Source organism: Kaistella haifensis DSM 19056, assembly GCF_000735695.2.
Classification (GTDB): Bacteria; Bacteroidota; Bacteroidia; order Flavobacteriales; family Weeksellaceae; genus Kaistella; species Kaistella haifensis.
This window is the reverse complement of the sequence record NZ_JASZ02000009.1, coordinates 1-57,671: the sequence shown is the minus strand read 5'-3', so window position 1 is coordinate 57,671 and position 57,671 is coordinate 1. Positions and strand designations below refer to the sequence as shown.

Annotated in this window: 60 protein-coding genes and 1 pseudogene (1 of these 61 running past the window's edge); 26 read left to right on the top strand and 35 right to left on the bottom strand. The window is 37.4% G+C overall.

Annotated features, from left to right (window positions below):
* The 9 genes from AP75_RS05870 to AP75_RS05830 form a co-directional block, all read right to left on the bottom strand.
* Positions 1-442: the 5' portion of a YfgM family protein gene (locus AP75_RS05870; protein ID WP_088263836.1), read on the bottom strand. The gene continues 269 nt to the left of window position 1, outside the view; 442 of the gene's 711 nt are visible here — the first part of the coding sequence; its start codon is at positions 440-442; the stop codon falls past the left edge of the window.
* Positions 443-570: 128 nt separating this feature from the next.
* A complete protein-coding gene (locus AP75_RS05865; protein WP_031501971.1) occupies positions 571-1,107 on the bottom strand; it encodes an adenine phosphoribosyltransferase in 537 nt (178 codons plus the stop codon).
* A gap of 2 nt (positions 1,108-1,109) precedes the next feature.
* Positions 1,110-2,261, bottom strand: a complete 1,152-nt coding sequence (locus tag AP75_RS05860) for an NTF2-like transpeptidase (RefSeq protein WP_031501970.1) — start codon at positions 2,259-2,261, stop codon at positions 1,110-1,112.
* A gap of 390 nt (positions 2,262-2,651) precedes the next feature.
* Positions 2,652-3,983, bottom strand: coding sequence for a quinol:cytochrome C oxidoreductase (locus AP75_RS05855; RefSeq protein WP_088263834.1), 1,332 nt, complete (start codon positions 3,981-3,983; stop codon positions 2,652-2,654).
* A 14-nt stretch (positions 3,984-3,997) separates the two neighbouring features.
* Positions 3,998-4,684, bottom strand: a complete 687-nt coding sequence (locus tag AP75_RS05850; protein ID WP_031501879.1) for a c-type cytochrome — start codon at positions 4,682-4,684, stop codon at positions 3,998-4,000.
* The gene (locus AP75_RS05845; RefSeq protein WP_088263832.1) at positions 4,677-5,198 is read right to left on the bottom strand and encodes a DUF3341 domain-containing protein; all 522 of its coding nucleotides are present in this window, start codon (positions 5,196-5,198) and stop codon (positions 4,677-4,679) included. Before AP75_RS05845 ends, AP75_RS05850 begins: the two co-directional genes overlap by 8 nt.
* Positions 5,185-6,582, bottom strand: a complete 1,398-nt coding sequence (gene nrfD, locus AP75_RS05840; protein WP_031501878.1) for an NrfD/PsrC family molybdoenzyme membrane anchor subunit — start codon at positions 6,580-6,582, stop codon at positions 5,185-5,187. The genes AP75_RS05845 and nrfD overlap by 14 nt, the downstream gene beginning before the upstream one ends.
* A gap of 20 nt (positions 6,583-6,602) precedes the next feature.
* The gene (locus tag AP75_RS05835; RefSeq protein ID WP_088263830.1) at positions 6,603-9,698 is read right to left on the bottom strand and encodes a TAT-variant-translocated molybdopterin oxidoreductase; all 3,096 of its coding nucleotides are present in this window, start codon (positions 9,696-9,698) and stop codon (positions 6,603-6,605) included.
* A gap of 21 nt (positions 9,699-9,719) precedes the next feature.
* A complete protein-coding gene (locus AP75_RS05830) occupies positions 9,720-11,081 on the bottom strand; it encodes a c-type cytochrome (RefSeq protein ID WP_031503569.1) in 1,362 nt (453 codons plus the stop codon).
* A gap of 187 nt (positions 11,082-11,268) precedes the next feature.
* Between AP75_RS05830 and AP75_RS05825 the strand changes: the two genes are divergently transcribed.
* Positions 11,269-11,796 carry an SPOR domain-containing protein gene (locus tag AP75_RS05825; RefSeq protein WP_031503567.1) on the top strand — a complete coding sequence of 176 codons (528 nt, stop codon included), beginning with the start codon at positions 11,269-11,271 and terminating at the stop codon, positions 11,794-11,796.
* Positions 11,797-11,867: 71 nt separating this feature from the next.
* On the opposite strand, the gene AP75_RS05820 is transcribed toward AP75_RS05825, so the two are convergent.
* Positions 11,868-12,554 (bottom strand): response regulator transcription factor, encoded by a 687-nt coding sequence (locus AP75_RS05820; protein ID WP_031503565.1) that lies wholly within the window; start codon positions 12,552-12,554, stop codon positions 11,868-11,870.
* Between the two features lie 71 nt (positions 12,555-12,625).
* Positions 12,626-14,173 carry a sensor histidine kinase gene (locus AP75_RS05815; protein WP_088263828.1) on the bottom strand — a complete coding sequence of 516 codons (1,548 nt, stop codon included), beginning with the start codon at positions 14,171-14,173 and terminating at the stop codon, positions 12,626-12,628.
* A 188-nt stretch (positions 14,174-14,361) separates the two neighbouring features.
* Here AP75_RS05815 and AP75_RS05810 point away from each other — a divergent pair, with 188 nt between their 5' ends.
* A complete protein-coding gene (locus AP75_RS05810; RefSeq protein WP_088263826.1) occupies positions 14,362-14,862 on the top strand; it encodes an SRPBCC family protein in 501 nt (166 codons plus the stop codon).
* 13 nt (positions 14,863-14,875) lie between these two features.
* Here AP75_RS05810 and AP75_RS05805 read toward each other — a convergent pair whose 3' ends face one another.
* The 3 genes from AP75_RS05805 to AP75_RS05795 form a co-directional block, all read right to left on the bottom strand.
* Positions 14,876-15,229: a hypothetical protein gene (locus tag AP75_RS05805; protein WP_088263824.1), complete on the bottom strand. Its 354-nt coding sequence runs from the start codon at positions 15,227-15,229 to the stop codon at positions 14,876-14,878.
* Positions 15,219-17,273 carry a S9 family peptidase gene (locus AP75_RS05800; protein ID WP_031503562.1) on the bottom strand — a complete coding sequence of 685 codons (2,055 nt, stop codon included), beginning with the start codon at positions 17,271-17,273 and terminating at the stop codon, positions 15,219-15,221. The genes AP75_RS05805 and AP75_RS05800 overlap by 11 nt, the downstream gene beginning before the upstream one ends.
* A 123-nt stretch (positions 17,274-17,396) precedes the next feature.
* On the bottom strand, positions 17,397-18,137 hold the full coding sequence (locus tag AP75_RS05795) for a uroporphyrinogen-III synthase (RefSeq protein WP_088263822.1): 741 nt from the start codon (positions 18,135-18,137) through the stop codon (positions 17,397-17,399).
* Positions 18,138-18,554: 417 nt separating this feature from the next.
* On the opposite strand from AP75_RS05795, the gene AP75_RS14530 reads away from it, so the two are divergent.
* The 5 genes from AP75_RS14530 to AP75_RS05770 all read left to right on the top strand — a co-directional run bounded on the left by AP75_RS14530 (position 18,555) and on the right by AP75_RS05770 (position 22,267).
* A complete protein-coding gene (locus AP75_RS14530; RefSeq protein WP_221404532.1) occupies positions 18,555-18,728 on the top strand; it encodes a hypothetical protein in 174 nt (57 codons plus the stop codon).
* Positions 18,729-18,937: 209 nt separating this feature from the next.
* Complete coding sequence (locus tag AP75_RS05785; protein ID WP_088263818.1) at positions 18,938-19,654, top strand: polyprenol monophosphomannose synthase; 717 nt, start codon at positions 18,938-18,940, stop codon at positions 19,652-19,654.
* Complete coding sequence (locus tag AP75_RS05780; protein ID WP_051872737.1) at positions 19,651-20,019, top strand: DUF4296 domain-containing protein; 369 nt, start codon at positions 19,651-19,653, stop codon at positions 20,017-20,019. Before AP75_RS05785 ends, AP75_RS05780 begins: the two co-directional genes overlap by 4 nt.
* A 1-nt stretch (position 20,020) precedes the next feature.
* Positions 20,021-21,157, top strand: coding sequence for a tRNA guanosine(34) transglycosylase Tgt (gene tgt, locus AP75_RS05775; RefSeq protein ID WP_031504581.1), 1,137 nt, complete (start codon positions 20,021-20,023; stop codon positions 21,155-21,157).
* Between the two features lie 15 nt (positions 21,158-21,172).
* The gene (locus AP75_RS05770; RefSeq protein ID WP_031504578.1) at positions 21,173-22,267 is read left to right on the top strand and encodes an LptF/LptG family permease; all 1,095 of its coding nucleotides are present in this window, start codon (positions 21,173-21,175) and stop codon (positions 22,265-22,267) included.
* Here the strand turns inward: AP75_RS05770 and AP75_RS05765 are convergent.
* Positions 22,261-22,977 (bottom strand): biotin--[acetyl-CoA-carboxylase] ligase, encoded by a 717-nt coding sequence (locus AP75_RS05765; protein WP_031504577.1) that lies wholly within the window; start codon positions 22,975-22,977, stop codon positions 22,261-22,263. The genes AP75_RS05770 and AP75_RS05765 overlap by 7 nt on opposite strands.
* Before the next feature lie 87 nt (positions 22,978-23,064).
* Here AP75_RS05765 and rsfS point away from each other — a divergent pair, with 87 nt between their 5' ends.
* The 5 genes from rsfS to AP75_RS05740 all read left to right on the top strand — a co-directional run bounded on the left by rsfS (position 23,065) and on the right by AP75_RS05740 (position 27,768).
* Positions 23,065-23,427, top strand: coding sequence for a ribosome silencing factor (rsfS, locus tag AP75_RS05760; RefSeq protein WP_031504575.1), 363 nt, complete (start codon positions 23,065-23,067; stop codon positions 23,425-23,427).
* 52 nt (positions 23,428-23,479) lie between these two features.
* Complete coding sequence (gene ftsH, locus AP75_RS05755; RefSeq protein WP_088263816.1) at positions 23,480-25,474, top strand: ATP-dependent zinc metalloprotease FtsH; 1,995 nt, start codon at positions 23,480-23,482, stop codon at positions 25,472-25,474.
* Positions 25,475-25,590: 116 nt separating this feature from the next.
* Positions 25,591-26,172: an LUD domain-containing protein gene (locus AP75_RS05750; RefSeq protein WP_088263814.1), complete on the top strand. Its 582-nt coding sequence runs from the start codon at positions 25,591-25,593 to the stop codon at positions 26,170-26,172.
* Between the two features lie 57 nt (positions 26,173-26,229).
* The gene (locus tag AP75_RS05745; RefSeq protein ID WP_031503144.1) at positions 26,230-27,108 is read left to right on the top strand and encodes a phosphatidate cytidylyltransferase; all 879 of its coding nucleotides are present in this window, start codon (positions 26,230-26,232) and stop codon (positions 27,106-27,108) included.
* 6 nt (positions 27,109-27,114) lie between these two features.
* Positions 27,115-27,768 carry a phosphatidylserine decarboxylase family protein gene (locus AP75_RS05740; protein ID WP_031503142.1) on the top strand — a complete coding sequence of 218 codons (654 nt, stop codon included), beginning with the start codon at positions 27,115-27,117 and terminating at the stop codon, positions 27,766-27,768.
* A 77-nt stretch (positions 27,769-27,845) separates the two neighbouring features.
* Here AP75_RS05740 and AP75_RS05735 read toward each other — a convergent pair whose 3' ends face one another.
* Both AP75_RS05735 and AP75_RS05730 read right to left on the bottom strand, forming a co-directional pair.
* Complete coding sequence (locus tag AP75_RS05735; RefSeq protein ID WP_262488053.1) at positions 27,846-28,169, bottom strand: bacteriophage spanin2 family protein; 324 nt, start codon at positions 28,167-28,169, stop codon at positions 27,846-27,848.
* Positions 28,170-28,234: 65 nt separating this feature from the next.
* Positions 28,235-29,440, bottom strand: a complete 1,206-nt coding sequence (locus tag AP75_RS05730) for a BaiN/RdsA family NAD(P)/FAD-dependent oxidoreductase (RefSeq protein ID WP_088263812.1) — start codon at positions 29,438-29,440, stop codon at positions 28,235-28,237.
* A gap of 138 nt (positions 29,441-29,578) precedes the next feature.
* Here AP75_RS05730 and AP75_RS05725 point away from each other — a divergent pair, with 138 nt between their 5' ends.
* Together AP75_RS05725 and thiL are read left to right on the top strand one after the other, a co-directional pair.
* Positions 29,579-30,106 carry an acyl-CoA thioesterase gene (locus tag AP75_RS05725; protein WP_034767167.1) on the top strand — a complete coding sequence of 176 codons (528 nt, stop codon included), beginning with the start codon at positions 29,579-29,581 and terminating at the stop codon, positions 30,104-30,106.
* A gap of 41 nt (positions 30,107-30,147) precedes the next feature.
* On the top strand, positions 30,148-31,200 hold the full coding sequence (gene thiL, locus AP75_RS05720) for a thiamine-phosphate kinase (RefSeq protein WP_031503136.1): 1,053 nt from the start codon (positions 30,148-30,150) through the stop codon (positions 31,198-31,200).
* Between the two features lies 1 nt (position 31,201).
* Here the strand turns inward: thiL and AP75_RS05715 are convergent, their stop codons facing one another.
* From AP75_RS05715 to rplU, 3 genes are all read right to left on the bottom strand, one after another.
* Positions 31,202-32,047, bottom strand: a complete 846-nt coding sequence (locus AP75_RS05715; protein ID WP_031503134.1) for a UDP-2,3-diacylglucosamine diphosphatase — start codon at positions 32,045-32,047, stop codon at positions 31,202-31,204.
* Between the two features lie 153 nt (positions 32,048-32,200).
* On the bottom strand, positions 32,201-32,458 hold the full coding sequence (rpmA, locus tag AP75_RS05710; protein ID WP_027376950.1) for a 50S ribosomal protein L27: 258 nt from the start codon (positions 32,456-32,458) through the stop codon (positions 32,201-32,203).
* Positions 32,459-32,484: 26 nt separating this feature from the next.
* On the bottom strand, positions 32,485-32,910 hold the full coding sequence (gene rplU / locus AP75_RS05705) for a 50S ribosomal protein L21 (RefSeq protein ID WP_031503129.1): 426 nt from the start codon (positions 32,908-32,910) through the stop codon (positions 32,485-32,487).
* Between the two features lie 200 nt (positions 32,911-33,110).
* Here rplU and AP75_RS05700 point away from each other — a divergent pair, with 200 nt between their 5' ends.
* Positions 33,111-34,205 carry an acyltransferase family protein gene (locus tag AP75_RS05700; RefSeq protein ID WP_031503127.1) on the top strand — a complete coding sequence of 365 codons (1,095 nt, stop codon included), beginning with the start codon at positions 33,111-33,113 and terminating at the stop codon, positions 34,203-34,205.
* A gap of 33 nt (positions 34,206-34,238) precedes the next feature.
* Here AP75_RS05700 and AP75_RS05695 read toward each other — a convergent pair whose 3' ends face one another.
* Positions 34,239-34,481 carry a hypothetical protein gene (locus AP75_RS05695; RefSeq protein ID WP_031503125.1) on the bottom strand — a complete coding sequence of 81 codons (243 nt, stop codon included), beginning with the start codon at positions 34,479-34,481 and terminating at the stop codon, positions 34,239-34,241.
* 157 nt (positions 34,482-34,638) lie between these two features.
* On the opposite strand from AP75_RS05695, the gene miaE reads away from it, so the two are divergent.
* The 5 genes from miaE (at position 34,639) to AP75_RS05670 (ending at position 38,056) form a co-directional block, all read left to right on the top strand.
* Positions 34,639-35,220, top strand: a complete 582-nt coding sequence (gene miaE / locus AP75_RS05690) for a tRNA-(ms[2]io[6]A)-hydroxylase (RefSeq protein ID WP_031503123.1) — start codon at positions 34,639-34,641, stop codon at positions 35,218-35,220.
* Between the two features lie 66 nt (positions 35,221-35,286).
* A complete protein-coding gene (locus AP75_RS05685) occupies positions 35,287-35,907 on the top strand; it encodes a DUF502 domain-containing protein (protein ID WP_031503121.1) in 621 nt (206 codons plus the stop codon).
* A 77-nt stretch (positions 35,908-35,984) separates the two neighbouring features.
* Entirely contained in the window at positions 35,985-37,361 is a 1,377-nt protein-coding gene (locus tag AP75_RS05680; protein WP_031503119.1) for a tryptophanase, read from the top strand.
* A gap of 151 nt (positions 37,362-37,512) precedes the next feature.
* A complete protein-coding gene (locus AP75_RS05675) occupies positions 37,513-37,764 on the top strand; it encodes a type II toxin-antitoxin system ParD family antitoxin (RefSeq protein ID WP_031503117.1) in 252 nt (83 codons plus the stop codon).
* The gene (locus tag AP75_RS05670) at positions 37,757-38,056 is read left to right on the top strand and encodes a type II toxin-antitoxin system RelE/ParE family toxin (protein ID WP_031503116.1); all 300 of its coding nucleotides are present in this window, start codon (positions 37,757-37,759) and stop codon (positions 38,054-38,056) included. The genes AP75_RS05675 and AP75_RS05670 overlap by 8 nt, the downstream gene beginning before the upstream one ends.
* Before the next feature lie 115 nt (positions 38,057-38,171).
* Here the strand turns inward: AP75_RS05670 and AP75_RS14240 are convergent, their stop codons facing one another.
* The 11 genes from AP75_RS14240 to AP75_RS05620 all read right to left on the bottom strand — a co-directional run bounded on the left by AP75_RS14240 (position 38,172) and on the right by AP75_RS05620 (position 48,004).
* Positions 38,172-38,339 carry a hypothetical protein gene (locus AP75_RS14240; protein ID WP_158212068.1) on the bottom strand — a complete coding sequence of 56 codons (168 nt, stop codon included), beginning with the start codon at positions 38,337-38,339 and terminating at the stop codon, positions 38,172-38,174.
* Positions 38,340-38,399: 60 nt separating this feature from the next.
* Positions 38,400-38,888: a hypothetical protein gene (locus AP75_RS05665; RefSeq protein ID WP_031503114.1), complete on the bottom strand. Its 489-nt coding sequence runs from the start codon at positions 38,886-38,888 to the stop codon at positions 38,400-38,402.
* A gap of 98 nt (positions 38,889-38,986) precedes the next feature.
* Positions 38,987-39,316 (bottom strand): metal-sulfur cluster assembly factor, encoded by a 330-nt coding sequence (locus AP75_RS05660; protein WP_218250454.1) that lies wholly within the window; start codon positions 39,314-39,316, stop codon positions 38,987-38,989.
* A complete protein-coding gene (locus tag AP75_RS05655; protein ID WP_221404531.1) occupies positions 39,313-40,440 on the bottom strand; it encodes a hypothetical protein in 1,128 nt (375 codons plus the stop codon). The genes AP75_RS05660 and AP75_RS05655 overlap by 4 nt, the downstream gene beginning before the upstream one ends.
* A 143-nt stretch (positions 40,441-40,583) precedes the next feature.
* Positions 40,584-41,414, bottom strand: a complete 831-nt coding sequence (locus AP75_RS05650; protein WP_088263808.1) for a DUF2249 domain-containing protein — start codon at positions 41,412-41,414, stop codon at positions 40,584-40,586.
* Complete coding sequence (locus AP75_RS05645) at positions 41,411-41,908, bottom strand: hemerythrin domain-containing protein (protein ID WP_051872637.1); 498 nt, start codon at positions 41,906-41,908, stop codon at positions 41,411-41,413. Before AP75_RS05645 ends, AP75_RS05650 begins: the two co-directional genes overlap by 4 nt.
* A 12-nt stretch (positions 41,909-41,920) precedes the next feature.
* A complete protein-coding gene (locus tag AP75_RS05640; protein WP_088263806.1) occupies positions 41,921-43,045 on the bottom strand; it encodes a DUF2249 domain-containing protein in 1,125 nt (374 codons plus the stop codon).
* A 77-nt stretch (positions 43,046-43,122) separates the two neighbouring features.
* Complete coding sequence (locus AP75_RS05635; protein WP_051872635.1) at positions 43,123-43,557, bottom strand: RrF2 family transcriptional regulator; 435 nt, start codon at positions 43,555-43,557, stop codon at positions 43,123-43,125.
* A 151-nt stretch (positions 43,558-43,708) separates the two neighbouring features.
* A complete protein-coding gene (locus AP75_RS05630; RefSeq protein ID WP_088263804.1) occupies positions 43,709-45,829 on the bottom strand; it encodes an elongation factor G in 2,121 nt (706 codons plus the stop codon).
* A 178-nt stretch (positions 45,830-46,007) separates the two neighbouring features.
* Positions 46,008-46,967 (bottom strand): YpdA family putative bacillithiol disulfide reductase, encoded by a 960-nt coding sequence (locus AP75_RS05625; protein WP_088263802.1) that lies wholly within the window; start codon positions 46,965-46,967, stop codon positions 46,008-46,010.
* 89 nt (positions 46,968-47,056) lie between these two features.
* Complete coding sequence (locus tag AP75_RS05620; RefSeq protein ID WP_088263800.1) at positions 47,057-48,004, bottom strand: isopenicillin N synthase family dioxygenase; 948 nt, start codon at positions 48,002-48,004, stop codon at positions 47,057-47,059.
* Positions 48,005-48,255: 251 nt separating this feature from the next.
* On the opposite strand from AP75_RS05620, the gene menD reads away from it, so the two are divergent.
* On the top strand, positions 48,256-49,920 hold the full coding sequence (menD, locus tag AP75_RS05615) for a 2-succinyl-5-enolpyruvyl-6-hydroxy-3-cyclohexene-1-carboxylic-acid synthase (RefSeq protein WP_031503555.1): 1,665 nt from the start codon (positions 48,256-48,258) through the stop codon (positions 49,918-49,920).
* Between the two features lies 1 nt (position 49,921).
* Here the strand turns inward: menD and AP75_RS05610 are convergent, their stop codons facing one another.
* From AP75_RS05610 to AP75_RS05600, 3 genes are all read right to left on the bottom strand, one after another.
* A complete protein-coding gene (locus AP75_RS05610) occupies positions 49,922-52,417 on the bottom strand; it encodes a DUF5686 family protein (RefSeq protein ID WP_088263798.1) in 2,496 nt (831 codons plus the stop codon).
* A gap of 135 nt (positions 52,418-52,552) precedes the next feature.
* Positions 52,553-53,179, bottom strand: a complete 627-nt coding sequence (locus AP75_RS05605) for an aminotransferase class IV (RefSeq protein ID WP_031503552.1) — start codon at positions 53,177-53,179, stop codon at positions 52,553-52,555.
* Complete coding sequence (locus AP75_RS05600; RefSeq protein WP_031503551.1) at positions 53,163-54,140, bottom strand: aminodeoxychorismate synthase component I; 978 nt, start codon at positions 54,138-54,140, stop codon at positions 53,163-53,165. Before AP75_RS05600 ends, AP75_RS05605 begins: the two co-directional genes overlap by 17 nt.
* 78 nt (positions 54,141-54,218) lie before the next feature.
* Between AP75_RS05600 and AP75_RS05595 the strand changes: the two genes are divergently transcribed.
* The 5 genes and pseudogenes from AP75_RS05595 to AP75_RS05575 all read left to right on the top strand — a co-directional run.
* Positions 54,219-54,941, top strand: a complete 723-nt coding sequence (locus tag AP75_RS05595) for a hypothetical protein (protein ID WP_088263796.1) — start codon at positions 54,219-54,221, stop codon at positions 54,939-54,941.
* 68 nt (positions 54,942-55,009) lie between these two features.
* Entirely contained in the window at positions 55,010-55,744 is a 735-nt protein-coding gene (locus AP75_RS05590) for a beta-carotene 15,15'-monooxygenase (protein WP_088263794.1), read from the top strand.
* 72 nt (positions 55,745-55,816) lie between these two features.
* A complete protein-coding gene (locus AP75_RS05585) occupies positions 55,817-56,899 on the top strand; it encodes an AI-2E family transporter (RefSeq protein ID WP_088263792.1) in 1,083 nt (360 codons plus the stop codon).
* A 2-nt stretch (positions 56,900-56,901) separates the two neighbouring features.
* Positions 56,902-57,162 carry a DUF3820 family protein gene (locus AP75_RS05580; protein ID WP_031501621.1) on the top strand — a complete coding sequence of 87 codons (261 nt, stop codon included), beginning with the start codon at positions 56,902-56,904 and terminating at the stop codon, positions 57,160-57,162.
* A 292-nt stretch (positions 57,163-57,454) separates the two neighbouring features.
* Positions 57,455-57,671: pseudogene (locus AP75_RS05575) on the top strand (IS5/IS1182 family transposase); the annotation flags it as partial.

Genomic DNA, 57,671 nt, shown 5'->3' with positions numbered 1-57,671 from the left:
TTTTATTTCCTGAAGAAAATTTATCAAGCAGGTCATATGCTTCTTGGTATTTACCTTCTTTGAATTTCAAAAGACCTGCGTTGTAAGCAGCAAGTTTCCCTACTTTAGTCCCAGAATATTCCTTGTATGTTCCCAAATAACCAGGATTTGCAGCAGTTTTTCCGCCTAAAGCTAATTCTTCTTTTCCGTCAGCTAAGTTTTTCTGAGCTGCAAGATAACTCAATGTAGCTTCTTCGTTTCTTGGTGCTACATAAAATTGCTGAAATGCAAAATAGCCTAACACTGCGATAACCAAAGCACCAAAAACAGTAATTAGTGTTTTAGAATGTTTTTCTAAAAAACGTTCTGTGTCCAATGCGCCACGGTCCAAATCTTTGAAAATTTCTACAGTTTCCTTTCCTTCTAGATCTTTTCGGTGGATGTTCGCTTTATCTTTTGCCATAATAGTATTAAAAATTGAAGTGCAAATTTAGATGTTTTATAACGATTTACAAAATTATGTCTGAAAAAACATTTTCTTTATTAAAAACACCGCAAAATAATGATTTTTTGAGAAGAATCTTATGCATCTTAATATTCTAAAATGCTGTAAACTTCTGCATTGAATTTCTTCAGAAGTTCCTCGCCGCGAAGGTCTTTTAAACCAATTAAAAAACTGAATTGAACAACCTTTGCCCCTTGTTTTTCAACCAATTGTGCTGCAGCTTGGGTGGTTCCTCCGGTTGCAAGCAAATCGTCGTGAATCAGAACTCTTTGTCCGGGTTTTATTTGTCCGGTTCGCATTTGGATTTCTGCCGAACCGTATTCCAGATCGTACTTTTCACCAATGAATGGTGGCGGTAGTTTTCCAGCTTTTCTGATCAAAATAAAAGGCACTTCCAATGCAACTGCTATCGCAATTCCGAAAAGATAACCGCGACTTTCAATTCCACAAACCGCATCTACTTTTCCCCGGCTGAAATTCACAAGATCAGCGATTACATCTTCGTACAGTTTCGGTTTAAGAAAAATCGGTGTGATATCTTTAAATTGAATCCCTGGTTTCGGAAAATCTGGAATATTTTCTATCGTATTTTCTAAATTTCGGATAAGTTCGCTTTTACTCATTTTTAATTGATTTTATAGCTTGAAATCTTCCATTCTCCGTTAACATTCTTTAAACCGAATGTCACCAAAAGCGAGGTGGTTTGCCCATTTTTATCAGTTACATCGTAGGTAGCGTTCACACTTGCGTTATTGCTACTTACACTATTTGTAGTGATATTTTTTACATTAATATTTTTCACAGCACCAAACCCGGTAGTCGGGTTGGAAAACGTTTCATAAGAACCCCAACTTGGATTATCCGACGTATCGTAGGCTCCTTTCAAGTTCTTCGCGCTCAAATTATTTAAAAATTTAGATACACTAGTTTTGGGATCTGCTGTGGCTGCTACAGGCGTTTCTGTAGTGGTTGCAGTTTGATCTGGGATTACAGATGGATCAGCAGTTACGTTGGTCGGATTATTAGCCGAATTTCCTGTAGGCATTAATAATGCTTTTGGATTTACAGTCACACCGATTTTGGACATTTTAAAGGTTTTCTTGGTTGTCTTTACAGAAACGGTGATGTCGATTTGGTTATTGGAAATTTTCTCGGCCGGCAAAGATGCAAATCGCATATTAAAGCCTTTGAAATTATTATCCAACATCAAATTTTTGGAGGTAAGAATTCTACGTCCGTTGCTGAAAACTTCAAGAACCGTTTCCAAAGCTGCTCCTTCGAAGACAATTGGGTTTCCTGAGCGATCGACCAACCTTGGTACGATTTGTAAGGATTTTGGACCTAAAACACTATCAACCGCCATAGGTTTTGTAATAATATTTAAGGAACTTGCCGAAATATCATTTGGATCCGATTCTTTTGCCATTTCATTTCCGAAAATATTCATTTCACCTAATGAAGGTGGTCCCGTACTGCTCCAGTCGATTCCATTTTTTTTGGCTACTTGATCTGCAAGTGCGAAAATCTCGGGAACTTTTTTTCCATCAATTAATTTTCCTAAAGCGTTCAGTTCGTTCACATCACCATCCGCTTCCACCCCGAATGTTTTCAGGATGTATAAAGCCTCACTGAATTTCACTTGCTTTAAGGTATTTAAACTCGATGCCATATCATTAATACTCGATTGCAAAGTTTTGGTATTGGTAGCATCTACGGAATCTTTCTTGCAAGAAATCATTAAAAAGCAAAAAAGAAACAAAAACACGATTTTCTTCATAAGTGATGGGTTTATTACAAATTTAAAAAAATTCCCGACAATGCCGGGAAATATTTTTTTTATGGTGATATAACAGCGTCCTCGTACAAAGTCTTCCAATTGAAATCTATTTTTGAAAAAATAATCATCTTAAAACTCAATGTTGAATTAGAAATGTTCATCTTTGAATTAAAAATATTCTTGATTGATTTAAAACAACTCAACTTTGAATTAAAAAGATTCATCTTTGAGTTAAAAAGATTCTTCTTTGAATTAAAACAACTCAACATTGAGTAAAAAAGGTTCAAGATTGAATTAAAAAGACTCTTCGTCGAATTTAAAGAGTTTAACATTAAGAATAAAGTCCTGATAATCGAATTACCAGGACTTTTGTATATTGGAATACCTTAATTAGAAAGGGTATTCGTAAATTTTAGACTCTTTAAGGAATGGGTTACCTTCCGGAAGTAATTTCAGCTTAGAAAGCGCTGTCATTACCACAAAGATGAATAAACCTACTCCGAATAGTACTGATCCTAAATTCAACAATAGAACTTCAGGAGTTTTCCAATAAGGGCCTACCGTTCCCGGCATCACCATATTAAAATAATCTAACCAATGTCCACAAAGTACAACTACCGCCATTACAGTAACCACCGTATAATTTCTCTTAATGCTAGAACTTACTAATACCAAAAGTGGAATAAGGAAGTTGATAATCAACATTGGTAAAAATGTTGGAGAATAATATTTGAATCTTCCGAAGAAATAGTTAACCTCTTCCGGAACGTTAGCATACCAATACAGCATGAATTGAGCGAACCAAGTATAAGTCCAAAGCATACTGGTAGCGAAAAGGAAAACTCCTAAATCGTGTAAGTGATTATCATTGAACTGAGGTAAAAATCCTTTTTTCTTTAAATAAACACTGATCAGAATAATAGCAGCGATAGAAGACGAAAGACAGCTTACCATCGCGTACCAAATATACATTGTAGAATACCAGTGCGGGTCGATTGACATCAACCAATCCCAAGCCCATGCTGCAGAAGCAAAACCAAAGAATGCGATGTAACCAACACTCCAGCTGTAATAGCTTGCATAGACTTTTCTACTTTTGGTTTCGTCAACTTTTTTTGAAAGAGATTTCAGTTTCCAAGCGAAGAATGAGGCTCCAACTACATAAATAATCGTTCTGATCGCGTAGAAAGGAATATTAAGGAAAATCTTCTTTTCAAAAAGAATAGCGTCGAAGTGAACATTTCCTGGTTCTGTCAATTCGGGATCCATCCAGTGAAAGAGATGCCCTTGGTGAGTGACATTCAAAATCATAATGATCAATAGGATTGCACCACCATAAGGAATATAAGAAGCAATCGCCTCCATAACTCTTAGAATGATGATAGACCAACCTGCGTGTGCCACATTCTGGATACAATAAAAGAACAATGCACAACAGCTTAAAGCAAATAAAAACACAGCAACTGTGTGAATAGCCGCCAATGGCTGATTGTGAACTTGCAAGGTCGCATGTTCCAAATGAGCTTCGTGATCTTGTGGACCAACCATTTCGCTGGAATGAGTAGGTGCATGATTTCCTCCGGCATGTACCGCTTCCATCATGTGTTCTATCTTTTCAGGGCTTAATGATTTATTCATAAAATAACCTGCACCAAAAAGCACTAATCCCAGAGCGATAAATATGATTGAATATAATCTTAATTTAGGTGAAAAACTATACATTTTTTAATACTTTTTTATTTTTGAGGAATAGTTGTTACACTTGCTGAAGCAACGACAGGAGTTGCGGGAGCAATTCCGCCTTTGAATGCACTCATTACATACATTGCGACTCTCCAACGGTCACCCGGTGTAAGTTGCCCTGCATAAGAACCCATTGCGTTTCTACCATTGGTTAAAACATAATGTACAGATCCTACCGTCATTTCTCTGTCCGCATAATTAGGAACACCAGAATAAGCTCCACTTACTACTATTGGACCTTGTCCGTCTCCTCCTGTACCATGACAAGCTGAACAAGTTTTGTCGTACAAACCTTTTCCTCTTTCTATATCAGCTGCTTGGTTAGCAGGATTAAGTGGAGAAGTTGTAATGGTTTTAGACTCATCGTAACCAGCATTATATTGATCAGGAGTCATTCTATCATTAGCAGCAACATCTGCAACTCCATCTTTATCATGAACAACAGTACCATTTACAGGTCCTAAGCCAGTAGCCCCATTATTTTTAACGAAAGCAGGAATCTCATTCTCATGAGTTGAATATGCATCTTCAGCTTTCATCAAAGGATCATAAGCTACAGGATAGTACATATCCGGAAAATACACTAAAGGCGGATTTTCTTTACTGCAAGAACTTAAGGAAATTGCTGCAAATCCTAAGATAGCTGTAATTTTTATAATATTCTTTGTCATTTTAAGCATCTTTTACAGTTATTTCTTCAACACCGGTATCAATCAGGATTTGCTTTACAGCATCCACATTATCTGTAACAAATTCCATCATGAATTTATCATCGGTAGTTCTAGGATCCGGGTTTTGAGGAGGACATCCTGGGTACATTTTGTTTCTTACCAAGAAAGTAAGCGACATCATGTGAGCTGCACAGAATACCATTAATTCAAACATCGGAACCACAAATGCAGGCATGTTGTGCGCCCAATCGAAAGCTGGTTTACCACCAATGTTTTGTGGCCAGTCGTGATTCATAGTGTACCATGTAACCAAGCTACCGATAGTAACTCCATATACTGCATAAAGAAAAGCAGCATCGGAAATTCTGGTTTTTCTAAGACCTAAGGCTTTATCAAGCCCGTGAACCGGAAACGGAGTATAGACTTCGTCTATTTTAATTCCTTTGTCGTTGAATGCATGTACGCCGTTCATTAAATCATCGTCGTCTGCATATATTCCAAATATTCTTTTAGTGGTGCTCATCTTCTTCTTTTGCTTTATAAGTTTCACCAGATATTTTCAAAATAGACTTTAATTCAGCCTGTGCAATTACAGGGAAAGTTCTGGCGTACAATAAAAATAACACTCCGAAAAATCCTATCGTTCCAAGGAATACTCCTACATCAATGATGGTTGGTTTAAACATGGTCCATGAACTTGGTAAATAATCTCTTGAAATGTTGATAACGATAATATCAAATCTTTCAAACCACATCCCGATATTGATAATCAAAGCAATAATAAATGTTGCAAAGATGTTGGTTCGTACTCTTTTGAACCAGAATGCTGCAGGAACTACAAGGTTACAGATAATTAGCGACCAGAATGCCCACCAATAAGGACCTGTAGCTGCTCCAGGAGAAAGATAAGTAAAATCCTCGTATCTTGATCCTGAATACCATCCTATGAAATACTCGGTTGCATAAGCTACAGTTACCATTCCACCTGTTACGATGATTACGATGTTCATAATCTCAATGTGGTACTTGGTGATATAATCTTCCAAGTGACAAACTTTTCTTGCAACAAGCAATAAGGTTTGTACCATTGCAAATCCTGAGAAAATTGCTCCCGCAACGAAATACGGAGGATAGATGGTAGAATGCCAACCTTTAATTACCGAAGTAGCAAAGTCAAAGGATACCGTGGTGTGTACCGAGAATACCAATGGTGTAGCTAAACCAGCCAATACCAAAGATAATTCTTCGAAACGTTGCCAGTGTTTTGCTTTACCACCCCATCCGAATGCTAAGAATGTATAGATTCTTTTCGTCCAAGGAGTTTTAGCACGGTCTCTGATCATCGCAAAGTCAGGGATTAATCCCATAAACCAGAATACGGTAGATACAGAGAAATAAGTTGATATTGCAAATACGTCCCAAAGTAACGGTGAGTTGAAGTTAGTCCAAAGTGAACCAAACTGGTTTGGCAAAGGGAATACCCAATAACCTACCCAAACTCTACCCATGTGGATTACAGGGAAAAGTGCTGCTTGTACCACGGCGAAAATCGTCATCGCTTCAGCAGAACGGTTTACTGACATTCTCCATCTTTGTCTAAATAATAAGAGAACGGCAGAAATTAGGGTTCCTGCGTGCCCGATACCTACCCACCATACGAAGTTGGTAATATCCCAACCCCAGTTGTTGGTTCTGTTGAGTCCCCATGAACCGATACCGGTACCAATGGTGTAGGCGATACAGCCAAATCCATAGATGAATAGCGTTAAAGCAATCCAAAATGAAATCCACCAAAGTTTTCCGGCTCTTTCTTCGATAGGTCTTGCGATATCTTCTGTAATATCGTGATAAGTTTTGTGACCAATAATTAAAGGTTCCCTTATCGGAGCTTCGTAATGTCCTGACATTTTTTACCTATTTATTATTTTTAAACATTGTTTTCTTTTCTGTTTCTCACTTTGGTATGGTAGAAAACGTTTGGTTTTGTACCAATTTCTTCCAGCAAGGTGTATCTTCTGTTTGTGCTGTATAATGCTCTTACTTCTGAAGTTTTGTCATTCATATCCCCAAACTTCATCGCTCCTGTAGAACAAGCATTCACACAAGCAGTAGAGAATTCGCCATCCTTTACTTTTCTACCCTCTTTCTTCGCTTCTAGGATGGTGTTCTGTGTCATTTGGATACACATTGAACATTTTTCCATTACCCCTCTTGTTCTTACCACAACATCTGGGTTTAGAACCATTCTTCCTAAATCATTATTTTGATTGAAGTCGAATTTATCATTAAGGTTATAAGTAAACCAGTTGAATCTTCTTACTTTATAAGGACAGTTGTTCGCACAATATCTTGTACCGATACATCTGTTATAAGCCATTTGGTTTTGACCTTGTTTCCCGTGAGAAGTAGCCGCTACTGGACAAACTGTTTCACAAGGAGCATGATTACAGTGCTGACACATTACCGGTTGGAAGATCACATCAGGATTATCCGCTGGGTGGTTTAGGATTCCGCTTTCTTTATCGAAAACGTGACCATACATACCAGGAACATTAAGATCAGCAGAGATAGCTTCTTCCTGAGACAGTTTGCTATCTTTATTTTTATCAATTTCCGCAGGAACCGAAGTAGAATAATAACGGTCAATTCTCAACCAGAACATATCTCTGGACATTCTTACTTCCTCTTTACCTACAACTGGAACGTTATTTTCCGCTTGACAAGCGATTACACAAGCTCCACATCCTGTACATGAATTTAAATCTACAGATAGGTTAAAATGTGGTCCATCAGTATCATCGAATGCATCCCAAAGGTCGATTTTTCCAGCTGGTAAAGCACCACCAATGGTATGATATTCTAAAGGCTTGTTCCAACCTAATTTTTCATCGTCGAATTTCACATTAAGGAAAGTATCCAGAGGAACTTCTCTTGCGATTTCGTAACGACCCATCAAAGTATTTTGAAGCTGCATTCCTGCAAATTCATGCTCGTCACCTGTTTTTTCAATTTTTACATTGGATAAAACCGAGTTCGAACCATCAAACAAAGGATATGCATTAACACCAGTTTCTGCTACTTTACCTGAACCTTTTTTACCATAACCTAACGCCAATCCCATAGATCCTTCCGCTTGTCCCGGCTGAATAAATACCGGTACATTCTTGATGGTAACGCCGTTTACCGTAAGATTTACCACGGATCCGTCTAGCTGCATTCTTGCATTTAGATCATTATTAAGTCCTAATTTTTCAGCATCTTTAGGAGAAACAGTTAAGTAATTATCCCAAGAAAGTCTGGTAATTGGATCTGGCATTTCCTGCAACCATGGGTTATTGGCTTGTGTACCATCACCGATAGAAGTTTTGGTATAAAGAACCAATTCCAAATCAGACGCTTTGAAACCAGACAATTGAGCTACTGCTTGAGCAGCATTTCCGCCGGCATAAGAAAGTGTGGTAGCAATTCCACCTTCTAAAACTCCGTTATAAAGAGCTTTGTTGAAAGTAGTTCCACCGATATAGGAAGCTGCATTAGCTTTCAAATAGTCATAATAGTTATTCGCTGCGCTATTTTTACCATTCATCCAAACCAAAAGAGATTCTTCAATCTGTCTTGACTTATAAATTTTCTGAATGGTTGGCTGCATCAAAGTATAAACTCCGGTTTGTGGAGTCATATCTCCCCAAGATTCCAACCAATTGGCAACCGGGATAACAGCTTTCGCTGCTTTGTACATTTCATTTTTCTTATCTGCAACAGCAACTACACAAGGTACTTTTGCTATTAATTTTTTGAAATCTTCCCCTTTATTGTTTGAATAAATTGGGTTAACATTGTTGGTAATCAATACACCAACTTGACCTGCATTCATCCAAGATAAAAACTCTTGATATCTTAACGCATCAAATTCTTTTAAGAAACTAGCTTTCCCTGTGAAAGCAGTAGATCCCAATTTTTGGTTGATCAAATGTGCTAAAACATGAGCCGCTTTCGAACCATCAGCAAAAACAACAGCGTTGCTGCCTTTTGCTTGCAATTCTTTCACGATTTCAGCTGCTTCTTTGCTTGTCGCGCCTCCATTTAAACCATTGTAAACTTCTACAAGAACTTTGTTTACAGCACTTGGTTTCAATTTAATTCTAGTATCAGCATTTGCCCCCGTTAAAGACATGTTGGATTCCACTTGAATGTGTCTCAACATATCTGGACCTGGTTTTCTAGCAGCAGCATAAGAAGTTTCTAATGAACCTCCGTTATAATCGCCTAAGAAATCAGCTTGGAAAGAAACAACCAACTGAGCTTTTGCAAGGTCATAAACCGGCAATGCTCTTTGTCCGAAAACTTCCTGAGCAGCATCTAAAGCTGCAGTATGAGGGATTGCATCGTAAGTAACTAATTCCGCTGTTGGATATTTAGCTTTAAAGTCTGCAAATAATTTTTTGAAAGTTGGTGATGCGTAAGAATGAGATAAAACCACGATTTTCTTACCTCCAGCTTGCGCATCTGCCAAACCTTTTAGAACGAAATCGTCAACATTGTTGAAGGTATCGTCTTTTCCATCCAATTTGGGCTGCTTTACTTTATCATTATCATAAAGTGAAAGTACAGCTGCTTGAGCTCTAGCACTGGTTTTACCCAATTCTTTAGCTAAAGGATTTGGTTCTATTTTGATTGGTCTACCTTCTCTGGTTTTTACTAAAACGCTAGCAAAATCGTATCCGTCGAAATAAGTTGATGCGTAATAATTAGGAATTCCTGGGATAATTTCGTGGGGTTTTACCACGTAAGGAATTGTTTTAAGAACCGGAGCTTCACAAGCTGCTAAAGTAACCGCTGCTGTGGAAAATCCTAAAAGCTTTAGGAAATCTCTTCTTGAAGTTCCAGATTCATTCGATTGACCATCTCCCAATAACTCATCCACCGGAATTTCGTTCTGAAATTCTTTTTGAGCCAGCTTAGCATTTAAGCTTGGATCTTTCAGTTCGTGAATACTTCTGAATTGTATTTTATTTGAAGCCATTGATACTTCTAATTTTTGTTATTAATAATGACATTTACCACACTCAAGACCTCCAATTGCATCTACCGTAATCTTCGCACCTGAACCATATTGTTTTTTCAGTTTTTCGTGTAGATTTTTGAAGTACTCTTTATTATAACCGTTGTTCATATCAACTTCTGTTGTTCTGTGACATTCGATACACCAACCCATTGTAAAATCATTCGCCATTTGCACAACATTCATGGTATCAATTTGACCATGACAAGCTTTACAGACAACATCAATCTTAGCATCAGGATTCTTTTTGTTGAAAGAATTGATAATCGCTTGCTCACCTGCTACTACGTGTTGAGAGTGATTGAAGTACACGAAATCAGGCATATTGTGAATTCTAGTCCACTCTACTGGCTGTGTTTTGCCTGTGTATTGTTGTTTTTCAGGATCCCAACCTGTTGCTGCATAAATTTTCTTGATTTCGCCGTCATAGAAAGCTTTGTCTTTTCCTGGCTCCATATATTTTCCGTTATACTCAGAAATAGTTCGGTGACAGTTCATACAAACGTTCATAGATGGGATTTCGGAAACTTTACCATATTTCGCAGAGGAGTGACAAAGTTGACAGTCAATTTTATTTTCACCCGCGTGAATCTTGTGCGAGAAGTAAATTGGTTGCTCCGGCTTATACCCTTTATAAACTCCGATCCACATCATCCAGTTCCAAATTCCATAAGCAGCTAATACTCCGAGAACCACCAATATTCCTTTGCCTACATAGTGATATCTCTTGTACATATCAGCAAATGAAGTAGCTCTAGTTTCATTAAGTCCTGCTAATTCTTCGGATTGCTGAAGTTTTACAAGTTGTCTTAATTTAAATAGCAACCATAACAAAAGACCACCGATTGCAAATAAAGAAATTAAGATAATTTTAGAATTAGCCGATTCTTTTTCTGCCGCTTCCAAAGCCGCCATAGAATCCGTTCCAGCAGTAGACGCTGCATCCGCTGCAGGTTCTGGCGCCGGCGGATTGGTGGTATACTCTAAAATATCATTAATATCCTGATCGGAAAGAGCAGGAAACGCAAGCATTTCCGTTTTATTAAACTTTTCGTAAACTTCATTGGCATATTTATCGCCAGAAGCTCTCAAAGCTTTATTGTCTTTAATCCATTTGTGAAGCCAATCCGTGTCTAGATTTTGCTCTTTTTTAAGTCTGTCTACTACGCCGCCTAATGCAGGCCCAACCATTTGTTTGTCCAATGCGTGACACGCGGTACAGTTCGCTTTAAAAAGCTTTTCACCGTTCTTAGCATCTCCTTGAGCGTAAATAGAAGCACTGGTCGACAGCAATAGACCTATTGCGATAAGACCCCTTTTGTAATGCTTTCTCCAACTAATCATTTATAAAATCTTGGGTTAGTAAAATATTTTGAGTTTACTTTTCAATAGCGCAAAAATAAGACTTTTAACAGAAAATTAACGCTGGAAGAAAGAGCAATTGCCGTTTTTACTTAATTTGTATTAATTCTAAATAACAAATGTTGGTATGATTTTTATTTGTTATAAATTTGCGAAAAATAATTTTTTGATGAAATATATCCTTAAAATTTTCACCGCGTTTTCTTTCGTGATGATGAATCAGATTGACGCCCAGCAAGTTGTGAAAAACGATACCATTTCCGGAACACCACTTACCATAAGTATGGACAAAAAAGTGGATGATCTACTTACAACGATGGAGAATAAATGCGCTACCACAATTGCAAATTCCTCTTCAGATAACACTCCCAGAACATCTACACCAAAGATTACCGTACCGGAAAAAGAACTTTCCCGTGCTGAAATTTGCAGAAGAAACCCAAGAATTATGGGGTATAAAATTCAACTTGCAGTAGTAAAAAGCAACGAAGAAGCCCGCGAAGTTGGGATGTATTTCCGCAGAAGATTTCCTAACATGAAAGTAGAAATCGATGCTTCGCTACGACCAAATTATAAAGTGATGGCAGGCAGCTATATTTCCAAGCAAAGCGCTGCAGGCGATTTAGCGAGAATTAAAAACTATTTCAAAGGTGCAATTGCTGTTCAGTATCGAGTTTTCTGCGTTGAAGCAAAATAATTTTCACATTTTTAAAATCAAAAAAGCTCAGAAAATTTTCTGAGCTTTTTTATTTAAATCGAATTTCAATTTTAGTTTTTCACCAACAGTCGGAAACCTTCGCCGTGAACGTTGATAATTTCCAAACCGTCATCATCTTTCAATAATTTTCGAAGTTTTGCGATATACACATCCATACTTCTCGCGGTGAAATAGTTTTCTTTTTTCCAGATTTTCCTAAGCGCCAAATCTCTCGGCATGAAATCGTTTCGATGCAAGCATAGCAATTTCAGCAATTCGTTTTCTTTGGGCGAAAGTTTATACTCATTATCGCCAACTCTCAACTGACGAAGCATCGAATCGAAGAAAATATTGGAAATTTTAAATTGTTCTTGCTCTTCATCTTCCAAAACTGCACTTCTTTGCAATATCGCTTTAATTTTATACAACAAAAGCTCTGTATCAAATGGTTTGGTGATATAATCATCGGCTCCGAGTTGATAACCTTTCAAGATATCTTCGCGCATATTTCTCGCAGTGAGGAAGATAATTGGGGTGTTTTTATCAATTCTTTTAACGTCTTCAGCTAAACTGAAACCGTCTTTTTTTGGCATCATCACATCGAAAATACAAATATCAAATTCGTTTTCCGTGAATTCTTTCAAACCTTGTTCACCATCTGTTGCAAGGGTAACTTCGAAATTATTTATGGTTAAATAATCTTTTAAAACAGCACCAAAACTTTGGTCGTCTTCTACTAATAAGATTCTGTTGCTCATAATTTATTTATTTAAATTTTGTGTGATAAGATTGTTTTCCAAATCTTATTTTATTTTTTGTTAATTTTCAATTAGCTCATTGGCAATTTTATGGTAAAAGTACTTCCCTTTCCTTTCTGAGAATCTACAATTATTTGTCCTTTGTGCAATTCTATGATCTTTTTCACGTAGGAAAGTCCTAAACCTTGTCCTTTTACATTGTGAATATTTCCGGTTTCTTCGCGGAAGAATTTCTCGAAAATTCTGGTTTTGTTGTCGGTTTCCATTCCCATTCCTTTATCGGAAATCTCCACAACATACCAATTACCTTCATTTCGAGTCCTCACTTTTATTTCTGGTGCTTCCGGCGAATATTTATTAGCGTTATCAAGCAAATTCACTAACGCATTGGAAATATGAAACTCATCAATTTTAAATTTATAGCGATCCGTATTGAATTCTTGGGTGAGCGTACCATTTCGCTGCGCTACGATCAATCCGAAAGATTCGGTAATTTCTTTAATCAAAGCTCTTACATCGGTTTCCTTCAAGAAAAGTTTCACCTCATTTCTTTCTAGTTTCGACATATTGAGAACGTTTTCCACCTGTTTTTTCATCCTCAAATTTTCTTGTTTGATTAAGCCGGAATAATACTTCACTTTCTCCGGATTGGTCGCAATTTTATCGTTCGCCAAAGAATCTGTCGCAACCGAAATCGTCGCCAAAGGCGTTTTGAACTCATGCGACATATTATTAATGAAATCGGTTTTCACTTCCGCAATTTTCTTCTGCTTCATCATGTAATTAATGGAAATAATATAAATCCCCAAAATCGTAAGCAAAGACATGATCGTCCCAAGAAGCATCGGCAAATTAGTCTTTGCAAGTGAATATTTTTTATCTGGAAATACGAGAGCCAAAGTATAAAGCGTCCTATCTTCGCTATCGGTAAAAAGCGGATAGGTATAATCGCTTTCATCTTTTCCAGCTTTATAAATATCATTAACAACTTTGGTGATATTGTTCTTCTTATCCATCACTGCAAAGCCAACTTTCGTTTTTAAACCGTTCAATTTCAGCTCGTTATCCAAAACAGAATCCAAAGTTTTGACGTCCACTCTTTTCTCAATCGGAAGATTCGAAGCACTTAGTTTCGCAAATTCTTTCAGTGCATAAGTATTATTATTGATGTCCTTGCTAAGTTGTGCAGTAAGTGGTTCCGAAGAATTTCCTTCTTTTTTAATTTTCAAAATCCCTTCGTCGGTGTATAATTTGGTAAGTTTTAGACTATCACCTTTCTGAGAAATCGGAAATTTTTGGTTTTCAACGATACTTTTCTGAAAAGTAATGGTTTGTCTGTTCGCGGAATCGGAATTTTGCTGAATATAAGTTTGCGTCGGCTGATTGCTGCTATCAACCACATTCTTGGCGAAATTTTTATAATCCTGGTTTAGGTATTTATCGACTTCCAATTGCTGGGTTTTGAGCGCAGTAGTTTCGAGTGCAGAATACACTTTGTTCGAAAAATCCTGGTTCAGCGCGGAATACAGCTCTTTTATCCAATATAATTGTAACGTGACGAAAACAATCATTGAAATCGTCATCAATACAGAAATAAATGGAATAAACTTATTGTTCATTTTTAAATTTTAATTTGAATTGTTAAAATTACTGATTTTAAGATTAATATAACACAAAAAAGTTAAAAATATTATTGGAAGTTTCTTAAAATTCTTTTTTTTAACAAATTCCTGCTAAATACACATTAAAATATTTTGGAAACCCACAACATATCAAATAAAGAATTAAATTTGTTAAAACTACATTTATGAAACCCGATATTGTTTTTAATAAAGATTTTGATGCGGCTACAGTTTTCGTGATGGCGATTTACCAAAACAAACCAGCTCTCGTTTGGGATTATTTCACCAAAGCAGAATTACTTGATCAATGGTGGGCACCAAAACCATGGCGTTGCGAAACTTCAAATCTCGATTTTCGTGAAGGTGGAAAATGGAATTACGCAATGGTAGGCCCAGATAATGAGCGGCATCGCGCCGGAGTAATATACGAGGAAATCAATGCGCCTAGAAGTATTTCGTGGATTGATTTTTTTGCTGATGAAAACGGAAATCCAACTTCGGAAATCCCTTCTGTGAATTGGCTGATTGGTTTTACAGGCGTTGAAGAAGGCACCAAACTCACCATCAATATTCATTTTAATTCCGAAAATGATATGAAAACAATTCTCGAAATGGGTTTTGAAGAAGGTTTTAAAATGGCTTTAAATCAATTAGCAGAAATAATTAACGGAAAAAATCGGCCATAAACCGATCTTTTTGTTATTTGAATAATTCTTCGTCAATAAAATACTGAATGATTGCTTTTTTCATCAAAATCTGTTGTTCATTCGGTTTCAATTCCGGCAGGTTTTCTACCTCATCAAAATGCGGATAACCATCATCGTCGTAATGTGAAAAACGATAATATCCAAATGGTTCCAAAAGTCGGCAAACTGCGATATGTAGAATATTTACCTTATCATCTTTCGTATATTTCTGCTGTCCGCTCCCGAGTTCCTGCACGCCAATTAAAAACAATATCGTATCAATTTGCGGATGTTTATCGGTATCGAAATTTTCAACAAAAAATTGTTCTACTTCTTCCCAAAGTTGGTTTTCAGATTTATTTTCCATCAATTTTATTTTCTAATTTTAATAAAAATGCATATTCTAGCGCGTCTTCTTTTAAAGATTCAAATCTTCCTGAAGCTCCACCGTGACCAGCACTCATATCGGTTTTGAAAACCAAAATATTCGAATCTGTTTTCAGCTCACGAAGTTTTGCGGTCCATTTTGCTGGTTCCCAATATTGCACTTGCGAATCATGCAACCCTGTGGTAATCAACATATTTGGATAATTTTTAGCTTCCACATTATCGTATGGCGAATACGATTTCATGTAATCGTAATATTTTTTTATTTTAGGATTTCCCCATTCGTCAAATTCACCTGTGGTCAAAGGAATTGTTTCATCGAGCATTGTCGTAACCACGTCTACAAAAGGAACTTGCGCCACAATCCCGTTGAAAAGTTGCGGCTCATAATTGATCACAGCGCCCATCAAAAGTCCGCCCGCACTTCCGCCCATCGCATAAAGATGTTTTTCAGAAGTATAGTTTTCCGAAATCAAATATTTTCCGGCATCAATAAAATCAAAAAAAGTATTCTTTTTGTTAAGCATTTTTCCTTCTTCATACCACTCTCTTCCCAAATACTCACCACCTCGAATGTGCGCAATTGCATAAATAAATCCGCGATCGAGAATCGACAATCTTACGTTCGAAAAACTTGCGTCTACGGTATGCCCGTAACTTCCGTAACCGTACAAAAGCAAAGGTGCTTCTGCTGATTTCGGTGTGTTTTTATGATAAACCAAAGAAATTGGAATCTTATTTTTTCCATCTCTCGACGGAGCCCAAATTCTTTCAGAAATATAATTTTCCGTGAAGAATTTTCCACCTAAAACCTCTTGTTCTTTCAAGATTTTAGTAGTTTTTTCCTTCATATCATATTCTGAAGTTGAATTGGGTTTGGTAAGCGAGGTGTAACCAAATCTCAGCTTTTGGGTATTAAACTCTAAATTCAGCCCAATATAGGCGGTATAAGTTGGGTCTGAAAACTGCAAATAATGCGAATTTCCACTGTGGTTATCGATGATTTTGATATGAAGCAAACCTTCAGTTCTTTCTTCAAGCACCAAATAATCTTTGAAGATTTCGAAACCCTCGAGCAATGTTTCTTTTCGATGTGGAATTACTTCTACCCAATTTTCAATTCCTGGCTGGGAAACCTTGGTTTTTACGATTTTAAAATTCAAGGCGTCATCTGCATTGGTAATGATGTAAAATTCATCTTGATAATGCTCAACGGAATATTCCAAATCCTCGATCCTTGGTTGAATAATTGTCCAATCTACGAAAACATTATCAGCCGGAATAAAACGCATCTCATCGGAAATTGTACTGGAACTTGAGATGAAAATATATTCTAAAGATTTGGTTTTAAAGACATTAACATCAAAAGTTTCATCTTTTTCATGAAAAATCAGAACATCATCTTCCGATTGGGTTCCCAACTGATGCCTGAAAACCTGAAAAGCGCGCAAGCTTTCGTCTTTTCTAATGTAGAAAACATGCTGATTATCATTTGCCCAAACTACTTTTCCGGTGGTATTGAAAATCTGATCTTGGAAAACTTCTCCGGTTTCTAGATTTTTAAAATTAATGGTATAGATTCGTCGTCCGAGATTGTCGGTTGAATAAGAAATCAATTTGTTATCAGGAGAAACTGCAACGCTTCCTACTTCGAAAAATTTTTCGCCTGCTGCTAAAATATTTACATCAATGAGGATTTCCTCTTCATTTTCCAAAGTCTGGAATTTTCTGCTGAAAATCGGATATTCCTTCCCTTTTTCGTAGCGTACCAAATACCAGTATTCATTGAAAAAATAAGGCAAACTTTCGTCGTCTTCTTTGTATCTAGCTTTCATTTCGTCGAAAAGCAATTGCTGAAAATCTTCGGTATCTTTCATGATTTCGTCGCAGTATGCATTTTCTTCTTCGAGGTATTTCAGCACCTCGGGATTTTCTCTTTCGTTCATCCAGAAATAGGGATCTAGCCTTCTGTCACCGTGAATTTCGAGAAGTTTTTCTATTTTTTTTGCTTTAGGAGCATTCATATTGTTGTAAAAATTACGTCGGATTTTTTCATTAAAAAAAGCCGATAAAGTTATGATTTATAAAAAATAAAAACCATCTTATTCGTAGAAAAAGACGGTTTTATATCTCAAACTGAAGATGAATTACTTATTCATACTTCTTACATATTTTTCAATTGCCATTGTCATTGATGGAGTTTCTTTGCTTGGCGCCATCACATCCACTCTCAATCCGGCTTCTTTTGCGGCCATTTCTGTGGTGTTTCCGAAAACTGCGATTTTGGTATCTTCTTGTTTAAAATCTTTGAAATTAGAACCTAACGATCTAATTCCTTGTGGACTAAAGAAAACCAACATGTCGTAATCTTTAATATTAATGTCACTCAAATCACTGGAAACAGTTCTGTACATGGTTGCTTTGGTCCAATCAATCGGAGCAGCTTCCAATACTTTCAAAATATCCAGACTGATGCTTTCTGCGGCAGGTAACAAATATTTTTCTGTTGGGAATTTTTTGAATAAAGGCATTAAATCGGCGAAAGTTTTTTCACCAAAAGAAATTTTTCTTTTTCGGTACACGATATGCTTTTGAAGGTAGTTTGCAATCGCTTCAGATTGGCAAATATACCTCATGGAATCGGGAACCGCGAAGCGCATTTCCTCTGCAAGGCGAAAATAATTGTCAACGGCATTTTTGCTGGTGAAAATAATCCCTGTAAATTGTGCCAAATCAATTTTTTGTGTTCTAAGTTCCTTTGCATCTACCCCTTCTACATGAATAAAAGGCCTGAAATCTATCTTGATTTTTTCCTTTCTGGCCATCTCTAAATATGGAGAAGATTCATTCGGTGCAGGTTGCGAAACTAATATAGATTTAATTTTCATCATCAAAATAATTAAAAAAACAATACCTTCCAGAGTACCAAAACGGGTACAATTTGGAGGGTGCAAATATACAAAATTTTATAATACCATCTTTCGGGAAGTATCCGACTGCTGTGAAAGAGATAATAGCTTAATTTAAATAAAAAAATTGCGGCCAGTCCTACTACACAAATATTAAACATTTCTGCACGATCCACTATATAAAAATTGCTAATCACACACAAAATCATGATTATCAACGAAAAAGAAAAATAGAATTTGGAAACGGTAAAATAAAACACTTCCCATTTCTTCACCGATCCCGTCCCAGCAAAAAACAGATAACTTAAAGCGTTTTTCATGAAATAAAATGCACTAATTGCCAAGAAAGTATAGCCAAACTTGTTCAATTCATAGCCTCCAATTTGCAGAGCGCTAATGGTATTTGGAACAGCCGGCAAATACGGAGAAACCAAAACCGATAAAGTGACGCAAAAAACCACACTAATTATCATCCAGCTTAGGAAATTATTTGTAGAATCGGGAAATTTCTGCATAAGAAATTCCAATACGCCAGAATCCCTGCGCAACGAAACCAGCATGAATATATAAAGGAAAATACAGCCCACAAGAATCCATACGACCCAATCATTATGCTGTGCAATTCTAATCAATTGATTATTTTTTTTGCAAAAATAAGAATATAAAAAGAAATAATTCACTGAATTCCTCTACAAATAAAATCTCAAAAAAATTCCTCCAAAAAGAAATCCTTAAAAAAAGAAGCAGGAAAAGTTTATCTTTGCAAATTAATTTCAAGGATGAAGAAACTCGTCATTATTCCTACTTATAACGAGAAGGAAAATATTGAAAATATAATTTCAGCAGTTTTTGTATTGGAAGAGGACTTCCACATCCTTATTGTTGATGATTCTTCGCCCGACGGAACAGCAGATATTGTAAGAAATTTACAAAAAATTTATCCGCATATTCTTCATCTCAGCGTTAGGAAAACCAAAGACGGTTTGGGAAAAGCGTACATCCACGGTTTCCGGTGGGCGCTACAAAACCAATATGATTATATTTTTGAAATGGATGCCGATTTTTCGCATAATCCAAAAGATCTGAGTAAACTTTTTGAAGCGTGTAAAAATGCAGACATGAGCATTGGTTCGCGCTATTCCAAAGGAGTTAATGTGGTGAACTGGCCGATGGGAAGGGTTCTTTTGTCCTATTTCGCATCGAAATATGTTCGCGCAATTCTCGGAATTCCGATTCATGATACCACTGCCGGGTTTGTGTGCTTTTCGAGAAAAGTGTTGGAAGAAATCGGACTAGACAACATTAAACTTAAAGGTTACGGCTTTCAGATCGAAATGAAATTTCGTGCCTACAAAAAAGGGTTCAGAATTGTGGAAGTGCCGATAATTTTTACCAACCGGGAATTAGGCGAAAGCAAAATGAATGGCGGAATCATCCATGAAGCTGTTTTTGGTGTTTTAAATCTAAAATGGAAATCAATCATCGGGAAATTATGAAAAATTGGTTTTTTATCATCTTTACCTTTTTATTGGCGAGTTGCTCGGAACTAATCGATCCTCCGAAAAACCTAATCGAGAAAGATAAAATGTCAGAAATTATTGCTGAATTTGCCATCAATGATCAGATGAGCAACTTCTTCCCGCAAACCAATATCGAAAATTTAACGCGATTTACCCTTAAACAAAAGAATATTACGGCAACCGATTTTGTCGAAAGTTATAAATTTTATACCGCGACAGGAGATATGGAAAAAATCCTCAACAATGCACAAGAAATTGTTTTGGAAAAAGATCCTGCAGCGAAAGATTATATTGAAAAGAAATTAAAAGAAAATAAAAACGTACCCGCGTTTGCAAGATAATATGATGTCCCAATTTTTCGAAATCAACAATACAACGACCGGAAAAGCAAGAGCCGGAACCATTACTACAGATCACGGAACCATCCAAACTCCAATATTCATGCCTGTTGGGACGGTAGCTTCTGTAAAAACTGTTCATCAAAGAGAACTTCGCGATGACATCAAAGCTCAAATTATTTTAGGAAACACATACCACCTCAATTTACGTCCGAAAATGGATATTATGCAGGCTGCAGGCGGTTTACATAAATTCATGAATTGGGATTTGCCGATTCTTACCGATTCCGGTGGTTATCAGGTTTTTTCTTTATCAAAGTCCAGAAAATTAACCGAAGAAGGTGTGAAATTCAAATCACACATCGATGGAAGTTTACATTTCATTTCTCCTGAAAAATCTATGGAAATCCAGCGTCAAATTGGTGCTGATATTTTTATGGCTTTTGATGAATGTACGCCGTATCCTTGCGATTACAATTTGGCCAAAGATTCTATGGAAATGACCCATCGATGGCTAAAAAGATGCATCGAATGGATCGAAGAAAACCCGGAAATCTATGGACATAAACAGAGACTTTTCCCAATTGTTCAAGGTTCTACTTTTTCTGATTTAAGAAAAATTTCGGCGGAATTTATTTCCGAACAAAACGCAGCCGGAAACGCAATTGGCGGACTTTCCGTGGGTGAACCTGAAGAGGAAATGTACCGAATCACCGACGAAGTAACCGATATTTTGCCCAAAGACAAACCAAGATATTTGATGGGCGTCGGAACACCGTGGAACATCCTAGAATCCATCGGTCTCGGAATCGATATGATGGATTGTGTGATGCCGACAAGAAATGCAAGAAACGCAATGCTCTTCACTTGGAACGGTGTGATGAACATGAAAAATAAAAAATGGGAAAGCGATTTTTCTCCGTTAGACGAGTTCGGGACCAGTTATGTGGATTCAGAATATTCCAAAGCGTATGTCCGACATTTGTTCGTTGCGAAAGAATATTTGGCAAAACAGATCGCTTCGGTACACAATTTGGCGTTCTACCTCGATTTGGTAAGAGTTGCCAGAGAACACATTATAGCCGGCGATTTCTACGAGTGGAAAAACTCGGTAATCCCTACGCTGAAAACAAGACTCTAACAAGGAACCATGTTCATGAAAATAATCGATTTATATATCATCAAAAAATACCTCGGAACCTTTGGGTTTATGCTGGGATTGTTGACGATTATCGTTTTGGTCATCGATGTTCAGGCGAAAGCTCCGAGAATTGAGTCCAATGGCTTTAAAGTTTCAGAATTTCTCGTGAATTTTTATCCGTATTGGATTATCAATTTGATCATTACTTTCATGTCGATTTTGGTTTTCATTTCGGTGATTTTCTTTACTTCCAAAATCGCCAATAACACTGAAATTGTCGCCATTATAAGTTCTGGGGCGAGTTTTCATCGTTTTGCAAGACCTTATTTGCTGACATCGGGATTCATCGCGTTAATCGCTCTTTTAATCAATCATTTCGTTTTGCCACTTTCGAATATCAAGAAAAACGAGTTGGAACCTTACACTTACAATGCGGTTAGCCGTGCGGAATTCACCGGAAATTCCGAAGTTTCTACCCAACTTTCCAAAACCGAATATATCTTTATTAAAAGTTATAATAAAAAAGAAAAACGCGGCTCTGGATTTATTTATCAAAAATTCGATAAGAACAAAAAATTAATCTATCAGTTGAACGCCAACGATTTCTATTGGGATAAAGACAAAAAATATTTTTCGCTTAATAATTATTTCGAAAAAACCATCAATAAAGACGATACAGAAAAACTCAACAATGGAAACACGTTGAACAAAAGTTTTGGTCATCCGCCGGAAGAGCTTTTCCCGGATGTTTTGTTGGGGCAAAATAAAACCACTCCAGAACTCATCAAATTCATCGATCGCGAAAAAGAAAAAGGAAACGCAAACTTGAACAGCTATTTGAATGAGCTCTACCAAAGAACTTCGATGCCGGTTTCGGTAATTATTCTTACCTTTTTGGGGCTTAGTTTGTCTTCACAAAAAAAACGTGGCGGATTGGGGCTCAATCTTGCGCTAGGAATTGCATTGGCATTTGTTTTTGTGTTCTCATTTGAGGTGCTGAAGGTGGTTTCCGAGAATAAAAGTATGCCACCGCTTCTTGCGATGTGGTTTCCAAATCTCATTTTCGGACCAATTGCTTTGTATCTTTATTTCAAAAGAGCCAATCAATAAAGCAATTCAATTTCCTTGTGATAGAACTTTTTCAAACCGTCATTTTCCAGTTCAACCCAAAGAAAACCTTCTTCATCTACATTTTTAATGATGCCATTCTGTCTCATCTCATGGTGTGAAAAAACAGAAACTTTATCTTTTCTGAATAATCGGTGATTGATTTCTTTCAAAATATTGTCTTCTGAGGCTTTTTTGGTTAAGTTTTCCATTAAATATTCATAAAGTTCTTTTGCGAAATCATGAAGTTGAAAGCTTATTCCAGTTTGCGTAAACAAAGAACCCGCCTTTTTAAGATCTTGAAAATCAGTTTGTAAAACATTCAAACCAATTCCGATAATAAAATAAGAAATTCCATCAATATTCTTTTTCTCGATTAAAATTCCTGCTACTTTTTTATTCTGAATTATCAAATCATTCGGCCACTTGATTTCTACAGTAGATTTTGTCATTATGGCAAGAAAATTAGCCAAAACTTCAGCGGTACGAAAATTGATAAATTGATCCCGAATGGTGAATTGATCCACCGGTAAAGCCATCGAAAAAGCAAGATTTTGGTTTACCGATAAGTTCCAGCTATTGCCATATTGCCCTCTTCCTCGAGTTTGGTTAAAGGTATAAATCGCCAAATGTGCAGATCGCGTTAAAGTAAAATGCCTGAGAATTTCGTCATTAGTAGAAGTACATTTTTCAAGGAAAATAAGTGTGCTCATTTATGAAAACTTTAAGAGATAGAAACAGCAAAATTGGCTTTAATTAAATAAAAAAACAATAAATTTGCAGATTATACAAGATTTTTAATGAATAAAATTACAGAAAAACAACTGCTTACCAACAAAATCGTGGAAGCAATACAAGATACAAAAGGTGAAGACATCATGATTTTCGATCTTTCTAGCATCGAAAACTCAGTAGCTCAAACATTTATAATTTGCACAGGAAACTCCAATACTCAAGTTTCAGCAATCTCCGGAAACATTGAAAAAAAAGTTCGAAACGAGTTACAAGACCGACCATGGCATGTGGAAGGAACTGAAAATTCGCTGTGGGTTCTGCTCGATTATGTGTCTGTTGTAGTACACGTTTTCCAAAGAGAAACCCGTGAGTATTACGATATCGAGGAGCTTTGGGGCGATGCCAAAATCACTAAAATAGAAAATTAATCTAAAGCATTGACGGAATTCTTTTTTCGTCAAAATTTTTATAAAAACAGATATGAATAACAACAAAGGATTTAACTGGTTTTTTCCGATACTGATCGCAGCAGTATTGCTGTTCTTCTTCACCAACATGAATAGCGATTCTAGCTCCAATTCACTCGACGAAGAAGGCTTCTTTCAACTGCTTCAGCAAGGAAAAATTCAGGATGTAATGATATATAAAGACACCGAAAAAGCGGATGTCTTCTTAACCAAAGCTGCAAAAACAGAACTTGCCAATAAGCAAGTTGCCAAAGATAAAAGTCCATTTTCTACATTTGATTTTGCACCAAAACCAGATTATACATTGAGTTTTGGTGATTTACAGCTTTTCCTTGAAAAGTTCGATAAAATCAAGCAGGAAAACCCCGCCATTGCAACTAAAAGAGACTATGGAATTGGCAAAAACCCAATGACAGAACTGCTTTTCACGGCTGTTTTCTGGATCGCAATTATGGCATTATTCTATTTTGTGATCTTCCGAAAAATGATGGGCGGCGGAGGTGGCGGTCCTGGTGGACAGATCTTCTCCATCGGAAAATCGCGTGCTAAATTATTTGATGAAAAGGAAAAAGTACAGGTAACCTTCAAAGATGTTGCTGGATTAGAAGGCGCAAAAGAAGAAGTACAGGAAGTGGTAGATTTCCTTAAAAATTCTGAAAAATACACCAAATTAGGAGGCAAAATTCCGAAAGGAGTTCTTTTAGTAGGTCCTCCGGGAACAGGTAAAACCCTTTTGGCAAAAGCTGTTGCTGGTGAAGCAAAGGTTCCTTTCTTTTCACTTTCGGGTTCCGATTTTGTGGAAATGTTTGTGGGAGTTGGAGCTTCCAGAGTTCGCGATCTTTTTGCGCAAGCTAAAGCGAAATCTCCGGCGATTATTTTCATTGATGAGATTGACGCTATTGGTAGAGCGAGAGGTAAAGGAAATTTCACCGGTGGTAACGACGAAAGAGAGAACACTCTTAACCAATTGCTTACCGAAATGGATGGTTTCGGAACAGATACCAATGTAATCGTAATGGCAGCAACCAACAGAGCTGACATTTTGGATAAAGCGTTGATGCGAGCCGGCCGATTCGACCGTTCCATTTATGTTGATTTGCCCGAACTTCACGAAAGAAAAGAAATTTTCGACGTGCATTTGGCGAAAATTAAACTTGATGAAAATATCGACAGAGAATTTTTGGCTAAACAAACTCCGGGATTTAGTGGTGCTGATATCGCAAATGTTTGTAATGAAGCAGCCCTAATTGCTGCGAGAAACGGCCATGAATCTGTAAATAAACAAGATTTCTTAGACGCTGTAGACAGAATCATCGGTGGTTTAGAAAAGAAAAATAAAGCAATAAAACCTTCAGAAAAAAGAAGAGTTGCCTATCACGAAGCTGGTCATGCAACCATTTCTTGGCTCGTGGAACATGCTGCTCCTCTATTGAAAGTTACCATTGTACCAAGAGGCCGATCGTTAGGCGCTGCATGGTATTTACCGGAAGAAAGGCAGCTTACAACAACTGAACAGATGTACGATGAACTTTGTGCAACTTTAGGGGGAAGAGCTGCGGAACAAGTAATTTTCGGAAACATTTCTACCGGAGCACTTTCCGATTTGGAAAGAGTTACCAAACAAGCTCAGGCGATGGTGACAATTTATGGTTTAAACGAAAAAATCGGAAACATTTCCTACTATGATAGTTCTGGTCAATCCGAATACAATTTCGGGAAACCATATTCTGAGCAAACTGCCAAAATAATTGATGAAGAAATTTCGAAAATCATTGCAACTCAATATCAGAGAGCATTACAAATTTTATCAGCAAACAAAGATAAACTTGATGCATTGGCCAATAAACTTCTAGAAAAAGAGGTGATTTTCAGAGAAGATTTAGAAGAAATTTTCGGTCAAAGAGCTTGGGATCCTGAACTTACTGAGCATCCGGTTTCCAACACTCACACTCCTGAAAACGAATCACCGGAAACCATTTTAGGTCCGGAATCTAATACACAGATTTAAATTAATAACCTGATAATTGCGGTAACCTGCAAATTATCAGGTTTTTTTTTATAATTTTATCTCCTATAATAAATATTTTCTATTTTTGTAGTATCAATCGCATAATTCGATAGAAATTGAGTCTTTTTAAAAAAATTGTTGGCAAAATATTAAATCAACCTGAGGAAGAAGAAAATCCGGATTTGATCAAACTTGGAGATCAGCTGAAAAATGCAGATCTCGACTATAAATTTGCCCAATTATTTACCCATTCCGGAGGTTTTTTTAATTATTGTGCTGATGAAGCCGAAGCGTTGCAAACCCTCAATCACATTCTGAAAATCGAAGATATTAAATCCGTATTTTGCTGGGATGAAGATTTAAAGAATTTCCTAGATGTAGTGAAAGTTCCATATACCACAGAACTGGAATTGTTCAACGACGCTGCATTAATTACCTGTGAATACCTAATTGCCTACGACGGCAGAATCATGCTGTCGCACAACAATATTCTGCACTATCATTCTTCGCGACTTCCGCAAAAGATCATCATTATGGCGAATGTTTCGCAAATCGTGACCAATTTGAACGATGCGATGAGCAAAATCAAACGCAACGGAAATATTCGTAACCTAACCTCAATCAGCGGTAGCAATTCAAAATTAGATACTCCGAACAAAGACAATACGAAACTTTTCTTACTTTTGCTCGAAGATTAATTTTTCCTTCAGTATAAAGAATTCCCGGGAAAACCTAACACGCTTAATCAATAAATTTTGGATAAAAATCTAGTTCAACGGCTTTTCGGAGGTGCAATTTATGGTTTTCTAGTCATTTTATGCACCACTCCGCTCGGCGCTAATTTGATCAACAAAATCTCTCCCGATCTCGTTGTTCGCCAAGAAAATCTTTTTTACGGCTTAATGACTTTCTTTGCGTTTGTAGGAGCTTGGGAATGTGTGAAAATGATGAAGTTCAACCCAAAAAGTTGGGAAAAATGGTTAGTTTTCCCGCTTATTGTTCTGGTTTTTTATCGCTTTTCAAAGAGATTTTTCCAACACGGATTTTATTTCAATTTCAATCTTTCAGAAATCCTTGCACTTTCGCTGATTGTAATTGCCGTGATCACACTTTTCAAGTTTCCGAAAGAATTGTATTACGACAATGGAAAATTGATATTCACAGTGATTTATCTTTCATTACCGTTTGGTTTTGCGCTTGGATTGCCAAAATTTAGCTCGTATGACGACACGTTTACATTAGAGGTTTTCTTTCTTTTTGCTCTCATTTGGAGCAGCGATAGTTTTGCTTTTTTTGCCGGAAAACTTTTCGGAAAACATAAAATGGCTCCAAAAATTTCTCCTAAAAAAACTTGGGAAGGTTTCGCAGGAGGAGTGATTTTAACGTTGATTCTATCATTTTTTGTTGAAAGATTTCACCCCGATTTGCGTGGAAATTGGATCGTAGTAGGATTCTTAATTTCCGTTTTTGCGCCACTCGGTGATCTTGTGGAAAGCCAATTGAAGAGAACATTCGGTGTGAAAGATTCAGGAAATATCATTCCTGGTCATGGCGGTATTTTAGATCGACTAGATAGTTTTATTATCTGCGCACCTGCCGTATATTTGTACTTTATTTTAGAAAAATTTATATAAAAACTCATGAAACTCCATAAAGAATCCACCGGAACAATCATCGTTGCAAGTATTGTGTTCGCTTTACTTACATTCCTATCGGTTTATTTTCTAAAGGAATGGTCGCTCCTTATCATTATTCCATTATTAATAATTTACGGATTGGTATTTTGGTTTTTCCGTGTTCCGCAAAGAGATATTTTGGCTCATAAAGAAAACGTAATTGCCCCTGTTGACGGTAAAGTGGTGATGATTAAAGAGGTTAAAGAAGATGAATTCATCAAAGGAAAAGCCATCCAAATCTCTATTTTTATGTCTCCGCTGAATGTTCATATTTGTCGTTATCCGGTTTCCGGAAAAGTGATTTACAAAAAATATCATCCGGGAAAATATTTGGTTGCTTGGCACGAAAAATCTTCTACCGAAAACGAAAGAACTACAGTTGCAGTTGAAAGTTTAACGAATCATAAAGTTGTTTTCCGTCAAATCGCAGGTTATGTAGCAAGAAGAATCGTTTTTTATTGTAATGAAGGCGATGCGGCAAAAGCAGGGCACGAATTTGGTTTCATAAAATTCGGTTCCCGAATGGATGTTTTCTTACCGTTGGACACTGAGATCGTATGCAAAATTGGTGATAAAACCAAAGGCGGTATCGATGTTATTGCAAAGATGCAAGCTTAAAAATTTAGAAAATATTTCACAAAAAAAAGAATCAGCATTTCCACTGATTCTTTTTTTATTTTCTTTCTATCTACCAATTAAATTGGAACGAAAATCACCGCTGCAAGTGCTGCTAAACCAATAGCAACCGAAGCTACGATATCTACTTTTTTCGCTTCTCGAACGTTAATTTTGCTTAGCACAACATCTTCTCCGGCTTTTGTTTTTCCGTAAATATTTTCGTTGTCTTGCTTCAGTACTTTCATTTTGATGACTTTCGCATCTTGCGTCTGGAAAGTATATTTTTCGTACAATTCCAAAGAATTATTTTGTATCGGTTTCTGTTGGTTCACCACGCTTACTTGGCACGATAACAGTATGAAAATCATCAATATAGCGAATATAGGTGCAAATTTTATCATTATATTTATTTATTTTTTTCAAATTTAATAAATAAAAACTTATAAAATCATGGTCTCGAAAATAATTAAAGCTTATTCAAGTCCTGTGCGATTAACCAAGCTTCACTCCAACATGCTTGAAAATTAAACCCTCCTGTAACCGCGTCAATATTTAGAACTTCGCCAGCAAGATAAAATCGATCGATGACTTTACTGGTCATATTTTTAAAATTAATTTCCTTTAAATTGACTCCGCCCGCTGTGACGAATTCGTCTTTGTAAGTAGATTTTCCAGTAACTTTCATTACATTTTTACAAAGATTCTGCAAAATATCCTGGAGTTCTTTGGAAGAAATTGTGGAAATATTTTTATCTAAATCAATTTTTGAAATCCATAAAATTCGATGCCAAAATCTGGTAGTAATTTCAAATATTTTCGCGGTTCCAATAGATTTTTTTGGATTTTCTTGGCGAAATTTCATGAACATTTCTCTTGCTTCCTCCATATCAATTCCGATAAAGTTCACAAGAATATCGAACTGATATTTTAATGCTGCCAATTCGCGAGCTTTCCAAGCTGAAGTTTTCAAAATCGCCGGTCCAGAAAGTCCCCAATGCGTAATCAACATTGGTCCGGACTCATCTGTTTTCAATTCAGGAATTGCCACTTCTGCATTGGGGAAACTGGTTCCCATCAAATCTTTCAGGGTCTCATTCTTAATATTAAAAGTAAAGAGCGAAGGAACCGGCTCTACAATTTGATGACCAAGATTCTGTAAAATTTTCAAGGATTTTGGCGAACTTCCGGTGCAATAAATCACAAAATCTGCAGTATAATCTCCAGAATTAGTTTTGACAAGAAAATCTTCGGCATTTTTTACAATTTCTGTAACAACGGATTTCGTTTTGATGGTGAAATTTTTCTGGTTCACTTCATTCATCAAACAATTGATGATGGTTTGTGAAGAATTACTTTCAGGAAAAATACGGTTATCGTCCTCAATTTTTAAGGAAACATTTCGCTGATCGAACCAATCCATAGTATCTCCCGGCTGAAATTGGTGAAAAACACTTAGAAGTTCCTTGTTTCCCCGCGGATAAAATCCTACCAAATCTCTTGGATCGAAACAAGCATGAGAGACGTTGCATCTCCCACCACCGGAAATTTTCACTTTCTGCAAAACTTCGGAATTTTGTTCGAGGATGGTGACATAATATTTACTTTCGTCGAGGTTTGCAGCGCAAAAAAAACCGGCCGCTCCGCCTCCGATGATGATGATTTGTTTCTTCACAAGTTGGAATTTTTAAAGCTATACGATTTCACTGATTTAATTTAAGTATAAAATAAAGTGTAGCATAGAATTTTGCAAAAATACGATTTTTCTACCCCATGATTAATGCGTAGTTTTGTAAACTAAAAATAACACCAAATGTCTTTATACCATTATAAATTTGATGTAAGATGGAGCGATATCGACGCCAATAAACATCTTGCAAATTCCTCTTATGTGCAATATTGTGCGCAAACCAGAATGGCTTTTATGAACACTCATAAAATGGGACTTAAAGAACTGAGCAGATGGGGAATCGGCCCTGTAATTTTACATGAAAGATATTCCTTTTTCAAAGAAATATATGCTGATCAAACGGTTTATGTAAGTGCAGAAATCGCTGGAATGTCGGAAGATGCCAGTATTTATCGGTTTTTACATAAATTCTATTTACCCGACGGAACTCACTGTGCAACTTCAGAAGCAACCGGTGTTTGGATCGATATGATGTTGCGAAAAACAACCACTCCGCCCGATGATATTTTGGAAGTAATGAAGGAATTCAGCTCTGAGAACACGAAAATATTAACCAAACAAGATCTTAAAGATCTTCCTTTCCGCCCAGAAAATGTAGAAGCTTTTCATAAAAGAGACACTTTTACTTGGAGAAAACAAAAAGAAGATTAGTTATATTTTTCTAATTTCTTAACTCACAAAAACTTTAAATAATGCTCGAAGATAAAAATCCGCAACTTACGCCCATTTCAACTTATGGTGAATTTGGACTCATAAAACATTTAACCGAAAATTTTAGTTTCAAGAATACTTCCACAGAAATTTCTATTGGTGATGACGCTGCGGTAATCGATCCTGAGAACAAAAAAATAGTTGTTTCGACGGATATTTTGGCAGAAGGGGTTCACTTTAATTTGGGCTACGTTCCTCTTAAACATCTTGGTTACAAAGCAGTTGTGGTAAACATTAGCGACATCGCAGCAATGAATGCTATTCCAACACAAATCTTAGTTTCCCTTGCTGTTTCTAATCGTTTTCCAGTGGAAGCTTTGGAAGAAATATATGCCGGAATTGCGTTAGCTTGCAAGCATTATAAAGTTGATTTAGTAGGTGGTGACACGACGAGTTCTAATTCTGGTTTGGTGATGAGCATCACCGCAATTGGGATGGAAGATTCTGAAAATATCGTGAAAAGAAGTGGCGCAAAACCCAATGATTTATTGGTGGTAACTGGTGATTTAGGAGGTGCGTATCTTGGTTTGCAAATTTTGGAAAGAGAACATGCCGTTTACCTCGCGAATCCAGATATGCAACCTGAAATGGAAGGTTATGATTATATTCTCGAAAGACAATTGAAACCAGAAGCCAGAACCGACATCAAAAAGACTTTAAATGAGCTCGGTGTAAAACCAACGTCTATGATTGATATTTCGGACGGATTATCTTCTGAAATTCTTCACTTATCAGATCAAAGCAAAGTAGGATTCAGATTATATGAAGAGAAAATTCCGATGGATTCTTTAACTATTTCTACGGCAGATGAACTGAATTTGAACCCTGCGATGTGTGCGATGAATGGAGGTGAAGATTTTGAATTGCTCTTCACAATCTCTCCTGAAGATTTCGAGAAAATCAGAAATCATCCGGATTTCAGCATTATCGGTCATGCTGTGGAATTAGAACACGGAAATTATTTGGTAGCAAGAGGAAGTAATGAGCTTATCGCACTGAACGCGCAAGGTTGGGATGCTTTTTTGAAAAAATAAATTAAAATTTATTTCCTACAAACGCTGCGAAAACATTGGGATGTACCAATTCCTCGACGTTTACGGAAATATCGTTGTCTTCAATTTCAGGTTTTTCAAATTTATTTTCATCAAAAAACAGAAGTTTCCATTCACCATTGTTGTATTCCAGGTAGGATAAATTTTCGATCCAATCACCGGAATTCAGGTAGTGAACCGATCCATTTTCCTGGGTTACTTTCCGGTCTGCTGGTTGATGGATATGGCCGCAAATCACGTAATCATAATGGTTTTCGATGGCAAGCTCGATTGCTTTTTCTTCGAAATCGCCAATGAACTTTACTGCATTTTTCACTGAATTTTTAATTCTTTTAGAAAGCGAAACTTTTTTTCTTCCGAAACTTTCGAGGATAAAATTAATGGCTCTGTTGAGTAAAATCAACCAATCGTAGCCAATTCCGCCGATTTTCGCAATGATTTTTGCGCCTCCTTTGGTTGTATGATCAAAAATATCACCATGAAAAAACCAATGTTTTTTACCGTTGATTTCCAGCAAATACTTGTCGGTGAGAAAGAGATTTCCCATTTTCAAATCACTGTATTTTCGTAAGAATTCATCATGGTTTCCGGTGATGTAGATGATTTGGGTTCCGCTTTTCATCATCTTAAAAAACTCACTCAGAACCGCCATGTGCGAATTGGGGAAATATTTCTTAGAAAAAGCCCATCCGTCAATGATGTCGCCATTTAAAATCAATAATTTTGGGTTAATGCTTTTCAGGTAAGCGACCAATTCTGTAGCGTGGCAACCGTATGTAGCCAAATGAATGTCGGAAAGAACTACGATTTCAACTTCTCTCTTTGCCATATCTGTTTTTCCAAAAGTAAGATTTGAATATGAAATATGGATGAATTTAAAATTAATTTTGCTGCCCAAAAAGCTGCGAACTTCAAATCATAAAAAATCCCCAATCTTTCGAAAGGGGATTTGTATTATTTCCGACTAATCGGTTCGCAATAATTATGCGTTTGGTTCAATAGATACGAAAGATCTGTTGTTTTGTTTCTTTCTGAAAACTACTTTTCCGTCAACTAATGCGTGAAGCGTGTGGTCCTTACCCATTCCCACATTTTCACCTGGGTGGTGTTGTGTACCTCTTTGTCTCACGATGATGTTGCCAGCAATCGCTTCCTGTCCACCGAAAATCTTTACACCCAATCTTTTAGAGTGAGATTCTCTACCGTTCTTGGAGCTACCAACTCCTTTTTTGTGTGCCATTTTATTTTAAGGTTTTTGGGTTAAAATTATTCAGCAGTTTCGCTGTCTGCTATTTTGGTTGTTTTCTTAGCAGGCTTCTCTTCAGTAGCTGCTACTTCTTTTTTTGCTTTTGGCTCAGCTTTTTTCTCCTTTTTACCACCATCAAAACCGGTAATTCCAGTAATTTGAATTTGAGTTAAAGATTGTCTGTGACCGTTTTTCTTTTCGTAACCTTTTCTTCTTTTCTTTTTGAAGATGATTACTTTATCAGCCTTTACGTGGTCTAAGATTTCAGCATCAACAGTGATACCGCTTACAGCCGGGGCGCCGATTGTTGTAGTACCGTTTACAGTAAGAAGAACTTTGTCGAAAGATATTTTCGCTCCTTTATCTCCTTTCAGACGGTGCACAAACAACTTCTGGTCTTGCTCAACTTTGTATTGAAGCCCTGCTATTTCTACAATTGCAAACATTGTTTATAAATTTTGTTAGTTAATTCGAGGTGCAAAAGTAATAATTATTTTTGAGTTATCCACAATCATTATAAAACTTTTTAATAGATTTTTACCTATAAGTTACTGAGGATGAAATTCGTAATCGAAAAACTTCTTTTATTCTTAATGAAAAACATTTTTAGATAAGATTTTTAATTAAATTTGATTTTATTACCATTATGAAAAGAGATTTATACATTGATTTTGCCAAAGGTTTTGCCACCTTATCGATTATTTTTATTCACACCGTTTTCTGGTCCGGACAGTTTTATGTTCCTACCGAAATGCGGGTTCTGTCTCTATTGATTGATGTGCCTTTATTTTACGCATTAAGCGGATTAACCTCGGGCGGAAATGTAGAGAAAACCCTTTATCGTTTGCTGAAGTTGCAGATTACTTACATGATTTTTGTGACTTTCCTCTTCTTCCTCGACTATTTTTTTAAAGTTTTCGGGCTGAATATTTTTGGTTTAGAATGGATGAAGGAATTCTACTCTACTTTCGGGACAAAGTACGTACCACAAAACATTTCCGATGTTCCGCAATGGCAAAATCTCGGTAATTGGTATCTGCATCAGTACACCAACGCAGACACTTTTCCAGTCGTGATGGGAAGTTTTTGGTATTTGAAAGTCTATTTTATCCTTACCGTTTTCGGAGTGCTGATTCTTAGATTCTTCCCGAAGCACCTCAATTGGTTTATCGGTTTGTGTTTTGGTTTAACTTTGATTTTCAATCTTTTACCACAATATTATCCAACAGGACAAGTTGGTTATGTTGCATTTTATTTAGGACTATTTTTATTGGCCAATCGATTTAAAGGAAAGAAAATTCCCACCAAATGGATTCCTATTTTATACGGAATTTTAATTCTAATTTTCATTTTACTCTTCTGGAATTCGGGCAAAGAACTTTTCATGAAGATGAATAAAGCTAAATTTCCACCGAAATTATTATACATTTTCTGGTCCAGTTTTTCTTTGGTTACACTTTTTGTTTTATACAACCGATTGAAAATCAGTAAGGAAAGTTTCATAACGTACATCGGAAAAAATGCGATATTTTTTTACTTTGCACAGGGAATCAGCTCGTCGCTGGTTTATTTTATAGTAGTTGGTTTAAAGGACAAAATGCAATGGTGGATTTTAATGATCATCATTTACCTCATCAATATTTTGTTGGCAGTAATTATCGCTGAAGGATTGAAAAAAATAGACGCTTTCGGCTGGAAAATATTGGAATTTCTCCGAAAAAAAACCGCTTCAACGAATTGAAACGGCTTACATTTTTTAGATAAAAAAAGAAAACTAGTTGTTTTTGCCACCTCTGGCAATCAGTGCGATGATGATAATAAGTACCACTGCGCCAAACACCCAATAGATAGGGTTGCTAAACCACTGTTCAGTAGTCGTGGTTTTAGTTGTAGTTACATCCACATTCAAATCTGGAGATTTGGTTGCATCCTGAGCCATCGCCAAAACACTGAAGAAAAAAGCAAGAATTGACAATCCAAATTTTTCTAGTTTTCCTGATAATAATTGCGTGTTCATAATTTATTTTTTTATTGTTATGTTTCTCATTAGTCAATATTAATGCCAATTTTATTTAACTAAACCTCTATTTTCTCCAAAAAATTGAAATATCATTGAGAAATCCACAATCTATTGTGAAGTAAATTATCTTTAAATTTGTTTTAAAATTTTCGATATGTTTAAGCTGAAACTTCTTACCGATCCAAGATGGGCAAATATTGCTGAAGGAAACTTGGAGGAAATCCTCACTGATCACGCTTGGTGCGAACAAAAAGCGACTACCAATGCGATTTCCCTAATCACCATGTTGCCGGAATATCCCGATATTATAACCGAACTGATTCTCATCGCTCAGGAAGAGTTGGAGCATTTTCAGATGGTTCACGAAATCATTAAAAAACGCGGTTTCGAATTCGGCAGAGAAAGAAAAGACGATTACGTGGGTGAACTCATTAAATTCATTCGACACGGTGGTACGCGAGACGAAAGAATTATCGACCGAATGCTCTTTGCAGCGATGATCGAAGCCCGAAGTTGCGAACGATTCAAAGTACTTACCGAAAACATCAAAGACGAGGAATTGAAGGTTTTTTACAAAGAATTGATGATTTCTGAAGCGAATCATTACACCACCTTTATCAAATTTGCGCGCCAGTTGGGTGATCCCGAAAAAGTGAACCAACGATGGGAAGAATGGCTGGAATATGAAGCTGAAATCATCAAATCTTACGGTAAAAAAGAAAGCATTCACGGATAAAAATTTTAACGAAAATCATCGAAATTTTCCTATTTTTACCCAAGCCAATTTACTTTCGGAAAAAAGATGCAGAAACAAAAGCTTGAACAAATCCTCAACACCTTGGTAAAATCTTTTTTCCAAGGTTTATTAATTATCGGGCCTTTTGCTGCGACGATTTGGATCATCTGGTACATCGTTTCCAGCATCGATAATATGATTCCCACGATTTCCGAAAAACTTTATCCCGGCATTACTTTTTTCACTGTAATCGGCGGAACCGCATTAATTGGCTATCTCGGAAACAAATTCATTATCGGACGTGTTGTGGTTGATAGTTTTGATTATTTATTGGAGCATACTCCGGGGATCAAATTCATATACACTTCACTGAAAGATGTGATGACTTCCTTCGTGGGCGATAAAAAGAAATTCAACCAACCCGTTCTCATCAAAACTGCCGAAAATCCTGCTATTTGGCGGATCGGATTCCTTACCCAGCGCGACCTTTCCTCCGTGGGATTCCCGGGTTATGTTTCGGTTTATCTTCCCCATTCTTATGCCGTTTCCGGTTGGGTAGTTTTTGTAGAAGCAAGCAATATTCAAATTTTAAATAATGTAAGTGCTGCACAAGCCATGAAATTTGCGGTAAGTGGCGGTGTTGCAGGTTTCCATTCGGACGACAATGTTTTTAAGGCTCCGGAATGATTTGATGCTGAATTTGATTTTAATTAAATCTCAAAGCACATTTTCAACCTCATTCTTAACCTTAAATGCAATCTTAAATGAAACTTCCTTACGCTGAACCCTATCGAATTAAAATGGTGGAAGAAATCCGCCAATCTACAAAAGAAGAACGTGAACAATGGCTGAAAAACGCCGACTATAATTTATTCAATTTAAAATCTTCGCAAGTTTATATTGATCTTTTAACCGATTCCGGAACGGGTGCGATGAGCGACCAACAATGGGCTGCCCTGATGACGGGAGACGAAAGCTACGCTGGATCCCGAAGTTTCGAAGAACTTCATGAAACCGTAAAGGAGATCACCGGTTTTCAATATCTTCTACCAACGCATCAAGGAAGAGCCGCTGAAAATGTACTATTTTCGGTTTTAGTGAAAGAAGGCGATGTGATTCCGGGAAATTCTCATTTCGACACTACCAAAGGACATATTGAGATTAGAAAAGCTCACGCGATCGATTGTACGGTGGATGAGGCTTTCGATATTGAAAATCTTTTCCCTTTCAAAGGAAACATTGATTTAGAAAAACTGGAAAATGTTTATAAAACCTATCCTAAAGAAAAAATTCCTTTTTGTTTAATTACAATTACGTGTAATTCCTCCGGCGGACAACCGGTTTCATTGGAAAACATGAAAGCGGTGAAAGAACTTTCAGACCGGTATGGAATCCCGATTTATTTTGATTCAGCGAGATTTGCCGAGAATGCGTATTTCATTAAAAAAAGAGAAAAAGGCCAAGAACACCGAAGCATAAAGGAAATTGCGAAAGAAGTTTTTTCTTATGGAGTTGGGATGACGATGAGTTCCAAGAAAGACGGCCTCGTGAACATCGGTGGATTTATCGCGTTGAATGATGAAAATATTTTCCGAGCCGCTTCCAACATGACCATTATTTACGAAGGCTTCATTACCTATGGTGGAATGGCAGGACGAGATATGGCTGCATTGGCGGTTGGTTTGAACGAGGCTACAGAATTTGAATATTTAGAAAGCCGAATTTCGCAGGTTGAATATCTTGGAAATAAACTAATAAAATTCGGAATCCCAATTCAGAAGCCGATTGGTGGACATGCGGTGTTTATCGATTCATTGAAATTTTTACCCAATATTCCGCGAGAAGAATATCCAGCGCAGACTTTGGCCAACGAAATTTACAAAGAAGCCGGCATCCGCACCGTGGAAATCGGCACAATATTAGCCGACCGTGATCCACAAACGAGACAAAACCGCTACCCGAAACTCGAACTGGTAAGGCTTGCCATTCCGCGCAGAACGTACACCAACAATCACATGGATTATATTGCTGTCGCCATCAAATATGTTTACGACCGACGCGACGAAATCGAGAAAGGGTACAACATTACCTGGGAATCTGAAATCCTGCGTCACTTCACGGTAAAACTGGAAGAAGCTTAAAACAACAAAATCCGTTCGGCATTGCTGAGCGGATTTTTATTTTGCGTGGCAATTATTAGTTATGATTTTTAAATGCCATTCCCTAAAATTAAATTTGATTGAATTACCAAATTTTGGTAACTTTGATTTGTTAAATTTAAATCAAATAACAATGGGACGAAATACATCTGTTTCCTTAGGAGAATATTTTGAGGATTTTGTTGATGCAAAAGTGACTCAGGGAAGATACAAAAACGCAAGTGAAGTTATCCGTGCCGGATTAAGACTTTTAGAAGAGGAAGAAAACAAAATTCAAATCCTGAAAAACGCAATTCAGGAAGGAATAGACAGCGGAATTGCCGAAGATTTTAATCCGAAAAAACACCTTGAAAGTTTGAAAACCAGATTGAAAAGTAATGGCTGAATATTACTTCACCAATAAAGCAGTTGAGGACCTCACTAAAATTTATGAATATACTTTTGAATTTTGGTCAGAAAAACAGGCAGATAAATACTACGAAGAGTTAATTGACTTTTGCCAGCTCATTGCTGAAAATCCTAATATCGGAAAAAACTACACCGAAATAAATTCTGAGTTTTTTGGTTTCCTGGCGAATAAACATATCATATTCTACAGAATTCTGAATCCGACAGCAATTGAAGTGGAAAGAATTCTTGGCGCTGAAATGGATTTGAAAAGTAGATTAAAGGATTAATAAACAAAATCCGTTCGGCATTGCTGAGCGGATTTTAATTTCCACCCGCTTCCCAAAATCCCCCACTCTTCCGATCCTAACTCCTGAACTTCTCCGTCCAACACAATCCATTAGCTCATTTTACCCAATCTTTAGGTCCTTTACCCAAACCATTAGGTCCCGAAGCCAAAACTTTCGGTGCAACACCCAAAACTTTAAGTCGCGAACCTAATCGTTTAGCCCCGGAACTTAAAATTTTAGCCTTTTGACCGAAACGGTTCTCCAAACAACCGAAACGGTTCATTAAAATAAAAGAAAACAGCCTGCGGAAACCACAGGCTGTCTTTGATTAAGTAAAAATCAGTTACTCTTCTCCTTCAGGAGCAGGCGCAGGGCGTTTACCGCTTCGGGGAAAGAACTGCTTCAGCTCGTTCATCTTGGTTTCGTAGCCCGCGGCATTGGAGCCGGCCTTGTAACTCGTGTAGGCATAATCATCGAGCGCTGCCTGATAGCTATCGTAGTCGTGCAGAATTTTCGAGTTCTTCAGCCTTTCATCCAGCGCAGCTACGCGGTGCCCGATGTTTTCGATAAACTGCCGGCTCTTCAGATCGTTTTCAAATTCAGCCCAGTCAAGATCAGGCTGCGAAAGGTGGGCGCTGTTCTGGCGGTAATCCCACACTTTGTTGATGAGGAGTTTGTTCTGCTCGTTCACACTGCCGTAGGTGCTGCGCTCATCCGGGGTAAGGGTTGCAGTAAGAGGTGCGAGGGCAGTTTCCAGCGTGGTAAGCGCGGTTTTAATTTCGTTCATCTGCGCTTCAGTAAGGTGCGCATTGTTCAGGTTGTTGATGGGCATAACATTGTGTTTTTATGGTTAGTGCAACTAAAGTAATAGAAAAAGGGCTTTTCAACCACCGTTAAAAAACCCTTTTTATTCTCTTCCTAATCCGCAAATTACCTGTTCTGCAGCTGCATCATTCCCTCCTGCGACACACAGTCGTAATTCCAGGCGGGGCTGAAGGTGAGTTCAATTTCTACTTCGATGCCGGGGAATTCTGTTTCCAACGCGTTCTGTACACCGGTTTTTATGGCATCACCCATGGGGCAGAACTGGGAAGTAAGCGTCATCACGACCTGCACTTTGTTTTCTTCGGGGAAATTAATTTCGTACACCAGACCCAGATCGATGATGTTGACCATCAGTTCAGGGTCTATCACTTCGTAAAGCGCCATTTCGGCACGGCGCTGCATATCGTAGGTTTTATCGTTTTCGTTGAATATCATGCTGATTTTTTTGATTGGTGAAAGATTAATTTAAAAACATTCAGACAGTAGATCACCGCTACGGCGAGCCATAAAACAAGTCCGACTCTGATCACTGTTAACTGCTGAAGCGCCAACCCCAACGCAAAAACCAGGAACGCCGCAATGAAAAGCCTGAACTGCCAGATGGTGAGTTTCGCGTTGAAAAGGTCTTTCGGTAAAGGAATTTTTGCCTTCCCTGTAAGATCTTTATAATGGGTATTCCAGATGATGAAGGGCAGCGTTTTGAAGGTTTTGCCGAGGATGATATTCGTGATCCAGCCCAGGAAAATCAGGGTGCCGTACACCATCGTCCATCGGTAACCTTCGGAATAATACACCACCGGAATCAGCAGTATGGCCAGAATTAAACTCAGAAAAGAAAGAAAGGTGTGCTTCATGAGCAGTTCGATTCTTTTTCTCAAACGGTTTCTGAAAACATCAAAAAGAAAAAGCAGCCAGAATACGATTCCTGTTAAAACCAGCGCAGCGTAAATCATCACGCGCGCCGTTACCTCAAAGAAAAAACCGTCAACCAGGAATAAGATGAGCCCAAGGTTCTGAAAGATAAAGGCTTTTTTAAGCAGATGTTCCTTCTCCGATTTCCCCAGCAGAAACATGGGAACCAGCTTTGTGCTTACACCGGCGATGAGCTGCAGAAACCAGCCCGCGATACCCATGTGCGCATGAAGCTTCAGAATTTCCAGATGGCTTACCCGAAATATGGGCGACGTGAGACCTAGGTTTATCGCGAGTAACAGCCCGACCGAAACCGTAAAAAGCAGCCACAGCGAAGAACTGATGAGAAAGAGTTTCTGGGTGGCGAATTTCCTGAAAATCCTTGTCGTCTTCAAAACATTAATCACGAAAAGCAACACGGAAAATACAATCAGCGATCCGCCGGTAATCATCACCCAACCTGTATCGAAGTTCCAGAATTTCCAGGTGAGCAAGATGATTCCAAGGGTTAAGGTGTACCAACTCGCCGCTGCCATTTTTTCGCTGTACAGATCCTGCTCGCAGATGACGGGTAAAAGCTGGTGTGCTGCCCCGAAAATAATCATGGTTCCCCAGCCCAGCGCAGCGATATGCACAATGGTGAGCAAATGCGGCGTGAAATAGTGCTGGGTAAACGACTGCGGCGTGCAGAGCATCACAATACACAGGACCAGAAACGCGATGGCTCCCGTTGCATAAAACGGCAGTACTGCTTTGTTTCCGGGTGCCCGCCCAATGTGGATATGTGCCATTATTTTCTGAAAATCAGCATTTTTACATCGCCTTCAGCCACGTTATTGATATGAACTGCGAAATCCTTGTCTGCCAGTTCTTCCAGAAGATAAACCGGAACTCTTTTGTGATCAATGAACAAGACATTACCTTCGGGAAGATTTTCGAGCTCGCCCAAAATGGTGTGCATCGGTCCTGGCATTTCAAGTTCGCGGACATCGATCCTGCGGACCTGATCATCACTGAATTTGGCTAGAATTTTACTGAATTCTTCACTGCCGTTCATCTGTAATTTACTTTCAAAGGATTCAGCCACCTCAACTTCTTTCTTTTTCTTAAGGAAATAGGTATGGAATTCTTTGTCGCTGATGGTTTCCACAAACGTATCTTCGGCTTTTTCCTGTTTCAGAAGATGGATTAAAGGCGTCGGCACAAAACCGTTGATGACACAGAGAATCTCCCCAGGTTTCACTTCTTTGAAGCGGTGAAGAATTTCTTTCAGCGGGTCGGCGCCGTCGTCGATAATGGGGCGTACATCATAAAAATCAATAATCTCTTTTGGCGCATTCTGCAGCCAGGAAGGTTTGGCTTTTGCTGACAACTCTTCCTTTGCAGATTCTTCGCCTTCAAAAATAAATCCCAGCGGCGACAGCACGCGTTTGAAATCATCCACTTTAGTTCCGGTCATCTTCGACGCTTCGGCAATGGTAACACGCGAAGCCATGATCTTTCGCAGAATAGGATTCTTCAGCTTCTCCAGTGGTTTCGCAATGGAGGCTATGGCATCTACACTGCCGGAGTTTTCTTTAATAAGCTCCGAAATCTTTGTATTTATTGAAATTGTTTTCATAAGTGATTCTTTTTTTCCTTTGCCCAGAATTCATCATCATAATCTTCCACAGCGTCGTGGTCTTCACCATGAAGAACTTCACCGATCTTCCCAAGTTCCTGATCCGAAAATTTTTCTTCCAGGTAAGGGAAAAGCTGCCGCTCCTCGTATCTTGTGTGGTCATCAATCAGTGTGGCAAGATCAAGCAAAAGCGGATAGGTTTTAGCAGTTGACCTTAAATTAATCTCATTGATTTTTGCCAGAATCCTCTGGTGATCGGCTAAACCTTTCTTCACCATTTCGTCCTCTGTATCGATGAAAAGCAGTTTTTCCTCGGTCGCAAAATGGCTCTGCAAATGATGCAGCCAGAACCAGTTGGTGTAACGGATCATTCTTTCGGGTTCTGTTTCTGCTTTTACACCGGTGCGCAGTTTCCAGCAGAAAAGCAGCGTTGCGTGATGTTCGCGGGAAACAGGAACCAGATTTTCGTTGCGTTTGATCGGTTTTTTTTCCATTGTGGGATTTTTTTATGAATGAGCCGCGGCAATCTCTTCATCCAGTTTTAATGCTCTCGGGAACAGATAGTCATTCTCAATGCGCAGATGGATATAAAGATCGTTTTCGAACTCTTTCAGTTTTTCATAAAGGTAAGTAAAAGAGTTACATGCGTTTTTCGGGGGTGCGAAATTATTGGTAATTTTTCTTAAGAAATTGAGGTCTTCACCAGCGATTTCGTGCTCTTTTAATAGGATGCGGATTGGGTGATCCAGCGTTCCGGCTTCGTAACTTAATTCTTCGGACGGATTATCTTTTTTACTCAATAACTGCTTAATCACCGGGAAAAGCACTTCCTCTTCGTTCGTAATATGATTCAGCAGATCCTGCAGGAAATGATGCGTACTGGTAGCCACACGGTGCAGTTCAGGATTATTTTGCCCATGATGTTCGGATACTTTAATGGCGAGACCATTCAGGCTTTCAGCATTATCTTTAATGTACTGGTGATGCGTCGCTACGATATAATCGGCTAACATGCCGAGTTCCCATTCGTCGTAATCATTATTGTCGGGGAATTTAGTTCCGGAATCGCTGCACCCGAAAGTCACGCCTTTTTCTTTTAAATATGCTGCTTTCTTCAGGTCTTTTTCAGGAATCGAGCCGTTTTGCGGAGTTTTTTCATCGCGGTTTTTGGCGATTTTTACTTTAAACCATTCAGGTCCCTGCTCCAGATATTCCCAGGTGAAAATATTTCCGCGTTCGGCCAGAAGTTCATAATATAAAGGTTTAGGATCGTGATCGTTTTCAATAACGAAAGCCTCACCGGCAGCCAGTGCATCGAAATATTTAAAAACAGTCGGATGCTTCATGCGCGGCTCAAGTTGGGTAACGTCTAACGTTTGTATATCGTGACTTTCCTCTGTTGGATTTTTTGTAATCTGAACAACGAACCATTCCGGACCTTTTTCCAGATATTCCCAGGTAAAAATGTTTCCACGCTCGGCAAGAAGCTCGTAATACAGAGGTTTCGGGTCGTGATCGTTTTCAATGATGAAATTTTCACCAGCCGCCAACGCATCGAAATATCGGAAAACAGTAGGGTGTTTCAATCTGGGTTCTAAAAGGGTTACATTCAGTGTTTGGAGTGTTGCCATGTTATTTAAATTAGGTTTAGGGTTGATTTATTGTTTTTAATTAAGACTAATTTGTCTGATTATTGTTTAAAATTTTTTTACCTTCTTTTCAGCTGAAGTATATCGGCTTCATTTCCGTTTCGGAAACTGCTCAGCGTTACTTCGCCATAAATTGAATAAAGTTTGTCGCGGGCTTCTTTGTACTCGTTATGAATGGGACAGGGATTTGTCTCTGAACAGAATTCAAGTCCCAATCCACAACCATGAAACATTTTACTACCATCAATCGCTTCCACAATATCTGCCAGTGAAAATTCCGCTTCCTTATCAGAAATGCAGAATCCGCCGTATCTGCCTTTTGAACTTTGCAGGTAGCCTTTTTTGCTGAGACTCTGCAGAATTTTGGCGATAAAAAGCTCCGGTGAATTGATCTTCTCGGAAATTTCTTTAATATTCACCATATGTCCGTCTTTTGATTGCTGGGCGATATAGATCATTGCTCTTAACGCATATTCACATGTTTTCGAAAGCATACTGTGTAATTCTGTGACAAATTTAAATATTATTTTTAATTAAGACAAATTAGTCTTATTTAAATTTACTGTTTTATTGTATGAGTTTAGACATGAAAAAAACTCAACCAAGATATTGATTGAGTTCTTAAAGATTTCTAATTTAAAGGTTTTAAACCAATTCTACCGAATGCTGTTTCACCAATTCCTGCTGAACATTCGGTGGAACAAGCTGATATTCTGAGAATTTCATTGTGAATTTTGCCTTCCCTCCGGTAATGGAACGAAGTGTAGAACCATAATCGTGGAGTTCAGCCAAAGGAACTTCTGCCAGAATTTTTTGATAATGTCCTTCGGCATCCATTCCGGAAATCATCGCGCGGCGGGTTTGCAGATCGCCCATTACATCGCCGGTATCTTCTTCAGGACAAAGGATCTCCACTGAATAAATCGGTTCCAGCAACTGAGGTTTCGCATTATGAAAACCATCTCTGAACGCGCCCGAAGCCGCCAACTGGAAAGAAATATCATTGGAATCCACGCTGTGCATTTTGCCATCATAAACAGTAACTCTTACATTTTGGCAATGCGAACCGGTTAGCGGACCTTCTTTCATCTGCTGCATAATTCCTTTTTTAATGGCTCCAATGTAGCGATTATCGATCGCTCCGCCCACGATGCACCAGTAGAAAGCAAGCTTTCCGCCCCATGGCAAATCTTCAATGTCTTTCTGGCGGATGTTGACTCCCGTTGGCTCAGGCATATCGTCGTAATAATTCTCTACCCGCATGTGGATTTCCCCAAACTGACCGGAGCCACCGGATTGTTTTTTGTGACGGTAATCGGCATCTGCTTTTCCGGTGATGGTTTCGCGGTAAGGGATTTTAGGATTTTCGAAATTCATGTTGACACCGAATTCTTTCAGTAATCTCTGTTTCACCAAATCAAGATGCAGCTGACCTTGGCCGTGAAGAATCGTCTGTTTCAGTTCTGCAGACTGTTCCACTTTCAGCGTAGGATCTTCTTCTTCAATTTTATGCAAAGCGGTCACGAGTTTTTCCATATCCGCGGTGGAATCTGTAGAAACTGCTTTTCTGATGCGGCTTTCCGGAAATTCCATCGGACGAACTTTTCTTTCAAGACCTTTTGAATTTAAAGTATTGTTGGAATGTCCGTATTTCAGTTTCACGGTAACACCTAAATCTCCAGCCACCAGTTCGTTCACCGGAATTCTTTCTTTACCTTCCGCCACGAAAAGTTGGGAAATTCTTTCAGTTTCGCCGTTATTGGCATTTACGAGTTCATCGCCGGGTTTAATTTTACCGCTGAGGACTTTAAAGTAGGAAACCATCCCGACTTGCGGCTCAGATAAGGTTTTGTAAATAAATATGGTTGTTTTATCATTCGCGTCGTAAGAAATTTCATCTCCGTTTTCGAGTTTTCTTGCTGGCCGGTCAGCAGGTGATGGCGCGATGTCATCGATGAATCCCATCAAACGTCCGCTGCCCATATCTTTTAATCCGCTGGTGACGAATACCGGGAAGAACTGCTGTTTTGCAAGGGCGATAGTAATTCCTTTTGCAAGTTCTTCTTCAGAAAGATTGCCTTCTTCGAAGTATTTTTCCATTAAGCCTTCTTCATTTTCGGCAGCGATTTCAACCAAGGCATTATGCATTTCGTTGGCTCTTGCCTTTTCGCTTTCAGGAATTGGTTTTTTCTCTGGTTTTCCACCGTTCGCAGGAAATTCGTACATCACCATTCGTAAAGCATCGATGATTGCATTAAATTCCGCACCGGTATTATACGGATATTGCACAGGGACGAGTTTCGAGCCGAATCGCTCCTTGGCCTGTTCTAAAGTTCTTTCAAAATCTGCTTTCGGATGATCGAGCTGGTTGATAACGAAGATTGCAGGAGTTTGGTATTTTTCAACATATTCCCAAACCAATTCCGTACCTACTTCCACACCATTGGCAGCATTAAGGACGATAACTGCGGTATCAGCTACCTTTAATGAAGAAACGACCTCGCCAACGAAATCGTCAAATCCTGGGGTATCGATAATGTTAATTTTGTTGTTTTTCCATTTCACGAACATTTGGTGGGAGAAAATGGTTTTTCCCTTTTCATGTTCCAAATCGGTATAATCGCTCACGGTATTTTGTCCTTCGACAGATCCGCGGCGCTTGATCGCTCCTCCTTCGTAAAGCATTGTTTCAATGAGGGTGGTTTTACCACTATCGGAATGACCGAGCAAAACCACATTTCGTAACTCTTGGGTATTAGCACTCATAATATATCGTTTTAATTATTTTATGGGAATGCTAAAAAGGAAATGACCTGCATTTGATTTTTAGGTAGTTAAAGTTACGAAAGATTTGAATTGGGTTTAAATATTTGGCGAAATTTATAGATGATATTTGGCATTAAATAAGAATAGAATAATCCGCGCGAATCATTTAAGTAAAAACTTACTGACCTAAAATATGTTTCACAATCAAGTTTGCGTGGATCCTGGAGTTTTCGATGAACCAGAGATGTGTGTCTTTACCACCACAAACAACGCCTGCTAAATAGAGGTTTTTGATGTTTGTTTCCATGGTTTCAGGATTGTACATGGGGATCAGGTTTTCATTTCTCAAAAGAATTCCGGAGTTTTTTAGGAAATCAAAATCCGGAAGATATCCTGTCATTGCAAGAACAAAATAATTTTCAATCTCGTGGATGCTTCCTCTATCATCTTTAAAAATGACAGTTGAATCTTTAATTTCCTGCATTTCGGCATTAAAATAAGCTTTAATACTTCCTTCAGCAATCCGGTTTTCTATATCCGGTTTTACCCAATATTTCACAGAATTAGAAATCTCTGAGCTTTTGATAATCATGGTTACTTCCGCACCTTTTCTATAGGTTTCCAAAGCTGCATCTACCGCCGAGTTGCTTGCACCGATCACGACAATTTTCTGGTTGGCGTAAGGATAAGGTTCTGTATAATAATGTTTTACTTTAGGTAAATGTTCACCGGGAACATTCAACAGTTTTGGAATATCATAAAACCCTGTTGCAATGATGACATTTTTTGCCAGATATTTTGCTTTAGAAGTCTGAATCTCGAAGAGTTCGTTTTTCGAAATGTTTATTACCTTTTCGTAAAGCTTAATTTTCAGTGCTTTTTGTCGGGCAATCCCTTGGTAATATTCCAGAGCATCTTGTCTACCCGGTTTTGGCGACGTAGTGATAAAAGGAATTTCAGCGATTTCCAACTTATCGGCCGTAGAAAAAAAGCGCATGTATAAGGGATAATTGTAGAGGGAATTGACGATGGTTCCTTTTTCTATAATCACATAGTTTAAATCATTTTTTTCCGCCTCCAAAGCGCAGTTCAACCCGATGGGACCTGCGCCAATAATTAATACATCTAAAATTTCCATACGGCAAAATTACGAAAACCATTATTGGTAAAGCAAAAGGAAACGGACAGAAAAATCTGCCCACTTCTATTCAGTATTTTTAAAAATATTTATTTAATCAATCCCAATTCTACCAATCTTTCGTGCAGGAATTCTCCGGCTGTAGTATCTGGATATAATTTAGGATTGTTTTCGTCGTAGGTTCCTTCCAAGGCATTGAGCGGCATTTCGCTCACCGGATGCATAAAGAAAGGAATGGAATATCTGGAAGTTCTCCACAATTCTCTTGGCGGATTTACCACTTGGTGAATTGTAGATTTCAGTTTATTATTCGTGTGTCTGGATAACATATCGCCCACATTAATCATCAACTCATCGGGCTCAGCGATGGCATCCACCCATTCCCCATCATGATTCATCACCTGAAGACCTTTGCCTTGAGCTCCCATCAAAAGAGTAATCAAATTGATATCTCCGTGTGCAGCAGCACGTACAGCGTTATCCGGCTCTTCTGTAATCGGCGGATAATGGATTGGTCTTAAAATAGAATTGCCTTCGCCAACGAATTTGTCGAAATAAAATTCATCTAAACCGAGGTGCAAAGCCAATGCTCTCAAGACATAAACGCCGGTTTTCTCGAGCATTTTGTATGCTTCTTTACCAACTTCATTAAATTTAGGAACTTCAGATACTTCCACGTTATCCGGATAAACGGAGGAATATTTAGAGCCGTCTTCAAGATACTGTCCGAAATGCCAGAATTCTTTCAAATCCCCTTTTTTAAAACCTTTGGCTGTCTCCTTCCCAAAACCTACGTAACCTCGCTGGCCGCCGATACCGGGGATTTCGTACTTTTGTTTTGTTTCCACAGGCAATTCAAAGAATTGCTTTACCTCTTGGTACAAATCATCCACCAGTTTTTCATCGAGAAAGTGACCTTTCAAAGCCACAAAACCGATTTCTTCGTATGCTTTTCCGATTTCATTTACAAATTTTTGTTTGCGTTCCGGGTTACCCGAAAGGAAATCACGCAAATCCACACTTGGGATCTGTTTCATATAGAATTGATTAAAAAATGTTTCAGTGCAAAATTAAGTTTTTTACTTCAGATTTCTCTTTTTAGGCGAATGTTATGAAATTTTCCTTCAAGTGTTGTTTACCATATTTTTTCTGTAATAAAATTCTATTTGCATTTTTTAATACGTTTTATCCTTTCATTGTATCTACATAAAGCGCTATAACTTGTTTTTAAAATTTAGTTAAAAGAAATTTAATTATCTGTAAATTTGCCGTAAGTCAAAATTTTCAAATGAAACAGTACTCTTCGAAAAGAAGCATTCAAATTTTAGCATATCTCTTAAAGGAATACGGAATTTTTAATATCGTAATATCACCCGGATCACGTAACGCGCCTTTGGCAATACATTTCTCGGAGACTGATGAGTTTAATTGCTATAGTATTGTGGATGAAAGAAGTGCTGCTTTCGTAGGACTCGGAATGGCAAAAAGCGAAAAGAAACCCGTAGCGATAACCTGTACGAGTGGTTCTGCATCGGCGAATTACTATCCGGCCATCACCGAAGCTTTCTATCAAAATATTCCAATGTTGATCCTTACCGCAGATCGGCCGACAGACTATGTGGATATTTTCGATGGACAAACAATTCGTCAAAATGCAATCTATGCGCAACATTCTTACGGAGATTTTCAACTAATGGAAGATGGGAAGGAAAATGCCGATGATGAAAATTTCAGTCTGATAAAAAAAGCGATTGAACTTTGTTTTGAAAAACAAGGTCCCGTTCACATCAATATACCTTTAGAAGAACCTTTGTATCAACTCGTTTCAGAGTTACCAACTTTTCCGCCAGTAGAAAAAAACATTTCAAAAAAACAATACGAACTTCCATCAAACCTTGCTGCGGAATGGAATCTTTCGAAAAGAATTCTGATTTTAGTTGGGACACGCGATTACAGCGAAGAACTGGAAATGCAACTTGGACAACTCGTTAAAAACCATAGCGTAGTTGTTTTAACAGAAGCAACATCAAACATTACACATCCGAAGTTTTTTAGCCATATCGACCGTTATATTTTCAATTTTTCCGAGGAAGATTTCAAGACCTACGCGCCCGATCTTTTGGTAACGATAGGACAAAATGTTGTGTCTAAAAAGGTAAAGCAGTTTCTGAGAAAAGCAAAACCCAAAAATCATTGGCATATCCATGAAGTTTGGCAACCCGACACCTTCTTTTCACTGACCGAGAAAATAGAAACCCAACCTGAAATTTTCTTTAAAAAGCTATTAAATTTCATTAAATTAGAACCACAACCATATTTTAACCTTTGGGATGTACTGCGCGATAAAAGAGATTTAAAACATAATGATTACTGCCTAAAAGCACCATTTTCAGATTTTAAATTCTTTGAAATTCTTTCAGAAAAGCTACCTGAAAACATCAACCTTCACTTCAGTAATTCCTCCGCAATAAGATACGCACAACTATTTGATTTTCAAAAAAATAAAATATTCTGCAACCGTGGAACCAGTGGAATCGATGGATCAACATCAACCGCAATGGGTTTCGCAATGAAAAGCGCTCAGCAAACAGTTTTGGTAACAGGTGACTTGAGTTTCTTTTACGATATCAACGGGCTTTGGAACAATTACATTCCGCCATATACAAGAATTATTGTCTTCAACAACGGCGGTGGCGATATTTTCAAGATTATTCCAGGACCAAGCTCTACGAATGCATTGGACGAATTTATCCTGACCAAACACCACAAAAATGCTGAACTTATTGCCAAGCATTTCGGATTTTCTTATACTAAAGTTTCGGATGAAGATACGCTTTCAAGGGTTTTGGACAATTTCTTCAAACAAGATGTAAAAGCAAAAATTCTTGAAGTAGATACCTCTGCAATTGAAAATTCTGAAATTTTGAAAGGGTATTTTGAATTTTTAAAATAACTTAAAAATTCATCTGAAAACCGAATTTCACACCGAATTTTGAAACATCCGGACGATCGAGATAATTGCCCCGCCAATTGAAATCGACGCGTAGAATTTTGAGGTTTCCGAAACCTATATTTTCTAAGCCAAATCCGTATTCATAATAAATCTGCTGATCTGGTGCGGAATATTTGAAATTCTCAAAGTTGATGTTTTTAGACGCGTCGCTTAAAATTCCGTACGCCCCACGCCAAAAAATGACTTCCCGAAGTTTTAGTTTCTTAATTAAAGGCAAATAGGCAAGAATTTTTCCTTGAAAATGATGCTCAACATGTAAAGTAGTGTATGCATCTGCAACAAATTCGTAATATTTAAGCAATGCAAAAGTATTGGTAACCAAGCTGTACGACTGATTTCCAGGGATGATATTTTGCAAAGCCAAAGGAACAGCATTGAAATTTTTTCCCGCCTCGAAATTCACATTGGTGCGCCCGAAGTTTCCAAGGATAATAGGTTGTGAATACAAAAACTGTAATTTATTGTAATCGAAATCGCCATCCAAAACATTTTCAAATCCGTGCGTAAATTTCAGGACAAAAGTTGGCGACAAAGTTGTGAAAGCGTACCGATCCACACCATACTGGGAGTATTTAGCGCCCGGTTGAGCCATTAAACTAAATGTCGTATGGAAATCATTTACCTCAGATTTTAGCGTTCCATTTTTATAGAAATCTAAATTAAATTGCGTGGGGTTTGCGGATTTAATCTGTTGTGAAGAAGCATCCATTCTCACTTGGAAATTCTTGATCGGCTCCATGGAAAAGAACAAATTATTTTGTTTTACGGTACTCAAAGAAACATTAGATCCGGAAGAAAAAACAGAGGATGAAGCGAAAGAACGCGTCATAATTCCATCATCATTGGTGAGCTGTGCACCAAGTTGCATCACATCATTTCGGCTTCCGAAACCGATAGTGGAACGGTTTTCTCGATTAAACATATATCTTGCTTCCGCACCATATTTCCATTTTTTATCTTTAAAACCGTATGCTGTATATCCTTCGATTCTCCATAAATCATTTGGTGAAAAATAGGTTCTAGCTCCTACCCGAATTCGGTCACCTTCGACATCATTGTTACCATAAACCGAAAAAATATCCCCAAAATCGATCGCTTTCCACGCATTGATGTATCCAGATTGCAAGATTTCAACTGTTTTTACAATCCTTTTAAATTTAGGAACACTTTCAAGTTGGTTCACCATTTTGTAAACCTTCTTTTCATCATCTTCTAATGGTTCCGCTCGTTCTTTTTCCCAGAAATCATCGGTTTTCGTCAAGTTTTCGTCGCTTAAAGTCTGGTCCTTCGGAATTAAGAAAGAATCGTTGAAATTCTGATTGAAGAGATAATCGCTATAAATATCAGTTCTTTTGAAAAGTACGCCTTTTGCATCCTTTTTTTTATTAAAGATGGACATTTCTAACTCTGTATAAGATTTTTTCGGTAGAAAAACTGTGTCATTCGGCGTGTCATACTCCAATTCCATATAAATTCCATTCACGAAGTTTACATTGATTTTATTGGTAGATTTCAGCGTAGATTTTACAATATTATAAGTATCTCTGGAAATATAAAGACTACCTTGAAAAGCCAGAGTTTTTTTTCTTTTAGGCGAATACCTAATCAAAAAACAGTCAATTCCATCGACAGAAAGTGAATCGGCGAGTTCGTAATCGTAATTGCTAAAACCATCCGTTCCGGCGGGACTTGGAAAACCGATGTTGAAAAAATTGAGCGTATTATCGTAAATATTTACATCTTTAAATTGATTTTTAGCAGTTGCTGCGATCAATTCATTATTGCTAAAACCAGAAAATTTGTTGGCAATAATCAGCTTATTTTCTTTTTTTTCGGGCGTATTTTTACCGTACGTTTTGAAGATGGTTTCATTGAAGAAAACCGGAAGCGTAAGTTTTTTATCGAAATTGGCAGAATCGGCATAATCGAAAATAAACTCCAATTGATTGAATATTTTCTTCTTCATGAAAGCACTATCGATATTATTAATCCCGATTTCTATTTTTTCATATTCTTTGAACTGGTAATCGTTGTAATTAGCTAATCCATTGGTTTTCTTCCGTTTCCAAACCTCTTGCATAATTGCATAGGCCGGATTTGCTTTTTTGTTTTTATATTTTTTCTTGCTGGTTCCCGAAAGTACCACTTCCTGAATTTGTGCTACATTTTCAGGTTGCATTTTCAAAATTAGATTTTCAAAACGTCCATCACTGAAACTCAAAACTTCGGTTTTGTAATTTTTTTTAATAAAAGTCGCTGTTGCAATTCCGGAATCGGAAACGATGGAAAAGGTGGAAGAAGAGGTTAGCAACTCCGATTTTTCTTTATGATTAATAAAAATTTCCACGCCAGAAAGTGGTTTTCCTGTAGTTTTATCGATCACCGAACCGGAAATTTTGGTTTGTGAAAATGCAAATACACCCAACAGCAAAAACATTAAAAAATTTGCCTTTTGGGGGAAACGATACCTAAACTGTGATTTTTTCTTCATGAATTCGTCAACATATAACTGCTTACAGAAAACCTCTATAGCGAAAAGCAGACCAAAATAATGGACTACAAAAAATTTACCTTAAATCTCTAAATAACGACCACCATCAGGAAGATTGGTGATTTTAGAAATCGGATAAATAAACATATCATCGAAATCATTCATCGCATTAATCAATTGAAAATGGGAATATTCCGTGATGTTTTGTAACGTAATTTCTGCCTCTTTTATTTTCTTATTTTTCAATAAATGTGTTCGCTGTACACCGTTAAGCAAATAGGTACTCGGCGTAAACCATTCTTTCCCTTTCAGAAAAAGCAAATTAGAGTAAGAAGTGTCGGTAATATGATTATTTTTCACGATGATAATTTCAGAAGCTTTCGCTTTATTAATCATCTTTTCAAACTCTTTTCGGTCCTCGAATTTAAAGGAATAATCGTACACATTATTTTCTATCAGTTGAAAATCCTCGATTTCGGAAATCGCATAAGGAATCAATTGTGTACGATAATTTTTATTGAGATCGTAGGTGATTTTCAGTTTGTAAAGACCATCTTCATCATGTTCCAAATCCTTAAAAATCTTCGCAATATCAATAGAACCCTCTTTCCCGAAATGTTCGAAAGTAGCATTCACTCTTTTTTGATGAAGTTCTAAAAGGAAAATTTCCTGATCTTCTATTTTAATGCTTTCAATAAATTGGGACATAAATTTTGTTTTTCATTTCTTGGTACTCATCGGCAAAATTACTCAAATGCGTGATTCCACCGCCACTTTTGAAATATAATTTGTCATTTTCTTTTTCGATAAATCTGATGATCACACCGGAATCCAGATTTTCCCCATCAAACCAACCGCAAACACCGGTATAGAAGCCTCTGGAATAATTTTCCGCTTCCAGGATTATTTCTAAAGTTTTGGGTTTTGGCGAACCCAAAACTGAACCTGCAGGCAAAACCGTTTTCATAATACTTCCGATTTTCCCTTTAAATTCAGGTTTCAATTTCCCGGAAATCTTGGAGCTCATCGCCAAAAGATTTTTTTGTCTCGTTTTCAGGAAGTCAATTTTTTGAAATTCATCCAGTTTAACATCATCGGCAATCATGCTTAAATCATTTCTCAATAAATCGACCACCGTGTAATGTTCCGCTTTTTCCTTCTCATTATTTTTCAAAATATCTGCTGCATTTTCAATTTCCGCGTCGATGGTTCCTTTCATAGGATACGTAAAAACTTCATTATCAATAATTTCAATAAAAGTTTCTGGTGAAAAAAACATCCAATTCTCGGGATATAGCACTTTGTATTTGGCATGAGAAATTTGGTACAGATTTTCTAAACTCAGATTGGTTTTAATTTCCGTTTTACAAGTATAATTTACGAGATACGAATTGCCTTTTATTAAATGATTTTGAACAATATCAAAGCCTTTTTTATAAGAATCTTCAGACGGAGGAAAAGATTCGAAAATTATTTCCCGCGGAAATTCTTGTTCATTAATATCAGTTTTAAAACCCTTAAAATCAATCTTTAAACCCGTTTTTTCAATTTCATTTTCAGTGAAAATTTCGACATTTTCCATTAAAAAATCAATCATAAAAAAGAAAGGAACTTTTTTTTGGGAAAGTTCATCCATCAAATCAAAATTCTGGTGAAAACTTGAGTACATTTGTCGCAAAAATAAAGAAAAGTAACAAGTAACCCTTAAAAATATCGGGTTTAATTCCTAAAAGATTATTTTTGCGGTATGAATCGCAATCAATTTCCATCATTATCTATTTCACAAATACTGAGTTCAGCATTTATCTATTGGAATAAAGCAATGCTTTACAACCTCATTTACAGTATTTTATATCTTGCGTTGTTTTTCGTAGGATATTATTCGCTATTTCAATATTTCGGACTTTGGGACGAGATGATGAAGCATCAGGATTTGCTTCGAACAGACCTTCCGGCATTCAACAAAAAAATGGAAGAAATCGCGCGGCTTCCGCATGCCCAAAATTTCGGATTGGCATTTTTCCTTCTTTTGGCGCTCATCAATCCGCTGAATGTTGGATTATTTAAAATATATCGGAAAATAGATCTGAAGGAACCTGTGGTTTTTAATGACCTTCTCGCCGGTTACCAAGGATTCGACTTTTTTAAATTTTTTGGTTTCTATCTTTTCTGGTTCATCATCTTTACTTACGCCAACGGCCTTTTATTTCTCGGAATTTTTTGGATTTTCATTACTTTATTTTCAGTTCCGCTAATGTTCTTCATGAATGTGAAAACTTTCGAAGGTATTTCATTAACAATCAAAGGGTTAAAAGGCAATTTTGCAACAGTAACGATTTGTATGATGGTTGCCGCAGCCTTTAGTGTTTGTGGTATTTTACTTTGCGGATTTGGATTTATACTCACTTTCCCGTTTTGGCAGACCATGATTTATACCCTTTATCAAAATCTTTACAAAGAAATTGGTTAAATTTAATTTAAATTAATGAATATTTCAATTTAAAATTTTAAATTTGAGAAACTTTAAAAAATTAAACGATGACCTCTTTCCAAGAATTTAGCCAACAAAAAAATCCCGAACGCAGCTCCGGTGAAATTATTTCCCATGCTTTTGAAATGTATAAAGGAATTTTTCTTTACGCTTTACTAGCAATGGTGCTTTATTTTGTAGTTTCCTTTATTGTACAACCAATTTCAGGATTTGATTCGAGAGAATTTAGTGAAGTAATTAGCTCATCTGATGGCGATTTTTCTTCGGTTAATGTTTGGTCGGTTCCGGGACTGAAACTTTATTACGGACTTTCGGGACTTCTTAGTTTGGTTCTAGCTCCGTTGTATGTTGGACTCATTTATATGGCCAATAAATACAATTTCAATCAACCGCTTCAAGTTTCGGATTTGTTTATCGGTTATAAACAAAATTTCCTAAATATTGTACTCTACAGTTTGGTTTCCAGCGTTTTGATGGGAATTGCGTTCATGATGTGTGTGATTCCTGGTTTTCTCGTTCTTCCTTTCTTCTTGTTGGGTTACCCAATTTTATTGTTTGAAAATGCTAGTTTTGGTGAGGCGCTCGGCAAATCTTTTAAAATTGCAAAAGAAAATTATGGCGTACTTTTAGGCGCATCCGTTTTAGGACTTTTGATAAGTCTTGCGGGCGTTGTTCTTTGTGGAATCGGAATTATTGCAACAGCACTGTTCTATTTTGCGGTTATGTATTCTGCATATTGTGCATTTTGCGGAACTCCTCGACAAATAGAATATAAAAATTAAAAACTATCAATTTTATATGTAAATTTGAAAACAACAGAAAAGCTGTTGTTTTTTCTTTTTTAAATACAAACTATGTCTACCAAAAAGCATCAAATAAGCGAAGTAACAATTAAGCAGATTTTTCTATTAATTGTTATCATTGTTTTAGCAGGGTTAATTTGTTTTAATCTTGCAATGTTCATTCCTTCGGTCTTAGGAGCAATTACCCTTTACATCATCTCTCGGAAATACAATCTTTATCTACAGGAAGAAAAGGGATGGAAACCGTGGATCGCTTCATTTACCATTATTCTTGCAACTTTGGTAATCCTTATTCTTCCGATTTATTTTATCGCCGATTTGTTGATAGAAAAATTAGGAAATGCCAATGAGTATATGCAAAAATTCAATGTTTTTGTCGATAAAATTCACGATTACGTTTATTCAAAAACTAAAATTGATATTTTAAGCAAAGACAACCTCACCAAACTGAAAGAAAATGTTGGGAAATATTCTACTTCCGCTCTCAGTGGCACTTTTAATACCCTTACCGTGGTAGTTTCGATGTATTTTATTTTATATTTTATGCTCGAAAAACCGCGACTTTTTGAAAGGTTGGTAAAAAGTTCAGCTCCATTAAAAAAAGCAAATATTGAATTATTAGGCGAAAAACTCCGTAAAATGGTAATTGCAAATGCCATCGGAATTCCTGTTGTGGCAATCGGACAAGGAATTGCCGCTTTAATTGGTTATTTTATTTTCGGCGCACCGAGTCCCGTGTTGCTGTTTGCACTTACGGCAGTTGCTTCCATGATTCCAATCGTAGGATCGGCAATTGTTTACGTTCCTGTTTGTATTTTTATGATTGCAGAAGGGAACGTGGGTCCAGGAATTGGTCTTGCCGTGTATTGTTTAATTGTCGTTGGTTTAACAGACAATCTACTTCGATTTTCTTTGCTCAAAAAACTGGAAAACATTCATCCATTGATTACCGTTTTTGGGATTATCATGGGGATGAATCTTTTCGGTTTTATGGGACTTATTTTTGGACCGATTCTTATTTCAATTACCATTTTATTGATTCAAGTTTACCGCGACGAGTTTTCTGATGATGAAAATGAACTTATCTTACCAGAACCTAAGGAAATCGAAGAGAAAATGGATTTAAGTATATAAAAATGGAAGGTTTAAACCCAGAAATATTACAGGAAATTTGCATCGCCAAAATGCCTTTTGGGAAATACAAAGACACTGTAATCGCCGATTTGCCAATCAACTATCTGGAGTGGTTTCACCGACAAGGAATGCCTCCTGGAAAGTTGGGAATGCAACTCTCTACGATTTATGAAATTAAATTAAATGGTTTAATGGATTTGTTAATTCCAATTCGCGGAAAAGTGAGTTACGAGAAACCGAAAAATAAGGTGTATAAGTTTTAAAAAAATAAAATTTGATTCTGTGACGGTTCCGTAGGAACCAAATGGGTGTAGAATAATGGATTTTTAACAGAAAAGGCGTTCCGTAGGAACGCAATGTTTAAATAATAATCAAAATGCCAAATACCTATTCACAAATTTATCTTCAATTTGTTTTTGCCGTAAAAGGCAGAGAGAATTTAATTAGTCTCTCCTTAAACCACTTATAATTTACTGATTATTAGTATTTTGGGTTTAAAATAGCTTGTTTTTTATTGCAAGAATTTGTATATTAGAGCTTTAAAACCTTGCAAATATGTTAGGAAAAAATCCAGAAAAACTGCCAGAATTATTCCGCCCGATGTTGGTTGATTTTATTGATGATAAACACGAACTCGTTTTGCTTTCAGATAAAATAGATTGGAATTATTTCGAGAACGAATTTTCGCCGTTGTACTCTAAAGTGGGCAATCCGAGCCATCCGATTCGTTTTATGGTGGGCTGTTTGCTTCTGAAACATCTTTATAATTTGG

Coding starts and splice junctions, on each gene's coding strand:
- AP75_RS05865 (WP_031501971.1), bottom strand. CDS start 1,107: ATGAGTAAAAGCGAACTTATCCGAAATTTAGAAAATACGATAGAAAAT.
- AP75_RS05860 (WP_031501970.1), bottom strand. CDS start 2,261: ATGAAGAAAATCGTGTTTTTGTTTCTTTTTTGCTTTTTAATGATTTCT.
- AP75_RS05855 (WP_088263834.1), bottom strand. CDS start 3,983: ATGTATAGTTTTTCACCTAAATTAAGATTATATTCAATCATATTTATC.
- AP75_RS05850 (WP_031501879.1), bottom strand. CDS start 4,684: ATGCTTAAAATGACAAAGAATATTATAAAAATTACAGCTATCTTAGGA.
- AP75_RS05845 (WP_088263832.1), bottom strand. CDS start 5,198: ATGAGCACCACTAAAAGAATATTTGGAATATATGCAGACGACGATGAT.
- nrfD (WP_031501878.1), bottom strand. CDS start 6,582: ATGTCAGGACATTACGAAGCTCCGATAAGGGAACCTTTAATTATTGGT.
- AP75_RS05835 (WP_088263830.1), bottom strand. CDS start 9,698: ATGGCTTCAAATAAAATACAATTCAGAAGTATTCACGAACTGAAAGAT.
- AP75_RS05830 (WP_031503569.1), bottom strand. CDS start 11,081: ATGATTAGTTGGAGAAAGCATTACAAAAGGGGTCTTATCGCAATAGGT.
- AP75_RS05825 (WP_031503567.1), top strand. CDS start 11,269: ATGAAATATATCCTTAAAATTTTCACCGCGTTTTCTTTCGTGATGATG.
- AP75_RS05820 (WP_031503565.1), bottom strand. CDS start 12,554: ATGAGCAACAGAATCTTATTAGTAGAAGACGACCAAAGTTTTGGTGCT.
- AP75_RS05815 (WP_088263828.1), bottom strand. CDS start 14,173: ATGAACAATAAGTTTATTCCATTTATTTCTGTATTGATGACGATTTCA.
- AP75_RS05810 (WP_088263826.1), top strand. CDS start 14,362: ATGAAACCCGATATTGTTTTTAATAAAGATTTTGATGCGGCTACAGTT.
- AP75_RS05805 (WP_088263824.1), bottom strand. CDS start 15,229: ATGGAAAATAAATCTGAAAACCAACTTTGGGAAGAAGTAGAACAATTT.
- AP75_RS05800 (WP_031503562.1), bottom strand. CDS start 17,273: ATGAATGCTCCTAAAGCAAAAAAAATAGAAAAACTTCTCGAAATTCAC.
- AP75_RS05795 (WP_088263822.1), bottom strand. CDS start 18,137: ATGAAAATTAAATCTATATTAGTTTCGCAACCTGCACCGAATGAATCT.
- AP75_RS14530 (WP_221404532.1), top strand. CDS start 18,555: ATGGTATTTGGAACAGCCGGCAAATACGGAGAAACCAAAACCGATAAA.
- AP75_RS05785 (WP_088263818.1), top strand. CDS start 18,938: ATGAAGAAACTCGTCATTATTCCTACTTATAACGAGAAGGAAAATATT.
- AP75_RS05780 (WP_051872737.1), top strand. CDS start 19,651: ATGAAAAATTGGTTTTTTATCATCTTTACCTTTTTATTGGCGAGTTGC.
- tgt (WP_031504581.1), top strand. CDS start 20,021: ATGATGTCCCAATTTTTCGAAATCAACAATACAACGACCGGAAAAGCA.
- AP75_RS05770 (WP_031504578.1), top strand. CDS start 21,173: ATGAAAATAATCGATTTATATATCATCAAAAAATACCTCGGAACCTTT.
- AP75_RS05765 (WP_031504577.1), bottom strand. CDS start 22,977: ATGAGCACACTTATTTTCCTTGAAAAATGTACTTCTACTAATGACGAA.
- rsfS (WP_031504575.1), top strand. CDS start 23,065: ATGAATAAAATTACAGAAAAACAACTGCTTACCAACAAAATCGTGGAA.
- ftsH (WP_088263816.1), top strand. CDS start 23,480: ATGAATAACAACAAAGGATTTAACTGGTTTTTTCCGATACTGATCGCA.
- AP75_RS05740 (WP_031503142.1), top strand. CDS start 27,115: ATGAAACTCCATAAAGAATCCACCGGAACAATCATCGTTGCAAGTATT.
- AP75_RS05735 (WP_262488053.1), bottom strand. CDS start 28,169: ATGATAAAATTTGCACCTATATTCGCTATATTGATGATTTTCATACTG.
- AP75_RS05725 (WP_034767167.1), top strand. CDS start 29,579: ATGTCTTTATACCATTATAAATTTGATGTAAGATGGAGCGATATCGAC.
- thiL (WP_031503136.1), top strand. CDS start 30,148: ATGCTCGAAGATAAAAATCCGCAACTTACGCCCATTTCAACTTATGGT.
- AP75_RS05715 (WP_031503134.1), bottom strand. CDS start 32,047: ATGGCAAAGAGAGAAGTTGAAATCGTAGTTCTTTCCGACATTCATTTG.
- rpmA (WP_027376950.1), bottom strand. CDS start 32,458: ATGGCACACAAAAAAGGAGTTGGTAGCTCCAAGAACGGTAGAGAATCT.
- rplU (WP_031503129.1), bottom strand. CDS start 32,910: ATGTTTGCAATTGTAGAAATAGCAGGGCTTCAATACAAAGTTGAGCAA.
- AP75_RS05700 (WP_031503127.1), top strand. CDS start 33,111: ATGAAAAGAGATTTATACATTGATTTTGCCAAAGGTTTTGCCACCTTA.
- AP75_RS05695 (WP_031503125.1), bottom strand. CDS start 34,481: ATGAACACGCAATTATTATCAGGAAAACTAGAAAAATTTGGATTGTCA.
- miaE (WP_031503123.1), top strand. CDS start 34,639: ATGTTTAAGCTGAAACTTCTTACCGATCCAAGATGGGCAAATATTGCT.
- AP75_RS05685 (WP_031503121.1), top strand. CDS start 35,287: ATGCAGAAACAAAAGCTTGAACAAATCCTCAACACCTTGGTAAAATCT.
- AP75_RS05680 (WP_031503119.1), top strand. CDS start 35,985: ATGAAACTTCCTTACGCTGAACCCTATCGAATTAAAATGGTGGAAGAA.
- AP75_RS05675 (WP_031503117.1), top strand. CDS start 37,513: ATGGGACGAAATACATCTGTTTCCTTAGGAGAATATTTTGAGGATTTT.
- AP75_RS05670 (WP_031503116.1), top strand. CDS start 37,757: ATGGCTGAATATTACTTCACCAATAAAGCAGTTGAGGACCTCACTAAA.
- AP75_RS14240 (WP_158212068.1), bottom strand. CDS start 38,339: ATGAACCGTTTCGGTTGTTTGGAGAACCGTTTCGGTCAAAAGGCTAAA.
- AP75_RS05665 (WP_031503114.1), bottom strand. CDS start 38,888: ATGCCCATCAACAACCTGAACAATGCGCACCTTACTGAAGCGCAGATG.
- AP75_RS05660 (WP_218250454.1), bottom strand. CDS start 39,316: ATGATATTCAACGAAAACGATAAAACCTACGATATGCAGCGCCGTGCC.
- AP75_RS05650 (WP_088263808.1), bottom strand. CDS start 41,414: ATGAAAACAATTTCAATAAATACAAAGATTTCGGAGCTTATTAAAGAA.
- AP75_RS05645 (WP_051872637.1), bottom strand. CDS start 41,908: ATGGAAAAAAAACCGATCAAACGCAACGAAAATCTGGTTCCTGTTTCC.
- AP75_RS05640 (WP_088263806.1), bottom strand. CDS start 43,045: ATGGCAACACTCCAAACACTGAATGTAACCCTTTTAGAACCCAGATTG.
- AP75_RS05635 (WP_051872635.1), bottom strand. CDS start 43,557: ATGCTTTCGAAAACATGTGAATATGCGTTAAGAGCAATGATCTATATC.
- AP75_RS05630 (WP_088263804.1), bottom strand. CDS start 45,829: ATGAGTGCTAATACCCAAGAGTTACGAAATGTGGTTTTGCTCGGTCAT.
- AP75_RS05625 (WP_088263802.1), bottom strand. CDS start 46,967: ATGGAAATTTTAGATGTATTAATTATTGGCGCAGGTCCCATCGGGTTG.
- AP75_RS05620 (WP_088263800.1), bottom strand. CDS start 48,004: ATGAAACAGATCCCAAGTGTGGATTTGCGTGATTTCCTTTCGGGTAAC.
- menD (WP_031503555.1), top strand. CDS start 48,256: ATGAAACAGTACTCTTCGAAAAGAAGCATTCAAATTTTAGCATATCTC.
- AP75_RS05610 (WP_088263798.1), bottom strand. CDS start 52,417: ATGTTTTTGCTGTTGGGTGTATTTGCATTTTCACAAACCAAAATTTCC.
- AP75_RS05605 (WP_031503552.1), bottom strand. CDS start 53,179: ATGTCCCAATTTATTGAAAGCATTAAAATAGAAGATCAGGAAATTTTC.
- AP75_RS05600 (WP_031503551.1), bottom strand. CDS start 54,140: ATGTACTCAAGTTTTCACCAGAATTTTGATTTGATGGATGAACTTTCC.
- AP75_RS05595 (WP_088263796.1), top strand. CDS start 54,219: ATGAATCGCAATCAATTTCCATCATTATCTATTTCACAAATACTGAGT.
- AP75_RS05590 (WP_088263794.1), top strand. CDS start 55,010: ATGACCTCTTTCCAAGAATTTAGCCAACAAAAAAATCCCGAACGCAGC.
- AP75_RS05585 (WP_088263792.1), top strand. CDS start 55,817: ATGTCTACCAAAAAGCATCAAATAAGCGAAGTAACAATTAAGCAGATT.
- AP75_RS05580 (WP_031501621.1), top strand. CDS start 56,902: ATGGAAGGTTTAAACCCAGAAATATTACAGGAAATTTGCATCGCCAAA.